The 57,671-nt window shown below is 70.4% G+C and carries 51 protein-coding genes and 1 riboswitch (1 of these 52 running past the window's edge); of the genes, 15 read left to right on the plus strand and 36 right to left on the minus strand.

Annotated features, from left to right (window positions below; all coding sequences use genetic code 11):
* The 7 genes from AB0L53_RS02335 to AB0L53_RS02365 all read right to left on the minus strand — a co-directional run.
* Positions 1–280, minus strand: the 5' portion of a protein-coding gene (locus AB0L53_RS02335) for a PH domain-containing protein (protein WP_363989105.1). 191 nt of this gene lie to the left of the window's left edge; the window shows 280 of its 471 coding nt (coding positions 1–280); the start codon lies at positions 278–280; its stop codon lies beyond the left edge, outside the window.
* A gap of 20 nt (positions 281–300) precedes the next feature.
* The gene (gene ribH, locus AB0L53_RS02340; RefSeq protein WP_358444964.1) at positions 301–771 is read right to left on the minus strand and encodes a 6,7-dimethyl-8-ribityllumazine synthase; all 471 of its coding nucleotides are present in this window, start codon (positions 769–771) and stop codon (positions 301–303) included.
* On the minus strand, positions 768–1,994 hold the full coding sequence (locus tag AB0L53_RS02345; RefSeq protein ID WP_363989108.1) for a bifunctional 3,4-dihydroxy-2-butanone-4-phosphate synthase/GTP cyclohydrolase II: 1,227 nt from the start codon (positions 1,992–1,994) through the stop codon (positions 768–770). Before AB0L53_RS02345 ends, ribH begins: the two co-directional genes overlap by 4 nt.
* The gene (locus AB0L53_RS02350) at positions 1,991–2,650 is read right to left on the minus strand and encodes a nicotinamide mononucleotide transporter family protein (protein WP_363989110.1); all 660 of its coding nucleotides are present in this window, start codon (positions 2,648–2,650) and stop codon (positions 1,991–1,993) included. Before AB0L53_RS02350 ends, AB0L53_RS02345 begins: the two co-directional genes overlap by 4 nt.
* Entirely contained in the window at positions 2,647–3,237 is a 591-nt protein-coding gene (locus tag AB0L53_RS02355) for a riboflavin synthase (RefSeq protein WP_363989113.1), read from the minus strand. Before AB0L53_RS02355 ends, AB0L53_RS02350 begins: the two co-directional genes overlap by 4 nt.
* Positions 3,237–4,481: a bifunctional diaminohydroxyphosphoribosylaminopyrimidine deaminase/5-amino-6-(5-phosphoribosylamino)uracil reductase RibD gene (gene ribD / locus AB0L53_RS02360; RefSeq protein WP_363989116.1), complete on the minus strand. Its 1,245-nt coding sequence runs from the start codon at positions 4,479–4,481 to the stop codon at positions 3,237–3,239. Before ribD ends, AB0L53_RS02355 begins: the two co-directional genes overlap by 1 nt.
* A 102-nt stretch (positions 4,482–4,583) precedes the next feature.
* Positions 4,584–4,714, minus strand: a riboswitch (FMN riboswitch).
* A gap of 200 nt (positions 4,715–4,914) precedes the next feature.
* The gene (locus AB0L53_RS02365; RefSeq protein ID WP_363989119.1) at positions 4,915–5,724 is read right to left on the minus strand and encodes an oxygenase MpaB family protein; all 810 of its coding nucleotides are present in this window, start codon (positions 5,722–5,724) and stop codon (positions 4,915–4,917) included.
* Between the two features lie 269 nt (positions 5,725–5,993).
* Here AB0L53_RS02365 and AB0L53_RS02370 point away from each other — a divergent pair, with 269 nt between their 5' ends.
* The 5 genes from AB0L53_RS02370 to AB0L53_RS02390 are packed head-to-tail and all read left to right on the plus strand — an operon-like array spanning position 5,994 to position 11,862.
* On the plus strand, positions 5,994–6,995 hold the full coding sequence (locus tag AB0L53_RS02370; protein WP_363989122.1) for an ABC transporter permease: 1,002 nt from the start codon (positions 5,994–5,996) through the stop codon (positions 6,993–6,995).
* A 7-nt stretch (positions 6,996–7,002) separates the two neighbouring features.
* Positions 7,003–8,787, plus strand: a complete 1,785-nt coding sequence (locus tag AB0L53_RS02375) for an ABC transporter substrate-binding protein (RefSeq protein ID WP_363989125.1) — start codon at positions 7,003–7,005, stop codon at positions 8,785–8,787.
* A 53-nt stretch (positions 8,788–8,840) separates the two neighbouring features.
* The gene (locus AB0L53_RS02380; protein WP_363989128.1) at positions 8,841–9,821 is read left to right on the plus strand and encodes an ABC transporter permease; all 981 of its coding nucleotides are present in this window, start codon (positions 8,841–8,843) and stop codon (positions 9,819–9,821) included.
* Positions 9,821–10,834 (plus strand): ABC transporter ATP-binding protein, encoded by a 1,014-nt coding sequence (locus AB0L53_RS02385; protein WP_363989130.1) that lies wholly within the window; start codon positions 9,821–9,823, stop codon positions 10,832–10,834. The genes AB0L53_RS02380 and AB0L53_RS02385 overlap by 1 nt, the downstream gene beginning before the upstream one ends.
* Positions 10,831–11,862, plus strand: coding sequence for a dipeptide ABC transporter ATP-binding protein (locus AB0L53_RS02390; RefSeq protein WP_357945315.1), 1,032 nt, complete (start codon positions 10,831–10,833; stop codon positions 11,860–11,862). The genes AB0L53_RS02385 and AB0L53_RS02390 overlap by 4 nt, the downstream gene beginning before the upstream one ends.
* A 173-nt stretch (positions 11,863–12,035) precedes the next feature.
* Here AB0L53_RS02390 and rpe read toward each other — a convergent pair whose 3' ends face one another.
* The 3 genes from rpe to AB0L53_RS02405 all read right to left on the minus strand — a co-directional run bounded on the left by rpe (position 12,036) and on the right by AB0L53_RS02405 (position 14,192).
* Complete coding sequence (gene rpe / locus AB0L53_RS02395) at positions 12,036–12,719, minus strand: ribulose-phosphate 3-epimerase (protein WP_363989133.1); 684 nt, start codon at positions 12,717–12,719, stop codon at positions 12,036–12,038.
* A gap of 117 nt (positions 12,720–12,836) precedes the next feature.
* The gene (locus tag AB0L53_RS02400) at positions 12,837–13,805 is read right to left on the minus strand and encodes an aminoglycoside phosphotransferase family protein (protein ID WP_363989136.1); all 969 of its coding nucleotides are present in this window, start codon (positions 13,803–13,805) and stop codon (positions 12,837–12,839) included.
* Between the two features lie 51 nt (positions 13,806–13,856).
* Positions 13,857–14,192: a helix-turn-helix domain-containing protein gene (locus AB0L53_RS02405; RefSeq protein WP_363989139.1), complete on the minus strand. Its 336-nt coding sequence runs from the start codon at positions 14,190–14,192 to the stop codon at positions 13,857–13,859.
* An 85-nt stretch (positions 14,193–14,277) separates the two neighbouring features.
* On the opposite strand from AB0L53_RS02405, the gene AB0L53_RS02410 reads away from it, so the two are divergent.
* On the plus strand, positions 14,278–15,744 hold the full coding sequence (locus AB0L53_RS02410) for an MFS transporter (protein ID WP_363989142.1): 1,467 nt from the start codon (positions 14,278–14,280) through the stop codon (positions 15,742–15,744).
* Between the two features lie 129 nt (positions 15,745–15,873).
* A complete protein-coding gene (locus AB0L53_RS02415; RefSeq protein WP_363989145.1) occupies positions 15,874–16,200 on the plus strand; it encodes a hypothetical protein in 327 nt (108 codons plus the stop codon).
* 141 nt (positions 16,201–16,341) lie between these two features.
* On the opposite strand, the gene AB0L53_RS02420 is transcribed toward AB0L53_RS02415, so the two are convergent.
* Positions 16,342–17,280 carry an aldo/keto reductase gene (locus tag AB0L53_RS02420; RefSeq protein ID WP_363989147.1) on the minus strand — a complete coding sequence of 313 codons (939 nt, stop codon included), beginning with the start codon at positions 17,278–17,280 and terminating at the stop codon, positions 16,342–16,344.
* Positions 17,281–17,370: 90 nt separating this feature from the next.
* Between AB0L53_RS02420 and AB0L53_RS02425 the strand changes: the two genes are divergently transcribed.
* Both AB0L53_RS02425 and AB0L53_RS02430 read left to right on the plus strand, forming a co-directional pair.
* The gene (locus AB0L53_RS02425) at positions 17,371–17,991 is read left to right on the plus strand and encodes a TetR/AcrR family transcriptional regulator (protein WP_363989150.1); all 621 of its coding nucleotides are present in this window, start codon (positions 17,371–17,373) and stop codon (positions 17,989–17,991) included.
* A gap of 53 nt (positions 17,992–18,044) precedes the next feature.
* Entirely contained in the window at positions 18,045–19,016 is a 972-nt protein-coding gene (locus AB0L53_RS02430) for a serine hydrolase domain-containing protein (protein ID WP_363989152.1), read from the plus strand.
* 42 nt (positions 19,017–19,058) lie between these two features.
* Here AB0L53_RS02430 and AB0L53_RS02435 read toward each other — a convergent pair whose 3' ends face one another.
* The 21 genes from AB0L53_RS02435 to pyrR form a co-directional block, all read right to left on the minus strand.
* Positions 19,059–20,426 (minus strand): transcription antitermination factor NusB, encoded by a 1,368-nt coding sequence (locus AB0L53_RS02435; protein WP_363989155.1) that lies wholly within the window; start codon positions 20,424–20,426, stop codon positions 19,059–19,061.
* Between the two features lie 187 nt (positions 20,427–20,613).
* The gene (gene fmt / locus AB0L53_RS02440) at positions 20,614–21,543 is read right to left on the minus strand and encodes a methionyl-tRNA formyltransferase (protein ID WP_363989158.1); all 930 of its coding nucleotides are present in this window, start codon (positions 21,541–21,543) and stop codon (positions 20,614–20,616) included.
* A 2-nt stretch (positions 21,544–21,545) separates the two neighbouring features.
* Positions 21,546–22,094 carry a peptide deformylase gene (def, locus tag AB0L53_RS02445; RefSeq protein WP_363989160.1) on the minus strand — a complete coding sequence of 183 codons (549 nt, stop codon included), beginning with the start codon at positions 22,092–22,094 and terminating at the stop codon, positions 21,546–21,548.
* Between the two features lie 25 nt (positions 22,095–22,119).
* Positions 22,120–23,454 carry a hypothetical protein gene (locus tag AB0L53_RS02450; protein WP_363989163.1) on the minus strand — a complete coding sequence of 445 codons (1,335 nt, stop codon included), beginning with the start codon at positions 23,452–23,454 and terminating at the stop codon, positions 22,120–22,122.
* Between the two features lie 38 nt (positions 23,455–23,492).
* The gene (locus AB0L53_RS02455) at positions 23,493–24,995 is read right to left on the minus strand and encodes a hypothetical protein (RefSeq protein ID WP_363989166.1); all 1,503 of its coding nucleotides are present in this window, start codon (positions 24,993–24,995) and stop codon (positions 23,493–23,495) included.
* A gap of 49 nt (positions 24,996–25,044) precedes the next feature.
* On the minus strand, positions 25,045–27,396 hold the full coding sequence (locus AB0L53_RS02460; protein WP_363989169.1) for a primosomal protein N': 2,352 nt from the start codon (positions 27,394–27,396) through the stop codon (positions 25,045–25,047).
* Between the two features lie 211 nt (positions 27,397–27,607).
* Positions 27,608–30,328 (minus strand): LuxR C-terminal-related transcriptional regulator, encoded by a 2,721-nt coding sequence (locus AB0L53_RS02465; RefSeq protein WP_363989172.1) that lies wholly within the window; start codon positions 30,326–30,328, stop codon positions 27,608–27,610.
* Between the two features lie 143 nt (positions 30,329–30,471).
* Positions 30,472–31,659, minus strand: coding sequence for a methionine adenosyltransferase (gene metK, locus AB0L53_RS02470; RefSeq protein WP_219532887.1), 1,188 nt, complete (start codon positions 31,657–31,659; stop codon positions 30,472–30,474).
* 119 nt (positions 31,660–31,778) lie between these two features.
* Positions 31,779–32,147, minus strand: coding sequence for a hypothetical protein (locus AB0L53_RS02475; protein WP_363989176.1), 369 nt, complete (start codon positions 32,145–32,147; stop codon positions 31,779–31,781).
* A 27-nt stretch (positions 32,148–32,174) separates the two neighbouring features.
* Positions 32,175–33,467, minus strand: a complete 1,293-nt coding sequence (gene coaBC / locus AB0L53_RS02480; RefSeq protein ID WP_363989180.1) for a bifunctional phosphopantothenoylcysteine decarboxylase/phosphopantothenate--cysteine ligase CoaBC — start codon at positions 33,465–33,467, stop codon at positions 32,175–32,177.
* A gap of 8 nt (positions 33,468–33,475) precedes the next feature.
* Positions 33,476–33,745 carry a DNA-directed RNA polymerase subunit omega gene (gene rpoZ, locus AB0L53_RS02485; RefSeq protein WP_214637710.1) on the minus strand — a complete coding sequence of 90 codons (270 nt, stop codon included), beginning with the start codon at positions 33,743–33,745 and terminating at the stop codon, positions 33,476–33,478.
* A gap of 5 nt (positions 33,746–33,750) precedes the next feature.
* Positions 33,751–34,323: a guanylate kinase gene (gene gmk / locus AB0L53_RS02490; protein WP_363990336.1), complete on the minus strand. Its 573-nt coding sequence runs from the start codon at positions 34,321–34,323 to the stop codon at positions 33,751–33,753.
* Positions 34,324–34,462: 139 nt separating this feature from the next.
* On the minus strand, positions 34,463–34,786 hold the full coding sequence (gene mihF / locus AB0L53_RS02495; protein WP_214637712.1) for an integration host factor, actinobacterial type: 324 nt from the start codon (positions 34,784–34,786) through the stop codon (positions 34,463–34,465).
* 591 nt (positions 34,787–35,377) lie between these two features.
* The gene (gene pyrF / locus AB0L53_RS02500; protein WP_357945259.1) at positions 35,378–36,076 is read right to left on the minus strand and encodes an orotidine-5'-phosphate decarboxylase; all 699 of its coding nucleotides are present in this window, start codon (positions 36,074–36,076) and stop codon (positions 35,378–35,380) included.
* A complete protein-coding gene (locus tag AB0L53_RS02505; protein ID WP_357639719.1) occupies positions 36,073–37,038 on the minus strand; it encodes a dihydroorotate dehydrogenase in 966 nt (321 codons plus the stop codon). Before AB0L53_RS02505 ends, pyrF begins: the two co-directional genes overlap by 4 nt.
* Before the next feature lie 140 nt (positions 37,039–37,178).
* Positions 37,179–38,036, minus strand: a complete 858-nt coding sequence (locus AB0L53_RS02510; protein WP_225298671.1) for a dihydroorotate dehydrogenase electron transfer subunit — start codon at positions 38,034–38,036, stop codon at positions 37,179–37,181.
* A gap of 55 nt (positions 38,037–38,091) precedes the next feature.
* Positions 38,092–41,388 carry a carbamoyl-phosphate synthase large subunit gene (carB, locus tag AB0L53_RS02515; RefSeq protein ID WP_363989185.1) on the minus strand — a complete coding sequence of 1,099 codons (3,297 nt, stop codon included), beginning with the start codon at positions 41,386–41,388 and terminating at the stop codon, positions 38,092–38,094.
* Positions 41,375–42,481 carry a glutamine-hydrolyzing carbamoyl-phosphate synthase small subunit gene (gene carA, locus AB0L53_RS02520; RefSeq protein ID WP_363989189.1) on the minus strand — a complete coding sequence of 369 codons (1,107 nt, stop codon included), beginning with the start codon at positions 42,479–42,481 and terminating at the stop codon, positions 41,375–41,377. The genes carB and carA overlap by 14 nt, the downstream gene beginning before the upstream one ends.
* Positions 42,478–43,764 (minus strand): dihydroorotase, encoded by a 1,287-nt coding sequence (locus AB0L53_RS02525; RefSeq protein ID WP_363989192.1) that lies wholly within the window; start codon positions 43,762–43,764, stop codon positions 42,478–42,480. Before AB0L53_RS02525 ends, carA begins: the two co-directional genes overlap by 4 nt.
* On the minus strand, positions 43,761–44,678 hold the full coding sequence (locus tag AB0L53_RS02530; RefSeq protein WP_363989194.1) for an aspartate carbamoyltransferase catalytic subunit: 918 nt from the start codon (positions 44,676–44,678) through the stop codon (positions 43,761–43,763). The genes AB0L53_RS02525 and AB0L53_RS02530 overlap by 4 nt, the downstream gene beginning before the upstream one ends.
* On the minus strand, positions 44,675–45,274 hold the full coding sequence (gene pyrR / locus AB0L53_RS02535) for a bifunctional pyr operon transcriptional regulator/uracil phosphoribosyltransferase PyrR (protein ID WP_363989197.1): 600 nt from the start codon (positions 45,272–45,274) through the stop codon (positions 44,675–44,677). Before pyrR ends, AB0L53_RS02530 begins: the two co-directional genes overlap by 4 nt.
* A gap of 236 nt (positions 45,275–45,510) precedes the next feature.
* On the opposite strand from pyrR, the gene AB0L53_RS02540 reads away from it, so the two are divergent.
* The 6 genes from AB0L53_RS02540 to AB0L53_RS02565 all read left to right on the plus strand — a co-directional run bounded on the left by AB0L53_RS02540 (position 45,511) and on the right by AB0L53_RS02565 (position 51,858).
* The gene (locus tag AB0L53_RS02540; protein ID WP_363989200.1) at positions 45,511–46,755 is read left to right on the plus strand and encodes an arginine deiminase; all 1,245 of its coding nucleotides are present in this window, start codon (positions 45,511–45,513) and stop codon (positions 46,753–46,755) included.
* Between the two features lie 3 nt (positions 46,756–46,758).
* Positions 46,759–47,694 carry a carbamate kinase gene (gene arcC, locus AB0L53_RS02545; RefSeq protein ID WP_363989203.1) on the plus strand — a complete coding sequence of 312 codons (936 nt, stop codon included), beginning with the start codon at positions 46,759–46,761 and terminating at the stop codon, positions 47,692–47,694.
* Between the two features lie 17 nt (positions 47,695–47,711).
* Positions 47,712–49,136: an amino acid permease gene (locus AB0L53_RS02550; RefSeq protein WP_363989206.1), complete on the plus strand. Its 1,425-nt coding sequence runs from the start codon at positions 47,712–47,714 to the stop codon at positions 49,134–49,136.
* The gene (locus AB0L53_RS02555) at positions 49,133–49,999 is read left to right on the plus strand and encodes a universal stress protein (protein ID WP_363989208.1); all 867 of its coding nucleotides are present in this window, start codon (positions 49,133–49,135) and stop codon (positions 49,997–49,999) included. Before AB0L53_RS02550 ends, AB0L53_RS02555 begins: the two co-directional genes overlap by 4 nt.
* A 437-nt stretch (positions 50,000–50,436) precedes the next feature.
* On the plus strand, positions 50,437–50,931 hold the full coding sequence (locus AB0L53_RS02560; RefSeq protein ID WP_026214021.1) for a transcriptional regulator: 495 nt from the start codon (positions 50,437–50,439) through the stop codon (positions 50,929–50,931).
* Between the two features lie 642 nt (positions 50,932–51,573).
* On the plus strand, positions 51,574–51,858 hold the full coding sequence (locus AB0L53_RS02565) for a hypothetical protein (RefSeq protein ID WP_363989210.1): 285 nt from the start codon (positions 51,574–51,576) through the stop codon (positions 51,856–51,858).
* A 145-nt stretch (positions 51,859–52,003) separates the two neighbouring features.
* On the opposite strand, the gene AB0L53_RS02570 is transcribed toward AB0L53_RS02565, so the two are convergent.
* From AB0L53_RS02570 to AB0L53_RS02585, 4 genes are all read right to left on the minus strand, one after another.
* Complete coding sequence (locus AB0L53_RS02570) at positions 52,004–53,272, minus strand: oxygenase MpaB family protein (protein WP_363989212.1); 1,269 nt, start codon at positions 53,270–53,272, stop codon at positions 52,004–52,006.
* A 196-nt stretch (positions 53,273–53,468) separates the two neighbouring features.
* Positions 53,469–54,365, minus strand: coding sequence for an RNA polymerase sigma-70 factor (locus AB0L53_RS02575; RefSeq protein WP_363989214.1), 897 nt, complete (start codon positions 54,363–54,365; stop codon positions 53,469–53,471).
* A 104-nt stretch (positions 54,366–54,469) separates the two neighbouring features.
* Positions 54,470–55,603 carry an FAD-dependent oxidoreductase gene (locus tag AB0L53_RS02580; protein WP_363989217.1) on the minus strand — a complete coding sequence of 378 codons (1,134 nt, stop codon included), beginning with the start codon at positions 55,601–55,603 and terminating at the stop codon, positions 54,470–54,472.
* A gap of 851 nt (positions 55,604–56,454) precedes the next feature.
* Complete coding sequence (locus AB0L53_RS02585; RefSeq protein WP_225298648.1) at positions 56,455–56,901, minus strand: SAV_6107 family HEPN domain-containing protein; 447 nt, start codon at positions 56,899–56,901, stop codon at positions 56,455–56,457.
* Positions 56,902–57,671 lie beyond the last annotated feature (770 nt).

Below are 57,671 nucleotides of genomic sequence, written 5' to 3' on the forward strand. Positions count from 1 at the left end.
CCGGCCAGCTGTAGCGGTGTGTACGGATGGCGTTGACGATCGTCAGCCCCGTCTCGTCGGCCTCGACCCGCACCCGGCCCAGCAGGTGCAGGACGAAGGCCACCAGGCAGCCGAACAGCACGAGGCCGATCCGGTCCACCAGCTGGAACGGCTCGGCGATGAGGACGGCCATCACCACCGAGCCGAGGACGATCAACGTCGCGGAGCCGTACGCGACGATTCTCCCCCGGCGGGGACGCCAGGTAATGGGCAGCGGCGGGGGAGTCATCGGCTCGGACACGAACGGAAACCTATCGCAGGTCAGTGGAGGGTCTTCAGGAGGAGTGCGGTCTCCAGCGCGGCGATGGCCGACTCATAGCCCTTGTCCTCCTTGCTGCCAGGCAGGCCCGAGCGGTCGAGTGCCTGGTCGAGCGTCTCGCAGGTGAGCACGCCGTTGCCGACCGGGGTCTCCTCGTCGAGCGAGATCCGGGTCAGGCCGGCGGTCACCGAGTCGCAGACGTACTCGAAATGCGCGGTCTCGCCCTTGATGACCGCGCCCAGCGCCACCACCGCGTCGCAGCGGCGGGCCAGCGCCTGGGCGATCACTGGGATCTCCAGCGAGCCGGGCACCCGTACGACGGTGGCCGTGGCGCCGCTGTCCTCGCACGCCTGCAGGGCGCGGGCGAGGAGCTGATCGGTGATCTTGGCGTGCCAACCGGCGGCGACCACGCCCACCGTCAGTCCCGCGGCGTCCGGTGCCGCGGCCGCCGCGGGCCGTCCTTCCCCGCTCATGAAGCCTCCGAGATGTCATGGCCGAGGCGGTCGCGCTTGGCCTTGAGGTAGCGCTCGTTGTAGGGGTTCATCGCCACCGGCATGGGCTCGCGGCCGAGCACCTTGATGCCGTAGCCGTCCATGCCCTTGAGCTTGGCCGGGTTGTTGGTGAGCAGCCGCACGGACTTGACGCCGAGGTCGGCCAGGATCTGCGCGGCGTTGGAGAACTCGCGGGCGTCGACCGGCAGGCCCAGCTCGATGTTGGCGTCGACGGTGTCGCTGCCGGCGTCCTGCAGGCTGTAGGCCCTGAGCTTGGCCAGCAGGCCGATGCCCCGGCCCTCGTGGCCGCGCAGGTAGACCACGACGCCGCGGCCCTCCTGCGCGATGGCGGACATGGCGTGGTCGAGCTGCACGCCGCAGTCGCAGCGCAGCGAGCCGAACACGTCACCGGTCAGGCATTCGGAGTGGGCGCGGACCAGGATGTTCTCGCCCGGCTCGGCGCCGGACAAGTCGCCGTAGACGAGGGCGATGTGCTCGCCGCCGTCGAGCGCGCTGGCGTAGCCGTAGGCCCGCCACATCCCGTACGCGTTGGGCACGTTCGTCTCGGCGACCCTGGTGACCATGCTCTCGGTCCTGCGCCGGTAGTCGACCAGCTGCTCGATGGAGATGAGCGCCAGATCGTGCTCGTCGGCGAAGATTCGCAGCTCGGGCAGCCGGGCCATGGTGCCGTCGTCGTTGACGATCTCGGCCAGGACGCCCGCGGGGCTGAGCCCGGCGAGCCTGGCCAGGTCGACGGCCGCCTCGGTGTGGCCGCGCCGGCTCAGCACGCCGCCCTCGTGGTAGCGCAGCGGGAAGATGTGGCCCGGCCGGACCAGCTCGTAGGGCTCGGTGGCGGAGTCGGCGAGCGTACGGATCGTCCTGGCGCGGTCGGCGGCGGAGATGCCGGTGGTCACGCCGTCGCGGGCGTCGACGCTGATCGTGTACGCGGTGCGCAGCCGCTCCCGGTTCTGGAACACCATGAGGGGCAGGCCCAGCCGGTCCAGCTCCTTGCCCTCCATGGGCACGCAGATGACGCCGCTGGTGTGCCGGATGGTGAACGTGAGCAGCTCGGGAGTGGCCTTCGAGGCGGCGAAGATGATGTCGCCCTCGTTCTCCCGGTTCTCGTCGTCGACGACCAGGACGGGCTTGCCGTTACGGATGTCATCGATCGCCCGTTCGACCGGGTCGAGAATGGTCTCGGTCATGATGCCACCGCCAGTTCCGCGGGAGCGTTCTGATACTCCCTGAGCCATTTCACGAAGCCGACCAGCACGAGCACGAAGAAGACTCCGTAGACGGCGCCGGAGACGACCAGGCCCGAGCTGAACGCCAGCGGCACGCCGACCAGGTCGACGGCCACCCAAATGATCCAGAAGTCGACCAGCGCCCGGCCCTGCGCCCAGGTGGCGACCGCGCTGCCGACGAAGATGTAGGCGTCGGCGGCCACCAGGAACGCGCCCTTCGGCAGCGGCACGCTGGCCCCCCACGACAGGTGGGTGACGAAGAACAGCACGCCGACCAGGACGGTGCCCAGCGCCATCACGCCGATGTAGGCGGTCCGCTCGCGCGCCGTGGCCGGGCGTACGGTCAGCTGCTTGCCGCCTTCCGTGCCGCGCCGCCACGCCCACCAGCCATAGACGGCCAGCGCCCCGAACATCGCCTGCTTGAGGGCGTTGCCGGTGATGCCCGCGTTGATCGAGGCGATGAACAGCAGCACCGAGCCGGTGAGCTGCACCGGCCACGTCCACACCGACTTGCGTATCGCCAGCAGGACGGTGCTCAGCGCGGCGATGTTGCCGACCAGGTCCGTCCAGAGGACATGCGTGCCGAATACCTCGAATCCGGCGTTGGCCCAGTTCACTGCTTGCCCACCAGCCTTTCCACGTACTTCGCGATCACGTCGACCTCGATGTTCACCATGTCGCCCACTTCGCGCTCGCCCATCGTGGTCAGCTTCAACGTGGTGGGGATGAGACTCACGCCGAAGCCGTCGTCGTCAACCGTGGTGACCGTCAGGCTGATTCCGTCGATGGCGATCGAACCCTTCTCCGCCACGTAACGGGCGAGGGATTCGGGGAGGGAGAAACGGAGGTTGTCCCAGTTCGCCCCGGGTTCCCGGGTTTGCAGAACGGCCGTGCCGTCGACGTGACCCTGCACGATGTGGCCGCCGAGACGCTGGTCGGCCCGTACGGCCCGCTCCAGGTTCACCGCGGAGCCCGCTTCCAGGGCGCCGAGCGAACTGCGGTCGAGCGACTCCTTGATCACATCCACGGTGAACACGTCGTCCTGGACGTCCACGACCGTCAGGCAGACGCCGTTGACGGCGATCGAGTCACCGTGGCGCGCGTCGGAGGTGACGATCGGGCCGCGGACGGACAGCCGCGCCGAGTCGCCCACCGCCTCGACGGCCACGACGTCACCCTTTTCCTCGATGATTCCGGTGAACATCAACTCTCCTTGCGTGGTGGTGCCAGCACCGGCCGCGCGGTCAGCCGCAGGTCCGGTCCGATGGGGGAAACGTCGTCGAAGGCCAGCCGGTGGGTGGCGGCGATGGTCGCCACGCCCGCCTCGCCGAGCGCGGCCGGCCCGGCGCCCAGGAGGGCCGGGGCGAGGTAGGCGATGACGCGGTCGATCAGGCCCTGGCGCAGGAACGCGCCCGCGAGCGTCGGGCCGCCTTCCAGGAACACGCTGACGACCTCGCGCGCGGCCAGTTCGCGGAGGAGGGCGTGCAGGTCGAGGCCGCCGTCCTGGCGCGGCAACCGGATCAGGTCGGCCTTGAGGCGGGTCTCGACGTCGTCGGCGACGGCGACGAGCGTGGGCGCCGCGCCGTCCAGCACCCTGGCGCCGGACGGGGTACGCGCCTCGGAGTCGACCACGACGCGCAGCGGCACGCGTACGGCGGGCCGGGCTTGGCCGTCCGGGCTCGTCGGACGGCTCGCGTCGGACGGGCTGGTCGGATCGCTCGCTTCGGCCGGGCGGCTCGGGCGGGCGGTCAGGTGGGGGTCGTCGGCGAGGACCGTACCGATGCCGGCGATGATCGCGCCGGACTCGGCGCGCAGCCGGTGGACGTCGGCTCGGGCCTCAGGGGAGGTGATCCACTGGCTGGTGCCGTCGGGGGCGGCCGACCGGCCGTCGAGGGTGGCGGCGAACTTCCAGGTCACGTACGGCCTGCCGAGCCGGGCGTACGTGAGCCACTCGGCGTTGACCCGCTCGCCCTCCTCGGCCAGCAACCCGGACTCCACGGCGACGCCGTGCGCGCGCAGCCGCGCGGCGCCTCCGGCGGCCTTGGGGGTGGGATCGGCGACCGCCACCACCACCCGTGCGACGCCCGCGTCGAGCAGCGCCAGGCTGCACGGCCCGGTCCGGCCGGTGTGGTCGCAGGGTTCGAGCGTCACGTACGCGGTGCCGCCGCGGGCCCGCTCCCCCGCCGCGCGCAGCGCGACGACCTCGGCGTGCGGGCCACCGGCGTAGGCGTGGAAGCCCTCGCCGGCGACGTTCCCCGAGGCGTCGAGGACGACGCAGCCGACGACGGGGTTCGGGCTGGTGGCGCCCCGCCCGCACGCGGCCAGCTCGACGGCCCGCGCCATGTGCGCGGCGTCCGTGACGGCATGTGTGTGCGCGGCGTCCGTGCGGGCATGCGCCTCGCGGGCGGCCCGCGCCGAATCCGCGGGGTCCTGAGCGGGTGTCTCCACCCCGGGCCTCCTACTCGCCAGTAGCTCCAAGCCACGGCGGGCCCCGGGGGGTATGGCGGTGCGCGTACGCACCACAGTGGCGCCCGGCTCAAGGCCGGACACCCGCGCGCTTCCTCCCATCCGGACTTTAACCGTCGGTCCCGGAATTTCACCGAGTCAACCGGCCGATGGCATCGGCCGGGTCGCGGACTGTAACCGCCGGTTCGGAATTTCACCGACCCCGGAGCACGCTAGCTCTCTTCTCACACCAGTCTGCCATGCCGACAAAAGCGGATGCGACCGCCCCCTACTATGACAAACAAGCGCTCGCTTGGTCAACGTGCACGGCGAGACGACTGACGGTGGGCGGTGGGAGGGCAGAAGGTCAGGCAGTGGGACAGCCGAAGGTCAGACGGTGGAACGGCGGGAGGCCGGGCGGCAAGACGTCCACAGGTCAGGCGGCCATGAGGCGGCGGGCGAGACGGGCGGCCGGGCTGTAGCGGACCTGCGCCGGGATCAGCCCCAGCCCGGTGTGCAGCGCCTTCAGCGTGGTCGTCGCCCACAGGTCGCCGACCGGGGTGGCGGGCAGACCGTACAGCCGCCTGGCCCAGCGCGGGAGCGTCGCGAACGCCAGCAGCGTCACCCCCGGCAGGACCGGCTTGAGCGGGGTGAGCAGCAGCGGGAGCGGCGCGGTGAGCGACAGGCGGAGCGGGTGCGCCGCCTCGGGGACGAACCGCAGACCGGGACGCTCCCCCTCGATGTAGTCCCGCAACTCGCCCACGGTGCCGGGGACGGAGGCCGGGTCGAGGCCGACGACCTCGGCGGCCCGTCGCCACTCGGCCACGAAGGTGTCCGCCTCGGCGTCCGTCAGCTTGACGCCACCCCGGCGCGCCACCGACAGGTAGGAGTCGACCTCCCCCACGTGCACCCAGCGCAGGGCGTCCGGATCGTCGAGGTGGAAGCGCTCGCCCGTGTCCGGATCACACGCGGTCAGTTTGGCGTGGATCCTGCGGACCCGGCGGCCGGCCCGCTCGACCTCCTCGTGCGTCCCGTACGTACGGACCCGGACGAATTCCGTCGTCCGCGTGAAACGCGACCACGCCTCGTTCGGGTCCAGCAGAGAGGAGTTCTGCAGTACGCCGCGCATCGCCTTGGGGTGCAGCCCCTGCATCAGCAGCGCCCGCAATCCGCCGACCAGCAGGATCGGCTCGCCCATCACCCGCCAGGTCACCGATTCGGGCCCGAAGAGCCCATGGTCCTCCATAAGCGGACAGTTACCCAGGTAACGCCTGCTTCATGTCACAGCATCATCTTGTTTATGCCTTGATTCCGTGATTAAGAAAACGTCACCACGACAGATCATGACATCGCATACATGACCAGGTCAACGGCATAGAAGGCACGACCGCATCGATATTTCACAACAAAACAATCAAACCTTGACGAAGCATTGCCTCCAGCTGATCTGGCCTGCAAATCTGCCATATGGCCTGAAACTTCCCGTTCTGGCACGTTCCTTGGGGGCCTTGTTAGATGACCACACCGACGTCCACCGCACCAGAGATCGACGCGACGTCCGTGACCGAAGCACCGGATGCGGTGGGCCGATCGCCCGGCCAGCTCATGTGGCTGCGCTTCCGGCGGGACCGCACCGGGGTCATCTCCGCCGCGATCGTGATCTTCTTCTTCCTGGTCGCCATCCTCGCGCCGGTCATCTCCCTGGTGTACGGCAAGGACCCGTACACCCTGTACGGCCAGGACCGGCCCGGACTGCTCAACGACTTCGGCTACGCGATGGCGCCCAACGGCGGGATCAGCTCGGAGTTCTGGTTCGGCATCGAGCCCAACCTGGGCCGTGACGTGTTCATGCAGCTCATCTACGGGATCAGGACCTCGCTGCTGATCGCGGTGGTGGCGACGATCCTCACCACGCTGATCGGCATCGTGGTCGGCATCATCGCCGGGTACGCCGGCGGCAAGACCGACTTCTTCATCGGCCGGGTCATCGACCTGATGCTGTCGTTCCCGCAGGTGCTGTTCATCATCGCGTTCACGCCGGTGGTGGACCAGCTGCTGGTGCCCTCCAACGAGGAGACCCCGGTGTGGCTGCGGGCGGTCACGCTGACCATCCTGCTCACCGTCTTCGGCTGGGCCGGGCTGGCCAGGCTGCTGCGCGGCCAGGTGCTGTCGATGCGCGAGCGTGAGTTCGTGGAGGCCGCCAAGGTCACCGGCGCCTCCCCCGCCCGGATCGTGTTCAAGGAGCTGCTGCCCAACCTCTGGACCCCGATCCTCATCCAGTCGACGCTGCTGCTGCCCGCCCTGGTCACGGCCGAGGCGGCGCTGTCCTTCCTGGGGGTCGGGATGGGCGAGCAGGTCCCCGACTGGGGCCGGATGTTCCTGCGGGCCACGCAGGTCTACCAGAACGACATCACCTATCTCATCTTCCCCGGCGTCGCACTGCTGATCTTCGTCATCGCCTTCAACCTGCTCGGTGACTCGGTCCGCGACGCCTTCGACCCCAAGATCAAGCGCTAGGAGAGAAATGAATCACCGCAAACGGTCGGCTCTCGCGGTTGTCGCGGCGGCCTCGCTGGCGTTGGTCGGCGCCTGCGCGCCGGGCAACGCGGGCGCTCCGTCGAGCGCCCCCGCGAGCGCGGGCGCCTCGTCTGCGCCGGCGGCGGCCTACCAGCCCCCGACGATCACCCTGGGCACCGCGGAGGACTCCAAGGGCCCCGCCATCCCGCCGGAGGGCGTCGTCAAGGGCGGCACCGTCACCATGATCGACCGGGACGACTTCGCCCACTTCGACCCGGCCCAGATCTACGTGAACACCGACGCGAACTTCGGCCTGCTCATCAGCCGCGGCCTGACCGGCTACAAGCGGATCGCCAAGGGCGACTACAAGCTGGTCGGCGACCTGGCCACCGACGCGGGCACGCCGTCCGACGGCGGCAAGACCTGGACGTTCACTCTGAAGGATGGGGTGAAGTGGCAGGACGGCAGCCCGATCACCTCAGCCGACGTGAAGTGGTCCGTCGAGCGGATGTTCGCCCCCTTCGTCACGTTCGGGCCGAACTACATTCAGACGTGGCTCACCTCCGAGGACTACAAGAAGGCCTACCCCGGCCCGTACGGCGGCAAGGAACTCGACAACATCGAGACCCCTGACGACAAGACGGTCGTCTTCAAGTTCAACTCGCCGCACGCCGACGCCAACTACGCCTTCGCCATGGCGGGCTACAACATCGTGCCCAAGGCCAAGGACACCAAGGAGAAGTACGACAAGGAGCCCGTCTCCTCCGGTCCGTACATCATCAAGTCGCACGTCGTCGACAAGTCCCTCGAGCTGGCCCGCAACCCCAACTGGGACGCCGCCACCGACCCGATCCGCGGCGCGTACCCGGACGTGTGGAAGATGGAGTTCGGCCAGGAGGCCACTCAGGTGACCGACCGGTTCGTGGCCGACTCAGGACCCGACCAGACGGCGTTCACGTTCTACTCCAACACCCCGGCGGAGCGGCTGCAGCAGGTGCTGGGCGACGCCAGCCTGGCCGACCGCCGCATGATCAGCCCGTCGCCGTACGGCAACTACTACTACTTCAACCTCGACCGGGTGAAGGACCAGAAGATCCGTCAGGCGATCAACTACGCCTGGCCGGCCAAGCAGATCCAGCAGGCCCTGGGCGGCCCGCAGGCCGTGGCGCTGCCGACGACGATCCTCAACGAGAACACCACGGTCGGCTACAAGCCGTACGACCTGTTCGGGAAGACGGCCAAGCCCGAGGGCGACATCGAGAAGGCCAAGCAGCTGCTGGCCGAGTCGAGCAACCCGCACCCGACCATCGTCTACGCCTACAACAACCTGCCCACCCAGGAACCGGTCACCCTGGTGATCAAGAACGCCCTGGAGAAGGCCGGGATCAAGGTCGTGGCCAAGTCGCTGGACCGTAAGACGTACTACGACTCGATCAGCCAGACGAAGAACGAGTTCGACCTGTACTGGGGCGGCTGGGGCGCCGACTGGCCGTCCGGCTCCACCGTGATGCCGATCATCTTCGGCCCGGTCTCCGACGGCGGGCAGAACATGAGCCACCTCAACGACCCGACGGTCAAGGCCGAGATGAAGAAGATCTCGGAGAACCCGGACATCAACGCGGCCAACGAGGCCTGGATGAACCTCGACAAGCAGATCCAGGAGACCATCACCCCGCTGGTCGTGGCCGAGAACCGGATCGGCACCTTCCTGCACGGCTCCAAGGTGGGCGGCGCCGAGATCGATCCGCAGCAGTGGATCGTCTCCCCCAACACCATCTTCGTGAAGCAGTAGCACCGCCGCTCCGGGCGCCGTCGCGGCGCCCGGAGCGCCCTTTTGGAGATCTCGTGCTTCGATTCCTGACCCGCCGCGTCATCGGCGCCGCGGTCATCCTCGTGATCATCTCGGGGGTGACCTTCTTCCTGTTCTTCGTGATCCCCGCCGACCCGGCCCGACTGGCGTGCGGCAAGGTCTGCCCGCCGGAGACGCTGGCGCAGGCCAGGCACAACCTGGGCCTCGACCAGCCGGTCGTGGTGCAGTTCGTGTCGTGGCTCGGGGGGATCTTCTTCGGCCGGAACTTCGAGGGCCTCGGCAACTGCCCCGCGCCCTGTCTCGGCTACTCCTTCGTCAACCGCGCCCCGGTCTTCGAGACCATCATCGACCGGCTGCCCGTCACCATCGCGCTGACGATCGGCGCCTCGGTGATCTTCCTGACGTTCGGCGTGGCCACCGGCATCCTCGCCGCGCTGCGCCAGGGCAAGCCGCTCGACAAGATCGCCAGCATCTCGTCGCTGGTCGGCGCCTCGATGCAGATCTACTTCGTGGGCACGCTGGCCATGTACTTCTTCGTCTACCAGGCGCACATCTTCCCGCAGCCCAAGTACATCCCGATCACCGAGGATCCGCTCGGCTGGTTCGGCGGGCTGCTCCTGCCCTGGATCGTGCTGGCGATCATCTTCACCGCCAACTACACCAGGATGACCCGCTCCACGATGGTGGAGAACCTGGCTGAGGACTACGTACGAACCGCCAGGGCCAAGGGCATGTCCGGCAGGAGCGTGGTGCTGCGCTTCGCCCTGCGCGGCACGCTGACCCCGATCGTCACCATCTTCGGCGTGGACCTGGGCATGCTCATCGGCGGCGCGATCATCACCGAGACCACGTTCGGGCTGCAGGGGATCGGCCGCCTGTCGGTCCGCGCGGTCGACAACTCCGACCTGCCCACACTGATGGCCACCGTCCTGGTGGCAGCGGGCGCGATCGTGGTGATGAACATCGTCGTCGACGCCCTGTACGCCGTCATCGATCCCCGCGTGAGGCTGAGCTGATGTTCCTTGAGGTCAACGAGCTCACCGTCGACTTCCACACCGAGGACGGCGTGGTCCACGCGGTGGACCGGCTCTCCTTCCAGGTGGAGCAGGGGACCACGCTCGGCATCGTGGGAGAGTCGGGCTCGGGCAAGTCGGTGACGAACCTGGCCGTGCTCGGCCTGCACAACCCGGAGACGGCGAAGATCTCCGGCAGCATCACCTTCGACGGCCAGGAGCTGATCAGCGCGTCCAGGTCCACGATGGAGAAGCTGCGCGGCGACCGGATCGCGATGATCTTCCAGGACCCGCTGACGTCGCTGTCGCCGTTCCACACGATCGGCGCGCAGATCGCCGAGGTGTACCGCAAGCACAAGGGCGTCTCGCGGTCGTCCGCGCGGGACCGGGCGATCGAGATGCTGGACCGGGTCGGCATCCCGCAGCCGAAGGTCCGCGTCGACGACTACCCGCACCAGTTCTCCGGGGGCATGCGCCAGCGCGCGATGATCGCCATGGCGCTGGTCTGCGACCCCGGTCTGCTGATCGCCGACGAGCCGACGACCGCGCTCGACGTCACCGTACAGGCGCAGATCCTCGACCTGCTGAGCGAGCTGCAGGAGCAATCGGGCACGGCGATCGTGCTGATCACCCACGACCTGGGCGTGGTGGCCAACACCGCGCACAACGTGCTGGTCATGTACGCCGGGCGGGCCGTGGAGCGGGGCACGATGCACGAGGTGCTGCGCGAGCCGCGCCATCCGTACACCTGGGGGCTGCTGGGCTCGATGCCCAGCCTGCGCCGCCCGGTGGACCTGCCGCTGGAGCCGGTGCGCGGCACCCCGCCCAGCCTGATCAACCTGCCGTCCGGCTGCGCGTTCCACCCGCGCTGCGACTACATGAAGCTGCTCGGCAAGGAAGTGTGCGCCGGTGACCGGCCCGAGCTGTCGCCCGAACACGGCCACGGCGACGCCTGCTTCCTGACGCTCAAACAGAAGGCGGAGCAGCGCCGGCGACCAGTTGAGGAGACGAAGTGACGGAGAAGCTGCTGGAGCTGTCCGGGGTGGTGAAGCACTTCCCCGTCAGAGGCGGCTTCCTGGTCAAGCACCAGGTCGGCGTGGTGCACGCGGTGGACGGCATCGACCTGACCGTGCACGCGGGCGAGACGCTCGGCCTGGTCGGCGAGTCGGGCTGCGGCAAGTCGACGACCGGACGCCTGGCGGCCCGGCTGCTGGAGCCGACCGGCGGCCGCATCACCTATGACGGCCGCGACATCACCCACGCGGGCCGCCGCGAGCTCAAGCCGATCAGGCCCGAGATCCAGATGGTCTTCCAGGACCCGTACTCCTCGCTGAACCCGCGGCACACGGTCGGCTCGATCATCCGCGGCCCGATGGACATCAACGACATCAACCCGCCCGGCGGCCGAGAGGCGCGCGCCAGGGAACTGCTGGAGATCGTCGGCCTGAACCCGGAGCACTACAACCGCTTCCCGCACGAGTTCTCCGGCGGCCAGCGGCAGCGCATCGGCGTCGCCAGGGCCCTGGCCCTGGAGCCCCGGCTGATCGTGGCCGACGAGCCGGTGTCCGCGCTGGACGTGTCGATCCAGGCCCAGGTGATCAACCTGCTGCAGCAGCTGCAGCGGGACATGGGGATCGCGTTCCTGTTCATCGCGCACGACCTGGCGGTGGTCCGGCACTTCTCGCAGCGGGTCGCGGTCATGTACCTGGGGAAGATCGTCGAGATCGCGGACCGGGAGTCGCTCTATGAGCGGCCGCGCCATCCCTACACGCACGCGCTTTTGTCGGCGGTGCCGGACGCGGACGTGGAGGGGCCGGCGCGGCAGCGGATCCGGCTGGCGGGGGACGTCCCGTCGCCGCTCAACCCGCCGTCGGGGTGCCGCTTCCGTACGCGGTGCTGGAAGGCGCAGGAGAAGTGCGCGGTGGAGGAGCCGCCGCTGACGCGGCTGTCGGGCAACCACGAGGGCCACCTGACCGCCTGCCACTTTCCCGAGGCCCCCACCACTCAGGGCGAGGACGTGGTGCTGGACCCGGCGCTGGCGTGATCACGCTGGTCTTCCTTGCTGTTCAGACGTCCGGCCCGCCGTACTCTCGCGGCGGGCCGGACGCCTTTCACAACCATTTTCTGGTACGGCAAGCATGGGGAACCCGCCACCCGCCGACCGGGGTTGAGGGCCTCCAGGAAGACGGCCTCTGACCGGACGGTGGCCGGGCGCCGTTACGCCCCGCCGACAGCTCGCTCGGCCTGAGCTTGTTCGGCCTGGAATCGGAGGGCGTCGACCGCCGCCGCCGGGTCCGAGGCGCCATAGACGGCGCTGCCCGCCACGAAGACATCCGCGCCGGCCACCACGCAGCGCTCGATGGTGTCCGCGTCCACGCCTCCGTCCACCTGGAGCCAGATCTGCCCGCCGTGCCGCTCGATCAGGGCGCGGGCCCGGCGGATCTTGGGCAGCACCATGTCGAGGAACTTCTGCCCCCCGAACCCCGGCTCGACCGTCATCAGCAGGAGCATGTCGACCTCACCCAGCAGATCCTCGTAAGGTTCGATCGCCGTGGCCGGGTTGAACGCGATGGCCGCCCGCGCGCCCAGCGACCGGATCTCGCGCAGCGTGCGCACCGGCGACTTCGCCGCCTCCACGTGGATCGTGACGCTGCCCGCGCCCGCCTCGGCGTAGGGCGGGGCCCAGCGGTCGGGGTCCTCGATCATGAGGTGGCAGTCGAGCGGCATCGAGGTCGCCTTGCGCAGCGCCTCGACCACGGGCAGCCCGAGGGTCAGGTTGGGCACGAAGTGGTTGTCCATGACATCCACGTGCAGCCAGTCGGCATTGGTGACGGCCGCGGCTTCGTCGGCGAGCCTGGCGAAGTCGGCGGACAGGATGCTGGGCGAGATCTGTAGGGCCATGATGGTCAGAGTCTATTGAACGGCGCCCACACCCGCAGCGGTGCGGGTCCTTCGCCAGTTTCCGCACCCAGGGCGCTCATATGCGGCGCCTTCATGAGGCGCTCGCCGTTTCACTTTTCACCGACGATCCCGTAGCCAGCGCAGCGAGGCCAGGCCCAGCGCGACCATCATGTTCACCAAGTGGAGATCGGCCCCCGGTCCCGCCGACGCGGCGATCCGGAGCAGAAAGCCCGAGTGCGTCGCCAGCACCGCATCGATCTGAGCCGGATCGAGGTCGCGGGTCAGTGGATGGCTCTCAGCGATCGGCTGCGGATCCATCCCGCTGAGCGACACGCCGGCCAGCAGCGTCACCACGTCGCAGTGACCGGCCCCGACCCATGCGTGCGGCCAGTCGACGACGAAGACGCGCTCCGCGGTCAGCATGATGTTGAACGGATACAGGTCACCATGCAGAAGCGTCTGACCAGCCAGAGCAGGTGCGGCGCGCTCCTCCAGCGCGGCGAGTTCGTCGAGGTGACCAGCCGCCCACGGAGAAAGCGCACCGACCCTCTTGAGGACGGCGCCCTCGATCCCGGGGCCGCCCTTCGCCAGTGCCGCCCAGCCACCCAGCCGCGGCCCGCCCAGTAACGCCCCGTCCACCGGTGACGGGGTCAAGGCCCGCACCAGGTCGGTGACAGCCGCCAGGGCCCGTTCGAGTTCATCCCGCTGCCACGGCTGGGCGGGCAGCCGACCCGGAATCTCCTCGAATATCAGCGCGACCCAGTCACCGTCGTCATAGGCGTCCAGCAACCGTGGCACCGGCACCGTCCGGGGAAGCCGCCGCGAGATCGCTATCTCCCTGCGGTGGAAGGCCGCCACCGAGGGCGCCGTCGACGTACTCGCCGCCTTCACGAACGCGCCCCCGCCACCCGCCAGACGCACACGCGCGGCCAAGCCCTCGGAGAACCCGCCCGGCTGACTGACCGCGCCCACCACCCGGTCACCGAGCAGCCGCTCTATCCCCGCCGCCACCTCCTCGGGCACGGCCGCCCAGGCGATCCTCCTGCCGCCCGTGGCCCGAGGGAGCACGCCCCGCTCACGCGCCATCGTGATCCTTCCCCGCTCTGGTCGCCTGGGATCAGCGGTCGAGCACCAGCCTCACAGCGGGCCGCTGTCGGGCGACTCGGCTGCGGCCAGGCGCAGGATCGGTTCGAGCAGGCCAGGGAAGCGGTCACGTAGATCGTCTGCGCGTAGCCGGATCCGCCGGTGCCGGCCGTCGACGGTCATGCTGATCAGCCCGGCCTCCCGCAGGACCCGCCAGTGGTTGGACAGCGTCGATATCGGCACATCCAGCCCGTCGGCCAGAACGGCACAGGTCGCCTCGGGATTGCCCCTGGCCCGCCGTACCAACTCCAAGCGCACCGGATCACTGAGCGCGTGCAGCACTGGCGCGAGCGTCAGCGCCTCGCGCGCGGGCTGGGGTAGCGGTCGCATGCCTCGACGATACCCGAGTGTTCGATAGTTCGGAATTATGGAACTATGGCGTGCGGGAGCATCCACATCACGGAAGGGAACGGCGTTGACCGCACATGAAGACGCGACGAAGGCTGAATCATCTGCCGGCATCCGGTCGAACCGGGCGGCGTTACTCACAGTGGCCTGCCTGGGTCAGTTCATGGTGCTGCTCGACAGCACGATCGTCGGCGCGGCGCTGCCCGATATGCAGCACCGGTTACACACCCAGTTGAGCGGTCTGCAATGGATCGTCGACGCCTACGTCCTGCTGGTCGCCATGCTGCTGCTGTCCGGCGGCGTCTTCGCCGACCGCTTCGGCCGCAAGCGGGTGTTCTTGGCGGGCGTCGCGGTGTTCACCGTCGCGTCCTTGCTCTGCTCCGCCGCGCCCTCGATCGGCTGGCTGATCACCGGACGGGTGGCGCAGGGTATCGGAGCCGCGGCGCTGAGCCCCGCCTCGCTGGCCCTGCTCGCCGCCGCGTATCCCGCTCCGCGAGAACGCGTCAAGGCGATCGGGCTGTGGGCCGGATTCAGCGGCATCGGCCTGGCCGCCGGCCCGCCGGCCGGTGGCATTCTGGTGGACGCCTTCGGCTGGCCCGCCATCTTCCTCGTCAATCTGCCCATCGGGGCGGTCCTGCTGCTGGCCGGGCTGCGCATCCTGGGCGAGTCCCGCAATCCCGGCGCGCCGGCGATCGACATCCCGGGGACGGTCCTGTCCGTCCTGGGCGTGGGGGCGCTGACCTATGGGCTGATCGAGGGCGGTTCGCGTGGCTGGACCTCGCCGGCGATCCTGGGGAGCTTCGCCGCCGCGATGGTGCTCCTCGCCGTCTTCGTCGTCGTCGAAGGACGCGGCTCGACGCCGATGCTGCCGCTGCGGCTGTTCCGTCAGCGGCTGTTCACGGTGTCCAACACGGCGATGGTCGTGGTCGGGTTCGCGCTGATGGGGTCGTCGTTCTTCTTCTCCCAGTTCTTCGTGTACGTCCAGGGCACTTCGATCCTGGTCGCCGGGCTGCGGACCCTGCCCGCCTCCCTCGCCATGGTGATCGTCAGCCCGTACGCGGGCCGGCTCGCCGCCCGATACGGCTTCCGCGTCGTGGTCACCACCGGCCTGGCGCTGGCCGGGCTGGGGCTGCTGGCGCTGGGCTTCGTCCACGCGGACACCGGCTACGGGAACGTGTGGTGGCGGCTGGCGGTCGTCGGCATCGGATTCGCTCTCACCATGTCGCCGCTGACTGGCGCCGCCATCCAGGCGGTCAGCCCGCACGAGGGCGGCCTCGCCTCGGGCATCAGCAGCACCACCCGGCAGATCGGCGCGGTGCTCGGCGTGGCGGTGCTCGGAGCCATCGTCCACACCCGGGAATCCGGCGGCGCCTCCTTCGAGGCCGGCCTCAACAGCGCCTTCCTCGCGGCTGGCGCCGTCACCTTGGCCGGCGCCGTGTTCACGGGCCTGTGGCTGGCGAGGTCCACGCCCGCGGAAGCCTCGGCGCCGCCGCCACAACCCACCGACTCACCCACGATCACGACACCGTCCTGACGCGCCATCTCGATCGTGCCCGTGTCCACGCCCGGATGGCTGCGGTGTGCCTGACGTGCGGCAACCAGTTGAGCATGCAGTTCACCGAAGCCCTGCGGCGCAGGATGAGTCGCGGGCTACGATGGCCACATGACCGCTCCCCAGCACCGCGCGCAACTTGCCGCCCGCGTCCAACGGCTCGAAGCGGCCGCTTTTACGCTCGGTTCCGACCTAGGGGACATCAAGGCCACGGTGGATCAACTCCCGCAGACGATCCGCCAGGAGATCCTCGAATACACCGAGCCCGTCTTCGGGGAAATCATGGCGGGCAACGCTTCGCTGGCCACGAAGGAGCACCTGGACCAGCTTGAGCAGCGCCTGAAGGACCTGAGAGACCTGACCGAATCGCGCTTCGGTCAGATTGACGCCAAACTGGACCAACTCCTGATGGCTGCGCCGCAAACGCCTCCGCGCTGAGCCCTGGCTGAGACGATCCGGGTCCTCGACCGGGTGAAGGGCGAGCGCCGCATCGGTCCACGCACCGCCCGCAGGCACACAGGCGCGCACACGGCCTCGTCCCACGACGGCTTGACCCACCAACCCTTGATTACCAGGAAATCAGCCGAGCGGAACCTCCGCCGAGCGGGAGGGAATGGCGTCGAGCGTGTCGAGCAGGTCGCGGTCGAAGGTGATCGTACCGGCGGCGATGTTCTCTTCGAGGTGCTCGATGGCGGCGGTGCCGGGGATGAGCAGGACGTGGGGAGCGTGGTGCAGCAGCCAGGCGAGGCCGACCTGTGCGGGTGTACGGCCGAGTGACGCCGCGGCGGCGAGGACGGCCGCTTCGTCGGTCACCTTCGGCATCTGGGGGAAGGCGCCGCCCAGGGGAAAGAACGGCACCCAGGCGATGCCCTCGGTCCGGCACAGTTCGATCATGGCTTCGTCGTCCCGGGTGACGAGGCTGTAGGCGTTCTGGACGCAGGCGATGCCGGCGGGGATCGCTCGGCGCAGTCCGTCGAGGGTGACGCTGCCCAGCCCGATCGCGCCGATCTTGCCCTCGTCGCGCATCGCCGTCATCACGGCGAGCTGGTCGTCGATGTCGACCAACTGATCGCCGGTGGCCCGCACTCCAGGACCGGAGTCCGTACGGCGCAGGTTCACGACCGGGATCTGCTCCAGGCCGAGGCTGATGAGGTTGTCCTCGACGCTGGCGCGGAGTTCTTCGGGCCGCTGGGCGAGCCGCAGCGGGATCGGACCGTCGGGGTCGGGGTCGGCGCCGACCTTGCTGACGACCATGACACCGTCCTCCGGCCGGATCGCCTCGCGGAGAAGCCCGTTGACGAAGCCGTTGCCATAGAACTGGGCGGTGTCGATGTGGTCGACGCCGAGTTCGATCGCCCGGCGCAGGACCGCCAGGGCCGCGTCACGATCGTCGTGCAGGCGTCCGAGCTGCATGGCGCCGTATCCGATACGGGACACGGTACGCTCGGCGAACTGAGCGGTGCCGCCGGGCTGAGGAGCATTGACCGGCTCGCCGGAAACGGTGTTGCTGGAGGTCATGGGAACCCCGTCCGGGTAAGATGCGGGAGATACCGGAGGATCCTCCGATATCTCCACTGACTATAGAGCAATATCGGAGGTACCTCCACTTTGGCTTCGCCCGACCCGGCGTCCGCCGGCACCTCCGCGGAACAGCCGGCCACGACACAGCGTCCGCTCCGCGCCCACGCCCAGCGCAACCGGGACAAGCTCATCGCCATCGCCCGGACCGCCTTCGCGACCGCCGACGACACCGTCCCGCTCGAAAGCATCGCCCGTGAGGCGGGCGTCGGCATCGGCACCCTCTATCGCCATTTCCCCACCCGTGAAGCGCTCGTGGAGGCGGTCTACGCAGCCGAACTCGACGACATCGCCACGAGCGCCCCGGCCCTGCTCGAACGGTTCCCGCCGCAGATCGCGCTGCGCGCCTGGATGGACCGCTACGGGGCGTTCGCCGCGATGAAACGCGGCATGGCCGACACACTGCGCGCCGGCCAGGCCTCAGGCCGTATCCCGACAGCCACCACCAGGGACCGCATCACCACCGCGATCAGGACGATCCTCGCCAAGGGCGCCGACACGGGCTCGCTCCGCGCGGACGCCGACCCCGACGACGTCGCCACAATGCTCCTCGGGATCTTCCTCGCCACGGCGGCCCGCGACACCCCCGAGCAGACCGGCCGCCTCCTCGACCTGCTCGTCGACGCCCTGCTCCCCAAGCCAGGCCGCTAGCAGGGGTCCGGGACAGCCCGGAGGATCATTTCGTGTCCCAGATGCGCCAACGCATGGCAACCCTTGTCTCCGAAGCCGGCTACCGCAGCGACGAACCGATCGTGGTCGGGATCCAGCAGGGCGGCGCGCCACCCGTACTCCTCGCCCAAGGGCTGTCATCCACCGGTGGGCCAGTGACCGCCGCGACGCTCGCCTACGCGGCGTCACTGTCGAAGCAGATGACCGCGGCCTGCGCGGCGCTGCTGGCCCAAGCTGGCGTACTCGACATGGAGTCGGCCCTGTCACGCTGGCTGCCCCGGCTACCGGCGTGGGCCGGCACCGTCCGGCTCCGGCACCTGGTCCATCACACAGCCGCCCTTCCCGCCGACTCCGAGATCGATGCCATCATCGCCGAGGACGACGACCGGACCACTCCAGGCATCATCCAAGCACTCGCCCGGTTCCCGGCCCTGGACCACCGGCCGGGCACCGAACACGTCTATTCCAACGCCGGATATGTCTGCCTGGCGGCGGTGGTGGAACGAGCGGCGGACATGCCGCTGCCCGACTTTGCCCAGCACCACCTCTTCGTCCCGCTCGCGATGGCGGACAGCCGCTACTGGCCCGGGCCCGACCCGACGCCCCCGGGCGCCGCGCCGCTTGCCCGCCTTCATCCCGCCCCACTGTCCCTGGGTGACGGAGGGGTGTGGACGACTCTCCGCGACCTACTGCGCTGGGGCCAGGCGCTGAACGCCGATGAACTCGGCATCTCGGGGCTCATGCAGACTCCTGGACGCCTCGATGACGGAACGCCGATCGACTACGCCTGGGGCGTCGGCGTCCGATCCCACGCCGGGCACCGCGTCTATCGGCACGGAGGAGGCTGGACAGGTCTGCGGGCCCTGCACGCCCGAGTACCCGACCTGGACCTGAGCGTGGCTCTCCTTGCGCTCAACGACCACACCGAACGCCGAGTCCCGCTCCTCAACGGCCTTCTCGATGCGGTGACCAATCCCAGCTTCCGGTCGAAGGACGAGCAGACCTGATTCCCGGCGCCCATCACGCCGGGAAACGCGAACATGATCCGCTCAGAGCGGGCGCTTGCGGAGGAGGGCGAGGAACATCGCGTCCGTGCCGTGGCGGTGCGGCCAGAACTGCGCGTGCGGGCCATCGCCCAGCCCCTCGATCTCCGGCAGGTAGTCGCGTGCGTCGAGCTGCTCCACATCGCCGCGCCGGCCGGCGACGTCACCGACGACGACCCGGGTCTCGGCCAGGTGCGGCGAGCAGGTGACGTAGGCGACCACCCCGCCGGGCCGTACGGCGTCGAGTGCGGCGTCGAGCAGGCGCCGCTGCAACCGGCCCAGCTCGGCGATGTCCGCGGGATCCCGCCGCCACCTCGCCTCGGGGCGACGGCGCAGCGCTCCGAGGCCGGTGCAGGGCGCGTCCAGCATGATCCGGTCGAACGCACCCGGCCGCCAGGCCGGCTCGGTCCCATCGGCGGTGACCACGGCGGCGTCCCGGGTGGTCTGCCAGACCAGCCGCGCCCGGTGATACTGCACGTCGGCGGCCAGCAGCCGGGCCCCGCCCGGATAGGCCACCGCCCGAACGCCGAGCCCCACAGGATCGGCGGGATAACGGTCGTCGGAGGCCGCGAGGTCGCCGTAGGTGGCGATGGCGTCGAGGAGGCCCGCCTTGCCGCCCGGCCCTGCGCACATGTCGAGCCACAGCTCGTCACGCCCGTCGAGCGGGACGCGGGTAAGAGCGAGCGCCACAAGCTGGCTGGCCTCGTCCTGGACGGCCGCGCGGGTTTCGGCGACCGCCGGGATCCTGCCCGGGTCGCCCTCCGGCAGGTAGGCGGCGTACGGTGAGTAGCGGCCCGGGTCGGCGCCGCTGTCGGTCAGCTCCTCGACCGAGCTGCGGCCGGGCCGGGCGACCAGTGTCACCAGCGGCCGCGCGTTGTCGGCGGCCAGCAGGTCGGCGACCTCGTCGGCCCGGCCGCCCAGGGCGTCGCGGAACGCGCTCACGATCCACCGCGGATGGCTGTAGGCGACCGACAGATGCCCGGCCGGGTCGTGGGCCTCGTCGGGGGCCACGATCGGGACCCACTCCTCGATGGTCCGTGACCCGATCTTGCGCAGCACGGCGTTGACGAACTTGGCGGCGCCCGCCCCGATGCGCAGCCGTACGAGATCGACGGTCGTGCCGACGGCGGCGTGCGGGGGAACGCGCATCTTGAGCAGTTGGTGGGCGCCGAGCCGCAGGGCGTCGCGCACGTCGGAGTCGGGCGCCCGGTCGACGCACATCTCGATGATCGCGTCGTACGTCCCGAGCCCGCGCAGCGTCCCATAGGCCAGCTCGGTCGCCAGCGCCGCGTCACGCCCCTTCACCCCGCGCTCGCGCAGCAGGCGCGGCATCAGCAGGTTGGCGTACGCGTCACGCTCGTCGACGGCCCGCATGACGTCGAAGGCGGCATTGCGCGCCTGGTCACGCGCCGGACCCCGCGACCGACCCCGGCCGCCGGCTTGACGGCCTTGACCGTCTTGACCGGCTCGGCCGCCGCTGCCATGTCCGGTCCCGGTCGGCCGTCCCGCGTTCTGGCGGCGTGGGCCCTGTCCCATGTCGTTTCTCACTCGAAACCTGGTCTCACTCGAACCTGTCGTCGCTCTCAGGACGCACACCGCGCGCCCACTCCCCCGCGCTCATCAGCCGCTTGCCCTGCGGCTGGAGCTCGCCCAGCTCGACCGGGTGGGTCGCGGTGCCGACCAGCACGGTGTTCTTGGTGGCGGCGATGGCGCCGGGCGGCAGCGGCTCGGCCGTGGGGGCGAGCCGGACCGGGCCGAGCTTCAGCCGGTGGCCGCGGAACTCGCTCCAGGCGCCCGGGTTGGGCGTACAGGCACGGATCAGGCGGTCGACGCGCATGGCGGGCGCGGACCAGTCGACCCGGGCGTCGGTCACGTTGATCTTGGGTGCGATGCTGACCCCGTCGGCCGGCTGGGGAACCGCCTGCAGCTTGCCGTCGGCCACCCCGTCGAGCGTTGCCGACAGCAACTCGGCGCCCGAGACCGACAGGCGTTCGAGCAGCGCGCCGCTGGTGTCGTCAGGACGGATCTCCTCGGTGACGACGCCGAAGACCGCCCCGGCGTCGAGCTCCTTGACGATCTGGAACGTCGAGGCGCCGGTGATCTCGTCACCGTGCAGGATCGCGTGCTGGACGGGCGCGGCGCCCCGCCATGCGGGCAGGATCGAGAAGTGCAGGTTGATCCAGCCGAGCGGCGGCACGTCGAGCGCGGACTGCGGCAGCAGCGCCCCGTAGGCGACCACGGGGCAGCAGTCGGGCTCCAGCCCGCGCAGCCGGTCGAGGAACTCCGGGTCGCCGGCCTTGGCCGGGCGCAGCACCTCGATGCCCGCCTCCTCGGCCAGCTCGGCCACCGGCGACGGGTGCACCTTGCGACCGCGCCCCGACTGGGCGTCGGGCCGGGTGACGACCGCGACGACCTCGTGCCGCGGCGAGTCGATCAGTGTGCGTAGTGACGGCAGTGCCGTCTCGGGCGTGCCCGCGAAGACCAGGCGCATCGTCAGAGTGCCTTCCCGCCCATGGTGTGCGGGGAGAACTTGACCATGGGGACGGACAGCCCGCTCCATTCAGCCTCGCGGACGGCCTTCATCGCCAGCTTGCGCTGCTTGGGGTCCATCCGGTCGATGAACAGGATGCCGTCGAGGTGGTCGGTCTCGTGCTGGAAGCAGCGGGCCATCAGGTCGGTGCCCTCCAGCGTGACCGGCTCGCCGTACATGTCGAAGCCCTTGGCGACGGCGCGGATGGCCCGCGGCGTCGGGAACGACAGGCCGGGGAAGGACAGGCAGCCCTCCTCGCCCTCCTCGTCGATGTCGGCGGACAGGTCGAGATCGGGGTTGATCAGATGGCCGAGCTGCTCGTCGACGTAGTAGGTGAACACCCGCAGCCCGACGCCGATCTGCGGGGCCGCGAGCCCGGCGCCGGGGGCGTCCATCATCGTGTCGGTGAGGTCTTTGACCAGCTTGCGGAGCTCCTTGTCGAAGTCGACGACCGGTGCCGCCGCGGTGGTCAGCACCGGGTCTCCGAACAGGCGGATCGACTGGATCGCCAAAGGGTCACTCCGTTTCGTCAGTGGGTCAGCCCAGTTTAGTGTGCGCCAGCGATCGGGCCTTCATCGCGGCTTTGCGGGCTGCCTTGACCACGGCCTTGTCGTCGTGCGCGGCGGCGAGCATGTCGAGCACCGCGATGGTGTCCGGGTGGCCCACGGCGGGCATCTGGCCGACGAGCCGGATCAGGTCCTCACCCGGCTCGGGGTCCAGCCGGCCCGCGGCGGGGCCGGACAGGTGCATGAGGGCGGCCAGCGAGTCGACCGCGATCCAGGTGTGGTCGTCGGGGCTGAGCGTGGGGGCGTCGAGGTCACGGATGTGCAGCCAGGACGCGGCGTAGCGGCGCATCAGCGGCAGCTCGAGCGCCTCGCGGACCGGGGCCTCGGCCTCGGGCCCCAGCTCCTCCAAGATGGCGCCCACGGCGCCGCGCTGCCCCGCGGTGCCCTCCGCCGCGATCTCGATGAGGTCGTGCGCGGCCTGCGCGGGCGGGCGGCGCTCCAGCCAGCCGGCGACCGCGCTCTGCGTGGCGGCGCCCTTGACCAGGGCCTCGACCAGCTCGGCGGCGGACAGGTCGGCGAACACCTCGACCTCGGCCGTCGTCGGCGCGTCATGCCCCTCGCGCAGCAGGTCCCTGCGTACGGCCCAGACGCCGAGCGGGGTGAGCGCGGTGCGACCGGCCGCGGTCTGCTCGACCAGGCCGCAGTAGGCCAGCAGCGCCAGCGCGTCGAGCAGCTCGGCGGGCAGCGAGGCGGCCAGTCTGCGCATCTCGATGGCGCCGGGCTCGCAGGCGACCTCGTGCGACTGCAGGATGCCCCGGGCGAGGTTGGCGATCGCGACGCCGGAACGTACGGAGTAGACCGTGGCCAGCATCTCCGCCAGGTGCTCGTCGACGACGGCCGAGCCGGTCAGGCCCTCGTCGGCGCGGTCGAGCACGTCCATGACCACGCCGTCCCAGAACTCCAGCGTCGCCTCGACCGAAAGCCGCTCCGGCAGCGGCCCTCGCGAAGCGCGCCCGCCGGCGATCTGGAGCAGCCCGGTGTTGACGGCGACGATCCAGACGAGGCGGAGCCGGGCGGCGTCGAGGCCCAGCTCGGCCGCGGCGGCTTGGGCGTCGGCCACGACCGGCAGCCCTTCCGGGGTGACCTCGCGGGTGCCGGTCCAGTTCATGAGCCGGATGGCGTCGGCGACGAGCGGCACCGTGGGCACGATCCCGGCCAGCTCGGCGTCGGGCGCCAGCAGGACAGGTGGGAACGTCAACGCCTCTTGCTCCGCCACGGGAGTCTCCTCGGGTGGCCGTGGGGGCACGGCGGACTGCTCATCGATCAGCTTACGCAGCTCGGCGAGGTCGAAGACGTTGTTTGCCACCCCACGAAACTTACTGCACACGAGTCACATGAGCGTACTCAACGGATGGCTCGGGAGCGCGCTTTGAAGGCGGCCTTACGGGCCGCCTTGGCCACCGTACCGTCGGGCAGCGAGCGTCCGAGCAGCTCCAGCACGTCTACGACGTCGGGGTGGTCCACGCGCCACATTTCTTCGATGAGGTGGGCGGGCGGGCCGGAGGCGGCCATGTTCTCGGCGAAGATCTCGGGGGCCTCTTCGGCGGCGGGCAGCGCCAGGGCGAGCATGTCGATGCTGACCCACAGCAGCTCCTCCTGGCTGAGCTGCGGGGCGGCCAGCCCTCGGGCGGTCAGCCAGTGGATGGCGTGCGGGCGCAGCTCCTGGTCCTCCAGGCAGGCGCGTACCTCGGGCTCCGCCTCGGCGCCCAGCCGGTCGACGATGGTCACCGCGATGCCGCGCGCCACGGCGGGGGCGCCGGAGGCGGCGGCGAGCAGCTCGGCCGCCGCCGTGACCGGGCTGCGGCCGGCCAGCCACCGGCTGATGTCCTCTTCGGCCAGGTCGGTGGGCATGCCGTCGAGCAGGCCCTCGATCAGCCCGGTCGCGTCGGCCTCGGCCAGGTCACCGGCCTGCGGCGCGTCGAGGCCGAGCGCCAGATAGTGCTCGCGCAGCCCCCACACGGCCAGCGGGGTCAGCCCGGCGGCCTCGCCCTCGACCGCGACCATGCCGCACCAGGCCAGCCGGTCGAGCACCGCGCCCAGATCAGCGCCGCCCGCGTCCGCGACCTCCTCCAGGTAGTCGCCGATCACGGTGACGGGCACGGGCGCCCGCAGCCGGTAGAGCATGTCGAACAGGTCGTAGAGCTCCTCGTCGAGCTCGGCCGAGCCGGTGACCGTGCCGCGGGTGTCGCGTTCGACGATGTGGGCGACGATCTCGGCCCACGCCTGGAGCGGGTCGTCACCGACGTCGCGCCGCAGCTCCTCTTCCAGATCTCGGTACGGTCCGGCGTTTCCCGCCAGGAGCGGCACGTTCGCCAGCTCGGCCACGAGCGCGTCGGGCTCCGCCAGTCGTACGGCCGGCAACGGCGCGCACCCCGGGCAGTCGCAGGGCGCCTCCCCCAGGTCGGGCAGCTCGCCCGAGGGGATCGCGACCGACTGCTCCAGCGACTCGGGACCGATGGAGCTGAACAGGCTCTTGGCCATGCCGAAGTTGGCCGTGTCGGCGAGCGCCACGGGCATCTTCGGCTCGATGCCGGCCAGCTCCTCGCGCATCGCCGCCGCGGTCTCCTCGCCGACCGCGCCGGCCTGTTGCAGGAAATCGACGAGGGTACGGGCGGCGGCCACGGTCTCCGGCGCGCTCTCCGGCGGTGCGATGACCTTGCGAGGGTAGATGGACAGCAGCAGCTCGTCGAAGGTCGCGGGAGTGAAGTCGCCCAGCTCGTTGACGTTGAGATAGTCGCTGGCGTAGTCGCAGAGCAAGCGGATTTCGTCCGCGTCCACCACGACGCCCCGCGCGCGCCCCCAGGCACGGAGGTCGTCGATGGCCTGGTTCACCCATTCGATCGACACAGGGGCACGCTAACGGCTGGCTTACAGATGAGCGAATCGGGGAAACCGCTTAAATCAGGTCGAGCGGGTCGACACTCACCCGTACGACATCAGGTGCCTTACGGGCCGCACGTACCCCACTGGCCCCTTTGAGCGCGGCGGCCAGCGCGGCGCCGCCGCCGCGCGGGACGCGGATCATGGCGCGTTCCCTGCCCGCCTCGTCCACCGGCACGGGGCCGAGCACCTGGGCGCCGTCGGGCAGGCGCGTCTCGTCGAGCATCTGCCGGACCGCGGCGGCACTGCCCGTGAGCGTCGCCATCCGTACGGCGGGCGGGAAGCCCAGCTCGGCGCGTTCGGCCAGCTCACGCTCGGCGTGGGTGATCGGGTCCCAGCGCAGCAGCGCCTGTACGACCGGCAGCGCGGCGTCGCCCAGCACCACCACCTCGGCGCCGGGCAGGAGCAGGGCGGCGGCGTTCGTCCAGCGGCGCAGCGCCTCCTCGGTGGCCCGCAGGTCCGGCCGGCCGAGCAGCGCCCACGCGTCCAGCAGCACGGCCGCCGCGTAGCCGCCCTCGGCCACCGGCTCGGCGCCGGGCGTGGCGACGACCAGGGCTCGGGTGGCGGGCACGGTGGCCAGCACGCCGTCGCGTCCGGAGGTGCGTACCGGGATCGAAGGGAAGGCCCGGCCCAGCTCCTCGGCGGTACGGCGGGCGCCCACGACGACGGCTCGCAGCCGGTGGCCACCGCAGTTCGGGCAGCGCCAGCCGGCGTCCACCCGGCCGCACCAGCGGCAGTAGGGGGCGGCGTGACCGCCTCGCAGGGCGAGCGGGCCATGACACGACAGGGGCTCCACGGAAGTGGGGTCGCCGCCGAGCCTCAGCCCACCGTGCGTTGTCCCGCCGTGCTTCGTCCCGACGTGCTTCGTCCCGCTTTGCTTCGTCCCGCGGCTGGCCGTCGCCGCCATGGCCATGCCTGGTATGTCGGCGTTGGGCTCATCCACCGCGCCTCCGGGAGCCGCGAGGGCACTGAGACGAGTAGGGGGGAGCTCGCAGCGGGCAGGGGCGCGGCAGTTCTGGCAGGCCAGTGCGGGCAGGTAGCCGCGCCGGGGTACCTGGACCAGCACCGGGCCGGACTCCAGCCCTTGGCGCAGCGCGCGCCAGGCCAGGCTGGGCAGCCTGGCCTGACGCGCGGCCTGGTCCTTGGCGAGTTCGGCGTCCTCTCCGGCGGGATGTACGCGGGGGGCGAGGCTTCTGATCGTGGTGCGGGCGGCGACGATCGGCCTGGCCCAGCGACTGGCGATGAGCTGCGTGGCCTCGGCGGTACGCGTGTAGCCACCGATCAGCATGGCCGCGCCCGTGCGATGGGCCCGCAGCGCGAGGACCTCGCGGGCGTGCGGGTAGGGGGCCAGCCGTTCGGCGTGAAGGTCGTCACCGTCGTCCCAGATGGCCACCAGACCGAGCGCGGCCACGGGGGCGAACACGGCGGCCCGGGTGCCCACGACCGCCCGCACCTGCCCTCTCAGGACGCGCAGCCAGCGCCGGTAGCGTTCGGCCGGGCCCAGGTCCGCGGTGAGCGCCACGTGCCGCCCATCACCGAGCACCCGGGTGAGCTCGGCGTCGGCCAGCGCCACGTCCTTGCCGTCGGGCACCACGACGACCGCGCCCCGCCCGCCCTCGAGCGTCGCGCGGACCGCCTCGGCCACCGCCCCGGCCCAGCCCCTGGCCCCCGGCAGGGCCGACCATACGGCCCGGGGCGCCCGGCCGTTGCGCAGCGCGTCGAGGAACGACGGCCCCATCGGGTAGTCGTCCCAGGGGCCGGCGGACGCGCCGTCGGCCGGGACGGGAGTGCCTCCGGTCGTGTCGGTGACCGGGCTGGTGGGCGTATCAGTCGCCGCGTCGCCGGGCTGGCCAGAAACCGGACCAGTCGCCGCGTCACCAGGCGTACCGGGAACCGGTTCGGTTGGCGCGGCGGTCGTTTCGGCGGGTCTTGGGGGGTTCGCCTCGGCCCTGGCGTGGCGGGGCGGGATGGCCAGGCGCAGGACGTCGGCGAGCGTGCCCGCGTAGCGGTCGGCGACCGCCCTGGCCAGGCCCGCGATCTCCCCGGTCAGCACCCGCTCGCCCGACACGACCCGTTCGAGGGCGGTGAGCTTGCCCGCGTGCTCGCTCTCCTCGACCCGTTCGAGCACGAACCCGTCCACCAGCTGCCCGGCGAACCGCACCCGCACCCGCACCCCCGGCTCGGCCGTCTCGTGCATCGTCGCCGGCACCAGGTAGTCGAACGGCCGGTCGAGGTGCGGCAGCGGGTTGTCCACCGCCACCCGGGCCACCGGCCGCGAAGGAGCGGGAACCGGCGCCCCCTTACCGGGCTTGGACGGCTCCACCCTCCGCACGGCGTCGAGCGGCAGGAGGGCATTGGAGTCGGTCACGCATTACGTCTACCAGACCCGGACCACCCGTAACGCCCGCACGCTTGTCGGACCCACGCCCTACACCCGTCCGGTCCCAGGCCCCCGCCTGCCCGGTCCCCAAGCCCTACACCCGTCCGATCCGAGGCCCCCGCTTGCCCGGTCCCCAAGCCCTACGCCTGTCCGATCCCAGGCCTCACGGCCTGCTCGGTCCCCGAGCCGCAGACGGGGCTCAGCCTTGCTCGCGCTGCCGCCGCCCGATCACCCAGGCGGCGACCTGACTCCGCCCGGAGAATCCGAGTTTGGCGAGGATGTTCTCCATGTGAGAGTCCACCGTGCGCCGGGCGACGACCAGCCGCTGCGCGATCAGCCTGTTGGTCAGCCCGGCGGCGACCAGCTCGGCGACGTCCGCCTCGCGCGGGGTGAGCGGCGCCCAGAACGGTACGGCCGGGGCAGAAGGCGTGACGCCCGGGGCGAGCGCGTCGGCGATCACCTCCTCCTCCGACATGGCCCGGCCCTCGGAGACGGCCCTGCCATGCTGCCGGCCGAGGGTCTCACGTAGTTCCTTGAGGTGGCTGTCGCGCTCGGCGGCGAGGATCGGCGCGCCGAGCAGGGGGCTCACCTCGTACCCCCACAGCCGTTGCGCCGCGCTCAGTAACCGGGCGGCGCGGGCGGGCCGGCCCTGGTCGGCGGCGAGCCGGCCGAGGAGCTCGACGCAGAGCGCCCGCCCGAACGTCATGTGCAGCGACACCTGCGTCCGCAGTGCCGTCCTGGCCAGGGTGTCCGCCTCCGCGTACTGTCCGGCCGTCCGCCGCGCCAGGGCGAGCGCGAGCTCCGTCCAGGCAGCGGTGGCGGCGTCGCCCGCTTCCCGGCCGAGCGCGCCGGCCTTGGCGAGAACCTCCTCCGCCTCGCTGGTACGGCCGGCGAGCAGCAGCGTGAGGCCCAGTTCGACGGTGGCATCGAGCGGATGGACGTCACCGTCGGGCGACAGGCCCTCGACGCAGCGGGTCAGGTGGCGTTCGGCCGCGGGCAGGTCGCCCGCGCAGAGGCTCACCGTGCCGCGCGCCTTGGCGAGGTGGAGGGCGCCGCGCGGGCCCAGCCGGGCCGCGGGTGCCTCGGCCTCTTCCAGCGCCTTGCGGGCCGCGCCCAGGTCGCCGCTTGTGGTCGCCAGGTGCGCGAGCAACAACAGGGCGTCGAGCCGTACCGGATCGGAGCAAGAGGTGATGGGCAGCAGACGTTCCAGGTAGCGGCGCCCGTACCTGGCCATGCCCCCGAACGTCCACAGCCGGCCCAGCCGCAGCCCCATCCGCAGCCCGCGCTCGCGGGCGGCCGGGTCGGCGGCGAAGGACTCGAGCGCGGCCCGCAGATCGACCCACTCATCCCTGACCCGGACAATCGCCTCACCCCGGTCACGACCTGCCACCTCGGCCAGCTCGGCCCTGACCCGAGCCACTTCCTCGCCCCGGTCACGACCCGCCACCTCGGCCCTGACCTGGGCCATCTCCTCGCGACCTGACACCTCACCCCTGTCACGGCCCGCCGAGTAACCGCGGTCGCGGCCTACTGCCTCGCCCCGGTAGCGACCTGCCGCTTCGGCGAGCGCGTAGTAGTGCTCGCGGTGGCGTGCCCGCAGCCGTTCCCGCTCGCCGGTGCCCGCCAAGCGGGCGGCGGCGAACTCGCGCACGCTGTCGGGCATGCGGTACGTCGCCTGCGGCTCGTCCTGCTCCCTGGTCACGATCGCCTTCTCGACCAGCGCCGCCAGCGTGGCGCGCACCCGCGCGGCGGGCAGGGGGCCGCCCGCGCAGACCTTCTCGGCCGCCGCCCGCTCGAACGTCCCCGCGAACACGCTCAGCCGCTCCCACAGCAGGCGCTCCTCGGGCGAGCAGAGCCCGTGGCTCCACCCGATCACGGCCCGCGTGGTCGCGTCTCCGCCCCGCTGCGCACCGACGTCCGGCGAACGCCTCCCCCAAGGGCCGCCCGCCTCCGCTGGATGGCTCCCCTGCGGCCCGCGCACGTCCGCAGAGTCGCTCCCCCGAAACCCCCGGGCGTCCGCTGAGGGCCTGAGCCGCCTGCCCGCATCTGCCACGTTCCTGGCCCGCCGCCCACCCACGTCCACGGGATATGTGGCCGGCCGCCCGTTGTCGTCCGACGCCACCGGCTGCCCGTCCGAGTCCGGGCGGCCGAGCGAGTCCGAGCGGCCGCTCGGCTCAGTGTGCCGGTCCAGGTCCGGGCGACCGAGCGGGTCCGGGCGGCCGAGCGGGCCGCCGTACGCGTCCATCCGCGCGAGCAGCTCGTCCACGGGCGACCGGCGGACGTGGGCGGCGGCCAGCTCGATCGCCAGCGGGATGCCCTCCAGGCGGCGGCAGAGCTCGGCGACGGACGCCGCGTTCCGCTCGGTGACCTCGAAGCCGGGATCAACGCCGGGGTCGGCGGCCGCGACTCGGTCGAGGAGGAGCGACACCGACTCGACGCGCGCCACGTCGGCGGGCACCGACTCGCCACCTGGTACGGCCAGCGGCCGGACGATGACCGCGTGCCCGCCGGGGACGCGCAGCGCCTGCCGGCTCGTGGCCAGCACGTGCAGGCCGGGGGCGGCGCGCAGCAGCGACTGTACGAGAGCGGAGCAGGCGTCGGTCAGGTGTTCGCAGGTGTCGAGCACCAGGAGCAGGCGGCGGCGCGACAATTGCGCGGTCAGGTCACCGGTGACGTCGAGGCTCTGGGCGATGACCTCTTCGAGGGACTCGGGGTCGGTGTGCCCGGCCAGCTCGACGAACCGGCTGCCGTCGGTGAAGGCCCGCCGCATGAGCTGCGCAGCCCGTACGGCCACGCGAGTCTTACCCACCCCGGCGATGCCGGTGACGGTGACGAGGCGGCTGCGCTGGAGCATCCGCCGGACGTCAGCGACCTCCTGACGGCGACCCACGAAGCTGGTCGCCGTGGCACGCCATGGCATGATCCATTCCCCAGTTTCCGGAAGATCCAAGGAGACCACGGTACGTCTCCACGGCCTCCCTCAGAGAACGGCCCCCGCCCGACCGGCCGTGAACACGCAGATGCCGCACCCCGAAGCCGGGGTGCGGCATCTGACGGGAACGGTCACAGACCGGCGGCGGACCTCAGGGTCTCGGCGCGGTCGGTCGACTCCCAGGAGAAGCCCTCACGGCCGAAGTGGCCGTAAGCGGCGGTCTCCGAGTAGATCGGGCGCAGCAGGTCGAGGTCGCGGATGATCGCGGCCGGGCGCAGGTCGAACACCTGGAGCACGGCGGCCTGGATCTTCTCGACCGGCAGCTTCTCGGTGCCGAAGCACTCGACGAACAGGCCGACCGGCTGGGCCTTGCCGATGGCGTAGGCGACCTGGACCTCGCAGCGGTCGGCGAGCCCGGCGGCCACGACGTTCTTGGCGACCCAGCGCATCGCGTAGGCGGCCGAGCGGTCGACCTTGGACGGGTCCTTGCCGGAGAAGGCGCCGCCACCGTGGCGGGCCATGCCACCGTAGGTGTCGATGATGATCTTGCGACCGGTGAGGCCGGCGTCGCCCATCGGGCCGCCGATCTCGAAGCGGCCGGTCGGGTTGACCAGCAGGCGGTAGCCCTCGATGTCGATGTCGAGGCCCGCGAGCACGGGGTCGACCACGTGCTCCTTGATGTCGGGCGTCAGCATCTCCTTGAGGTCGATCTCGGCAGCGTGCTGCGTGGAGACGACCACGGTGTCGAGACGGACCGGCTGGTCGCCGTCGTACTCGATGGTGACCTGGGTCTTGCCGTCGGGCCGCAGGTAGGGGACGGTGCCGGACTTGCGCACCTCGGACAGGCGCTGGGCCAGCCGGTGCGCGAGCGTGATCGGCAGCGGCATCAGCTCAGGCGTCTCGCGGCACGCGTAGCCGAACATCAGGCCCTGGTCGCCCGCGCCCTGGCGGTCGAGCTCGTCGATGTCGCCGTCGACCCGGTGCTCGTAGGCGTCGTCGACGCCCTGGGCGATGTCGGGCGACTGCGCCCCGATGGACACCGACACGCCACAGGAGGCGCCGTCGAAGCCCTTGTGGGAGGCGTCGTAGCCGATTTCCAGGATCTTCTCCCGGATGACGCCGGGAATGTCGACGTAGGTCTCGGTCGTGACCTCGCCTGCGACATGGACCTGGCCGGTAGTGATCATCGTCTCGACGGCGACCCGGCTCTTGGGGTCGTCCTTGAGCATGGTGTCGAGAATCGCGTCACTGATCTGGTCGGCGATCTTGTCCGGGTGGCCTTCGGTGACCGACTCGGAGGTGAACAGGCGACGTGACAACTCAGTGGCTCCTCATGCAGCGGCTGCTGACGGACGTGCGGGCTCCGGCGACTGTACACCCCGGCCAGTGCCTCGCCGAAGTCTAGCCCTACCCACGGGCATGTCGCGAAACGGGTCGTTCACAGGTCGGGCAGGGGGTCGGGGGGCAGTGTCTCCGGCGCGAAGATCTCCGCGTCGGCGGCGGCGACCACGGCGGCGTACTCCTCCTCGAACTCGAACGCCATCACGCCAAGCTCGATCACCGGCCCCGAACCCTGCATGATCGGCCCGAGCCTGGTGTGGCGGGGGAACGTCGCATGGACGGAGACCGGGCGGTCGCTCCGGAGCATCCGGGTGGCGAGGACGGAGATGGCCGTGTCGGTGACCACGATCAGGAAGTTGCCCGTGCCCGGCGGGCCCAGGGACAGCGCGGGGAATACGTAGCGGATCTCCCCCTGATCGCCGAGCAACGTTCTGCATCGATCTCTGACAGTGGAACTCACCGGCATTCCCCGCCCCCTTTTGCCCCCTTTGTCTTAAGTATCGGCAGGCGTTCGGGGATGCCGCAACAGCTTGGCGACCTGATCCCAGACGGCGTCGGCGACGTCGTCCTTGGGACCGCGGGGGATCTCCACCGGCTCGCCGCCCGCGACCAGCACGGTCGCCGCGTTGTCGGGCGTGCCGAAGGCCAGGTCGGGGCCGACCTGGTTGACGACGAGCAGGTCGCAGCCCTTACGGGCGAGCTTGGCCTGCCCGTTGGCGAGCACGTCGTCGGTCTCGGCCGCGAACCCGACGATCACCTCGGGATGACGAGCGACGACCACCTCGGACTCCGGCCCGGCGGCCGCAACCGAATCCGACCCGGTCGCCGCCTCGGGGGACGATCCTGCGGCGCGTCGGCGTTCGCCCAGTTCGGCCAGGATGTCGGGATTTTTCACTAGATAGAGGGGCTCGGGGTCGCCCTCGGTCTTCTTGATCTTGGAGTCCTGCCGCGCGGCGGGCCGGAAGTCGGCCACGGCCGCCGCCATCACCACCACGTCGGCGGCGGCCGAGGCGGTCAGCACCACCTCGCGCAGTTCGGCCGCCGACTCCACCCGCACCACGGCGGCCCCGGCCGGATCGGGCAGGGACACGTTGGCGGCCACCAGCGTCACCTGGGCCCCACGGGCGACGGCCGTGCGGGCCAGGGCGTACCCCTGCAGCCCGGAGGACCGGTTACCCAGGTAGCGGACCGGATCGATGGCTTCGCGCGTGCCGCCGGCCGAGACGACGACTCGCCGCCCGGCCAGGTCGCGCGGCCGACCGGCCAGTACGCGCAGGCAGATCTGGAAGATCTCGGCGGGATCGGGCAGACGCCCGGGCCCGGTGTCGGCGCCGGTGAGGCGCCCGACCGCGGGATCGATCACCACGGAGCCCCGCTCGCGCAGCGTCGAGACGTTGGCCCGGGTGGCGGGGTGCTGCCACATCTCGGTGTGCATCGCGGGCGCGAACACCACCGGGCAGCGCGCGGTCAGCAGCGTGTTGGTGAGCAGGTCGCCGGCCAGGCCGTGAGCGGCCTTGGCGAGCACGTCGGCGGTCGCGGGCGCCACCACGACGAGGTCGGCCCGCTGGCCGATCCGTACGTGGGGCACCTCGTGAACGTCTTCCCACACATCGGTCGTCACCGGGTTGCCGGACAGCGCCGCCCAGGTGGGCTCGCCCACGAACCGCAGGGCGTCGCGGGTCGGAACGACCCGCACCTCGTGCCCGGACTCGGTGAACAGGCGCAACAGCTCACACGCCTTGTACGCGGCGATGCCCCCGCTGACGCCCAGGACGACCCTCTTCATTTAGCGGGTCAGACCGCGCCTTCGATGGGCTCGGCGTTGAGCAGGCCCTCGGCCACCTCGCGCAGCGCGATGGACAGCGGCTTCTCCTGCGCGTGCGTCTCGACCAGCGGCCCGACGTATTCGAGCAGGCCCTCGCCGAGCTGGGAGTAGTAGGCGTTGATCTGGCGAGCGCGCTTGGCACCCATGATCACCAGGGAATACTTGCTGTCGACGATGTCGAGCAGCGCGTCGATCGGCGGGTTGGTGATGCCCTCTGCGACCGGGGCAATTCCTGCCACGATTGTCAGACCTCTCGGTTGGTGGTTTTGATGACCCCCTGAGGGTCAGTCATCAAGGCTATCAGCCGGCGGCACACCTCTTTGACACTTGTGTTCACCAGCGTGAGGTCGAATTCCTTCTCGGCCGCCATCTCGACGTGGCCGGCCTCAAGGCGGCGGGCGATGACGTCCTCCGGCTCGGTGCCGCGGCCGCGTAGCCGCTTCTCCAGTTCCTCCCAGGAGGGCGGGGCCAGGAACACCAGCAGGGCCTCCGGCATGCTCTGCCGCACCTGCCTGGCGCCTTCGAGGTCGATCTCGAGCAGTGTGGGCATGCCCGCGGCGAGCCGGTCGAGCACCGGGGCGCGCGGCGTGCCGTACCTGTTGCCCGCGAACTCCGCCCACTCGAGCAGCTCCCCCGACTCCACGAGCCGGTCGAACTCCTCGTTGTCGGCGAAGAAGTAGTGGAGCCCGTGCACCTCGCCGGGCCGGGGCTTCCTGGTTGTCACCGAGACCGACAGCCACACCTCGGGGTGTGCCCGCCGAATCTCGGCGACGACCGTTGACTTACCGACGCCCGACGGTCCGGACAGGACCGTCAGGCGCCGCTCACTCGAGGGGAGGAAGTCGCCGACCCTCGCTCCAGATCCGACTGCCTCATGGGCCCAAACACTGCCGGACCTGGACCTGTCGGTCACTTCCTACCCCCCGTTGAACCTGCGCTTTCGTGTGGAACCGAGATTAGCTCTCGTTGCCACCGAACTCGCGCTCGAGGGATGCCCTCTGGTTCGCACCGAGACCCCGCACGCGGCGGGACTCGGCGATGGCAAGCCGCTCCATGAGCTGCTTGGCGCGGACTTTGCCCACGCCTGGGAGCGATTCCAACAAGGCCGACACCTTCATCTTGCCGATGACGTCGTCGGTCTGCCCATCCTTGAGCACCTCAGCCAGAGAAACCGCGCCATGCTTGAGCCGGTTCTTGACCTCGGCACGCTCTTTACGGGCCTTGGCAGCCTTTTGCAGGGCTGCGGCGCGCTGCTCAGGGGTCAGGGGAGGAAGAGCCACGCCGGGTCACCTCGAATTTCTGTCGATGTACTCGGACGGGAAGGGAAACTAGCTGGTCATCGCCCCCTAAGCAACGTCAATGGCGGTTTCTCTCCTCACAAAATCCACTTCATCACTCTCCGTGTATGTAAAACTACAGAGTGCTGATCAAATCGCCTCCACTTCCCGCTTCTTCCTTACACACAGGAAGCGCCGTGGGGGTACGATGATGATCACCCACCCGTCAGGGAGCGGTGTCCGAAACGTGCGCGGGTTTACGTCCGAAACCCCGCCCGAGGTGGGCATCCGTATGCCCTGCGGGGGTGTCCTCACGATCGTGTACGGTCGGCGTGGGACGCCGTTCTGGGGTCGGCGTCCCTCCGGGGAGGCGCTCACCGTGCGTACACGGCCACCCGCCGTACGTGTGCTCGTGGGAGCGATCCCACCACGGCCGGGTGACGACGGCTGTGCTCCCGGCACATCCGCCCGCCGCGCAGGGGCCCGACCGACCGGCCCGCCGTACGGTGGGCCGAGCCGCGCCTGGCTGGTCGGGGCCGCCATACGGTGGGCCTGAGCCACCGGCCTGCCGCATGGTGGGCCGGGCCAGGCTCCTCAGAAGGGGGTCGTGCGCCGCAAGGAGGATGCGATGGCGGCGGCTGTGGCGCCCGGGTCCGGGGAGGCGGTGATCGGGCGGCCGATGACCAGGAGGTCGGCGCCGTCCGCCAACGCCTGCTCAGGCGTCGCCACCCGCGCCTGGTCCTGGCTGTCCGCCCCGGCCGGGCGTACCCCGGGTGTGATGAGGGTGATCTCCGGCCCGACCTCCGAGCGCAGGTCGACGACCTCGTGCGGTGAGCACACCAGGGCCGTGGCGCCCGACTCGACCGACAGGACGGCCAGGCGGCGGACCGCGTCCGAGGCGGGGCCGGCGAGCCCGATGCGGCTCAGGTCGGCCTCCGACAGCGACGTCAGCACCGTGACCGCCGCGATCTGGGTATCAGGAGCCGCCTCGACGGCCGCGCGGATCATCGCGGGGCCCCCGGCCGCGTGGACCGTGAGGATGGCCGGGCGCAGCCGGGCGACCGCCCTGGCCGCCGCCGCGACCGTGTTGGGGATGTCGTGCAGCTTGAGGTCCAGGAAGACCTGTACGCCGCTCGCGCCCCGGATCGAGGCGATCACGTCGGGGCCGTAGCGCAGATAGAGCTCCAGCCCGATCTTCACCGTGGTGACGTGCGGGGTCACCAGGGCGGCCCACCTGGCGGCGGTCTCCAGGTCGGGGGCGTCGAGAGCGACGGCGATGGGTGCGGGCGTCAAAGGGAGCTCTCCTCGGAGTCGACGAGCAGGTGCCGGGGGGCGCTCCCCGGCGGACGGTGGGCCAGGCCGACCGCGTCGGCCAGCCGCTGGAAGCCGCGTGCCCGCAGCAGGTCCTCAAGCTCTCGCTCGATGCGCAGGCACGCGTAGGGGTCGTGGAACAGCGCCGTCCCCACCCCGACCGCGCAGGCGCCCGCCAGGATGAGCTGGAAGGCGTCCCTGCCGGTCGTCACGCCGCCGACGCCGATCAGCGGCACCCCGGGCAGGGCGGCGTGCACCTGCCACACGCACCGTACGGCAAGGGGCAGGATGGCCGGTCCCGACAGCCCGCCGGTCACGGCCGCGAGCGAGGGCCGCAGAGCCTCGGTGTCGATGGCCATGCCGAGCGGGTTGTTGATCATGGACAGCGCGTCGGCTCCGGCGTCCACGCAGGCGCGGGCGACCGCCACGATGTCGGCCACGTCGGGCGCCAGCTTGGCGACCACCGGGACGTCGTACCGCATGATGGAGCGCACCGACGCGATCACCTCGGCGGCGGCGCTGCCCTCGCGAGCGAAGACCCGGCCGCGGTCCTCGATGTTCGGGCAGGACAGGTTCACCTCCAGGGCGGTGACGCCGGGCGCGTCGGCCAGCCTGCGGGCCAGCGCCGAGTACTCGGCCACGGTGCCGCCGCCGATCGAGACGATGGTCCTGATGCCGCGCTGGGCCAGCCAGGGCAGCTCGCGTTCGAGGAAGGCGTCGATGCCGGGGCCCTGGAGGCCGACGGCGTTGAGCATGCCCGAGGGGGTCTCGGCCATCCGGGGGGTGGGGCGGCCGGCGCGCGGGGCCATGGTGATCGAGCTGGTGGTCAGGGCGCCCAGGCGGTGGAGGTCGAAGAACTGGGCCAGTTCGCGGCCCGAGGCGGCGCAGCCGGCAGCGGTGGTGATGGGGTTGGCGAGTTCCACGTGCGCCAGAAATGTCCTCATATCTACCGACACGTCAGCTCACCCGCCGCAGAGAAGCCGCAGACAACGCAGAGAAACAGCCACCGGATCGCGCGGGACGCAGGCGCCGCGCGGAAGCGAGACGTAGGCGCGGCAAGGAAGCGGGACGCGGGCAGTCAGTGTCAGCCCGCATGGCGAGCACCGCCCTGACCCCCGGGCGCCCCCAGCGCGTCGAACGGGATCGTCCCCACATCCTCGAACCGCACCCGCTCCCCCCGGAACACCGGCCCCTCGGCGCAGGCCCGCACCATCCGGGTCACGCCGTCGTCGCCGATGACCGGCAACACGCACGTCATGCAGACCCCGATCCCGCAGGCCATCGCCTCTTCCACCGCCACCTGCACCGGGATGTCGAACTCCATCGCCACCGCCGTGACCGCCCGCAGCGTCTCCATGGGCGCGCACGCGTAGACCACGTCCGCCCGCGTGTCGGCGATCACCGCGGGCAGCGCGTCGGTCACCCGGCCGCGCAGCCCGAGCGAGCCGTCCTCGGTGGTGAGCGTGGTGGTCTGGGCCATCCGCCTGGCCCGCATGGCGCCGAACACCCGGTCCGCGCTGGCGCCGCCCAGTACGAAGTCGACCCGGCAGCCGCGTTCGATGAGCTGGTCGGCCACCGGGAACAGCACCGCGGAGCCGTACTCGGAACCGACCAGCACGCAGTGGACCGGGTCGCGCGGCAGCGGGAAGGGCCGGCCGAGCGGCCCGACGAGGTCGATCGTGTCACGCGCCCGGCGCTCGGCCAGCCACGCGGTACCGGGCCCGCGCACGGTGAAGACGAGCTCCACCGTGCCGCCGTAGTCGGGCTTGACGTCGTGGATGGAGAAGGCCCGCCGCGTCACCATGGACGTGTGGGCCCCGCCGACGGCGACGGACACGAAGTGGCCAGGCCGGTAGCGCTCGGCGATGCCGGGCGCCACCACGGTGAGGGCATGGTAGGCGTCGACCCGGCGCGTCGTCAGCACCGTGCCCGTCACCTGCACCGGAGTGCCGGCCAGTCCTCTTCACCTCCCGCGGGAGCCTGCCGTCGATCGAGCCCTACGCCCCTGCCGCCCGCAGCGCCCGCCCGTGCTCCTGGAGGGACCGTACGCCGACGTCGCCCCGCACGATGGCCTGGATGCCCGCGGCCGCGGCGGCCAGGCCGGCGACCGTGGTGATGCACGGGATGCCGCGAAGTACGGCGGCGGTGCGGATGTCGTAGCCGTCGAGCCGCGGGCCCGACTGGCCCGGACTGCCGAACGGCGTGTTGACGATCAGGTCGATCTCGCCGTCGAGGATGTACTGGACACTCGTGGGCTCACCTCCGGCTCCGGGCCCCTCGCTCTGCTTTCGCACGATCTTGGCATGGACACCGTTGCGGCGCAGCACCTCAGCGGTCCCCTCGGTGGCCAGGATCTCGAACCCGAGGTCGGCGAGCGCCCGTACCGGGAAGATCATCGCACGCTTGTCCCGGTTGGCCACGGACACGAAGGCCCGGCCCTTGATGGGCAGCTCCCCGTACGCGGCCGCCTGCGACTTGGCGAAGGCGACGCCGAAGGACTCGTCGATGCCCATGACCTCGCCCGTGGAACGCATCTCGGGCCCGAGCACGATGTCGACGCCGCGGAAGCGGTTGAACGGCAGCACCGCCTCCTTCACCGCGATCGGCGCCTCCAGCGGCAGGGTGCCGCCGTCGCCCGTGGCGGGCAGCATGCCCTCCTCGCGCAGCGAGGCGATCGAGGCGCCCAGCATCACGCGGGCCGCCGCCTTGGCCAGCGGCACCGCCGTGGCCTTGGAGACGAACGGCACGGTACGGCTGGCGCGCGGGTTGGCCTCCAGGACGTACAGGACGCCGGCCGACATGGCGTACTGGACGTTCAGCAGCCCGCGGACCCCGACGCCGCGGGCGATGCCCTCGGTGGCGGCGCGGATGCGCTTGATGTCGTTGCTGCCGAGCGTGATCGGCGGCAGCGCGCACGCCGAGTCGCCGGAGTGGATCCCGGCCTCCTCGATGTGCTCCATGACGCCGCCCAGGTAGAGCTCCTCGCCGTCGAACAGGGCGTCCACGTCGATCTCGATGGCCTCGTCGAGGAACTTGTCGACCAGCACCGGATGGCCGCCCTCCTGGGCCGCCATGTAGGTGGTCAGGGTCGCGTCGTCGTAGACAATGGCCATGCCGGCCCCGCCGAGCACGTACGAGGGCCGGACGAGCACGGGGTAGCCGATCTCCTCGGCCACGGTCAGCGCCTCGGCGACGGTCGTCGCGGTGCCGTGCTTGGGCGCGGGCAGTTGCGCCTCGGCGAGCACCCGGCCGAACGCGCCGCGCTCCTCCGCCAGGTGGATCGACTCGGGCGAGGTGCCGACCACGGGCACGCCCGCGTCCTTGAGCGCCTGCGCCAGGCCGAGCGGCGTCTGCCCGCCGAGCTGCACGATCACGCCCGCGACCGGGCCCGTCTGCTGCTCGGCGTGTACGACCTCCAGCACGTCCTCCAGCGTGAGCGGCTCGAAGTAGAGCCGGTCGGAGGTGTCGTAGTCGGTCGAAACCGTCTCCGGGTTGCAGTTGACCATGACGGTCTCGAACCCGGCCCGCGACAGCTCGAAGGAGGCGTGCACGCAGGCGTAGTCGAACTCGATGCCCTGGCCGATGCGGTTGGGCCCGGAGCCGAGGATGATGACCTTCTCCCGCTCGCCGTACGGGACCTCGCTCTCCTCGTCGTAGGCCGAGTAGAGGTAGGGGGTCTTGGCGGCGAACTCGGCGGCGCAGGTGTCGACCGTGTTGTAGACCGGCCGCAGGCCGAGCGCGTGGCGCAGGTCGCGTACGCGGGCCTCGTCGATGCCGCGGATCTCGCCGATCTGCGCGTCGCTGAAGCCGTGGCGCTTGGCCCGCTCCAGCACCTCGGCGGTCAGCTCGGTGGCCTCGCCGAGGGTCCGCGCCTCCTCGTCGAGCAGGAACAGCTGGTCGAGGAACCAGGGGTCGATGTGGGTGGCCTCGAAGAGCTCCTCGGCGGTGGCGCCGGCCCGGATGGCCTGCTGCACGGTGCGCAGCCGGCCGTCGTGCGGGACGCGGGACTCGTCGATGAGCTCGGCCTTCGGCCGCTGGGGGCCGGCCCAGGTGAAGGAGGAGTCCTTCTTCTCCAGCGACCGCAGCGCCTTCTGCAGCGCCTCGGGGAAGGAGCGGCCGATGGCCATGGCCTCGCCCACCGACTTCATGTGCGTGGTGAGGGTCTGGTCGGCACCCCTGAACTTCTCGAAGGCGAACCGCGGCACCTTGACCACGATGTAGTCGAGCGTGGGCTCGAAGGAGGCCGGGGTCTCCTTGGTGATGTCGTTGGGGATCTCGTCGAGGGTGTAGCCGATGGCCAGCTTGGCGGCGATCTTGGCGATCGGGAAGCCGGTGGCCTTCGAGGCCAGGGCGCTCGATCGGGACACGCGCGGGTTCATCTCGATGACGATCATGCGGCCGGTCGCCGGGTTGACCGCGAACTGGATGTTGCAGCCACCGGTGTCCACGCCGACCTCGCGGATGACCGCGATCGCGACGTCACGCATGTTCTGGTATTCGCGGTCGGTCAGCGTCAGCGCGGGGGCGACGGTGACGCTGTCGCCGGTGTGGACGCCCATCGGGTCGATGTTCTCGATGGAGCAGACGATGACCACGTTGTCATGCTTGTCGCGCATGACCTCGAGCTCGTACTCCTTCCAGCCGAGGATCGACTCCTCCAGGAGCACCTCGGTGGTCGGCGAGGCGTCCAGCCCGGCACCGGCGATGCGCCGCAGGTCGGACTCGTCGTAGGCGAACCCGGACCCGACGCCGCCCATCGTGAAGGAGGGCCGCACGACCAGCGGGTAGCCCAGCTCGGCGACCGCGGCCAGGCACTCGTCCATCGTGTGGCAGACGACCGAGTTGGCCGACTCCGCGTTCAGGCCGTGCTCGCGGGCGACCTTGGCGACGATCTCCTTGAACCGCTCGCGGTTCTCGCCCGCCTGGATCGCGTCGAAGTCGGCGCCGATCAGCTCGACGTCGTAGCGCTCCAGCGCGCCCGACTCGTGCAGCGCGACGGCGGTGTTGAGAGCGGTCTGGCCGCCCAGGGTCGGCAGGAGCGCGTCGGGACGCTCCTTGGCGATGATCTTCTCGACGTACTCGGGGGTGATCGGCTCGACGTAGGTGGCGTCGGCGAACTCGGGGTCGGTCATGATCGTCGCCGGGTTGCTGTTGACGAGGATCACACGGAACCCCTCGTCGCGCAGCACGCGGCAGGCCTGGGTGCCGGAGTAGTCGAACTCGCACGCCTGACCGATCACGATCGGCCCCGAGCCGATCACCAGGACAGACCCGATGTCATCACGCTTGGGCACGGTTCATGACCTCACAGAACTCATCGAAAAGGTAGGCGGCGTCGTGCGGCCCGGCGGCGGCCTCAGGGTGGTACTGGACGCTGAAGGCGCGCCCGTCGAGCAGGCGCAACCCTTCCACGCAGCGGTCGTTGAGGTTGACGTGGCTGACCTCGGCCCGGCCGTAGGGGGTCTCGAACGACTCGCCGATCGGCGCCTCGACGGCGAAGCCGTGGTTGTGCGCGGAGATCTCCACCTTTCCGGTCCGTACGTCCTGGACCGGCTGATTGACCCCCCGGTGCCCGTAACGCAGCTTGTACGTGGACAGCCCCAGGGCGCGGCCGAAGATCTGGTTGCCGAAGCAGATGCCGAAGAACGGCAGCCCGGCCTCCAGCACCCGCCGCAGCGGCGTGACGTCCACGGTCGCCGGGTCGCCCGGCCCGTTGGACAGGAACACACCGTCCGGCTCGACCGCCATGATCTGCTCGAATGTGGCGCCGGCCGGCAGCACGTGCACCTCGCAGCCGCGCTCGGCCATCCGCTGCGGCGTCATGCCCTTGATGCCCAGGTCCACGGCGGCGACCGTGAACCGCTTCGCGCCGATGGCGGGCACGATGTACGGCTCGGTCGTGGCCACCTCGGCGGACAGGTTGGCGCCCTCCATGCGCGGCGCCCGCCGTACGCGCTTGACGAGCTCCTCGACCGGCGCGGACGGATCGGTGAAGATCCCGGCGCGCATGGCGCCGCGCTCGCGCAGGTGGCGGGTGAGCGCGCGGGTGCCCGGCATGGCGATGCCGACGACGCCCTGCTCCTTGAGGTAGTCCTCCAGCGAGCGGTTGGCCCGCCAGTTGGAGACCACGCGGGACGGCTCGCGTACGACGTAGCCGGCGACCCAGACGCGGCCCGACTCGGGGTCCTCGTCGTTGACGCCGGTGTTGCCGATGTGCGGGGCCGTCATCGCGACGATCTGCCGGTGGTAGGACGGGTCGGTGAGGGTCTCCTGGTAGCCGGTCATGCCGGTGTTGAAGACCATCTCGCCGAACGTCTCGCCCGCGGCGCCATACGGGGTTCCGTGGAAGACGCGACCGTCTTCCAGAACGAGCAGCGCAGAAGTCACACCAGCTTCCCTTCAAGTACTGTCGGCTTGCCGCGCAGGAAGGTCGCCACGACCCGGCCGGGGAGCGTCATGCCCTCGTACGGCGTGTTGCGGCTCTTCGACGCGAAGGCGGACGGATCCACCTCTGTACGGACGGACGGGTCGTACAACGTGAGGTTGGCCGGCACGCCGACCTCGATCGGTTGCCCGTGCCCCGAAAGGCGGCCGATACGCGCGGGCACGATCGACATGCGCTCGGCGACGCCGGCCCAGTCGAGCAGCCCGGTGTCGACCATGGCCTCCTGCACCACGCTGAGCGCGGTCTCCAGGCCGACCATGCCCATGGCCGCGGCCGACCACTCGGTCTCCTTGTCCTCGACCGGGTGGGGCGCGTGGTCGGTGGCGACGATGTCGATCGTGCCGTCGGCCAGCGCGGCGCGCAGCGCCTCGACGTCGGCGCGGGTGCGCAGCGGCGGGTTGACCTTGTAGATGGGGTTGTAGGCGCCGACCGGCGAGTCCTCGACGAGGTCGTCGGTGAGCAGCAGGTGGTGCGGGGTGACCTCGGCGGTGATGTTCCAGCCCTTGGACTTGGCCCAGCGCAGGATCTCCACCGAGCCGGCCGTGGAGACGTGGCAGACGTGCAGCCGGGAGCCGACGTGCGCGGCCAGCAGGCAGTCGCGGGCGATGATCGCCTCTTCGGCGACCGCCGGCCAGCCGGTCAGGCCGAGCCGGCCGGAGACGACGCCCTCGTTCATCTGGGCGCCGCCGGTCAGCCTGGGCTCCTGGGCGTGCTGGGCGATCACGCCGTCGAACGCCTTGACGTACTCCAGGGCGCGGCGCATCAGCACGGCGTCGTCGACGCACCTGCCGTCGTCGGAGAAGACGCGGACGCGGGCGGCGGAGTCGGCCATCGCGCCGAGCTCGGCCAGCTGCCTGCCCTCCAGGCCGACGGTGACCGCGCCGACCGGCTGGACGTCGCAGTGGGCGAACTCCCGGCCCAGCCGCCAGACCTGCTCGACCACGCCGGCGGTGTCGGCGACGGGTGAGGTGTTGGCCATGGCGTGCACGGCGGTGTAGCCGCCGCGGGCGGCCGACTGGGTGCCGGTCTGCACGGTCTCGGCGTCCTCGCGGCCGGGCTCGCGCAGGTGGGTGTGCAGGTCGACGAGGCCGGGCAGCACGATCGCGCCGCCGCCGTCGATCGCCGCCTCCCCTTCGATCCGCGGGGCGATCTCGGCGATCACCCCGTCCTCGACGCGGATGTCGACGGGCTCGCCGCCGACGATCCGTACGTTGCGAATGATCACGAAGTCTCTCCCCCGAGCAGCAGGTACAGGACGGCCATGCGGATGGTCACACCGTTGGCGACCTGCTCGACGATGGTCGAGCGCGGCGAGTCGGCCACCTCGGCGGCGATCTCCATGCCCCGGTTCATCGGCCCGGGGTGCATCACGATGGCCTCGTCGGGCATCTTGGCGAAGCGGTCACGGTCGAGGCCGTAGCGGCGGGAGTATTCGCGCTCGCTCGGGAAGTAGGCGGCGTTCATCCGCTCCTTCTGCACCCGCAGCATCATCACCACGTCGGATTTGGGCAGGACCGCGTCGAGGTCGTAGGAGACCGCGCACGGCCAGGTGTCGATCGAGATCGGCAGCAGCGTGGGCGGCGCCACCAGCGTGACGTCGGCGCCGAGCGTGGCCAGGAGCAGCACGTTGGAGCGGGCGACCCGGCTGTGCAGGACGTCGCCGACGATCGTGACCTTGCGGCCGTCGAGGCCGCCCAGGCGGCGGCGCATGGAGAAGGCGTCGAGCAGCGCCTGCGTGGGGTGCTCGTGGGTGCCGTCGCCGGCGTTGACGACGCTGCCGTGCACCCAGTTGGCCAGGCGGTGCGGCGCGCCGGAGGCGCCGTGGCGGATGACGACCGCGTCGGCGCCCATCGCCTCCAGCGTCAGTGCCGTGTCCTTCAGCGACTCGCCCTTGGAGACGCTGGAGCCCTTGGCGGAGAAGTTGATGACGTCGGCCGACAGCCGCTTGGCCGCCGCCTCGAAGGAGATGCGGGTCCGGGTGGAGTCCTCGAAGAACAGGTTGACCACCGTACGGCCGCGCAATGTCGGCAGCTTCTTGATGGAACGTTCCGAGACCCTCGCCAGCTCCTCGGCCGTGTCGAGGATGAGCAGGGCGTCGTCCTTGCCGAGGTCGCCCGCGGAGATGAGATGGCGGTTCACTTGGCCTCCTCCTTCATCAGCAGCACGGCGTCGCGCCCGTCGGTCTCCTGCAGGTAGACCTTCACCTTCTCGCTCTTGGCGGTCGGCAGGTTCTTGCCGACGTAGTCGGCGCGGATGGGCAGCTCGCGATGGCCGCGGTCGACCAGCGTGGCCAGCTGTACGGCGGTCGGGCGGCCGAGGTCGTTGAGCGCGTCGAGCGCCGCGCGGACGGTGCGGCCGGAGTACAGGACGTCGTCCACCAGCACCACGATCCTGCCGTCGATGCCGTCGGGCGGGAGCTCGGTGTGGCCGAGCGGCCGGGCGGGCCGGAGCCGGAGGTCGTCGCGGTACATCGTGATGTCGATCGAGCCGACGGGGATCTTGACGCCTTCGAAGCGCTCGATGCGGTCACCCAGGCGGCGGGCCAGCGTGGCGCCGCGGGTCGGGATGCCGAGCAGGACGACGCCGTCGGCGCCCTTGGTTCGTTCGAGGATCTCGTGCGCGATGCGGGTCAGCGCCCGGTGGATGTCCGGGCCTTCCAGAACGGCCCTTGAGAGGGGGGTCTGGTCGGTAGGGGTGTCGGACGTTGAGGAATCGGACGTTGAGGAATCAGACATGGCAAACTCACCACCTTTCCCGCCTCACGGGACGGGTCTTAAAAGGGTGTTGGTCGTGACACACAGTACCAGGGGCTACCAGCCAGAACTCTTGCCACCTACTCCCCATGGCCGCCCACGGTTGGGTAATTTCCCCGCCCTTTCCGTGTCGGAACGGTCCGCGCGGGGCACGTGACGGGCACCGCGGGCGGTGCCAGCGCGTTGACGTCCGCCTGCTTCGAGGGGATACAGGGACAATGACCTTCCATGTCGACTCCGAGGTGGGCAAGCTCTACCAGGTGCTGCTGCACAAGCCCGACCTGGCGCTCAAGCGGCTCACCCCGACCAACAAGGACGCGTTCCTCTTCGACGACGTGCTGTGGGTGCAGCGCGCGATGGAGGAGCACGAGGAGTTCCAGCAGGTGCTGCGGGAGCGCGGCGTCAAGGTCCACATGCTGGCGGACCTGCTTCAGGAGACGGTCGAGATCCCCGAAGCGCGCAAGCACATCCTCGACGGGATCCTCGACGAGCGCTTCATGGGCCCCCTGGCCGTCGACGACATCCGCAACACCCTTGACTCCATGGACTCCAAGACCCTGCAGATGTACCTGACGGGGGGCATCACCAAACGCGAGATGGTCGCGGCGGGCTGCGACCCGAAGTCGATGTCCTACCACGCGGCCGGCGACGACGACTTCATCCTGCCTCCGCTGCCGAACCACCTGTTCACCCGTGACACCTCCTGCTGGGTGTACGACGGCGTCTCGATCAACGCGATGAAGAAGAAGGCGCGCATGCGCGAGACGGTGAACATGGAGGCCGTCTACGAGTTCCACCCGACCTTCGCCGACGGGTTCGACCGGCCGCAGAAGGGCGGCTACAACGTGTGGCTGCCCGGCCAGTCGGTCGCCCCGGCCACGCTGGAGGGCGGCGACGTGCTGGTCCTCGGGCGCGGCGTGGTGCTGATCGGGATGAGCGAGCGCACCCAGCCGCAGGCCATCGAGATGCTCGCGCAGCGGCTGTTCCACACCGGCTCCGCGCGGAAGATCGTCGCTCTGAACATGCCGAAGGCCCGCGCGTTCATGCACCTCGACACCGTGATGACGATGGTGGACGTGGGCGTGTTCACCAAGTACGCGGGGCTGGGCATGCTGCCCTCGTACACGATCGAGCCGGGCGACACCGAGAAGGAGCTCAAGGTCACCGACCACCCGCCGGAGGACATGCACCGGGCCATGGCGCGGGCCCTGGACCTGGACGACATCAAGGTGCTCATCCCGACGCAGGACGTCTACGCCGCCGAACGGGAGCAGTGGGACGACGGCTGCAACGCGCTGGCCATCGAGCCGGGCGTGGTCGTCGCCTACGAGCGCAACACCACGACCAACAACTTCCTGCGCGACAACGGCATCGAGGTCATCACGATCCGGGGCAACGAGCTCGGCAGAGGGCGCGGCGGGCCGCGCTGCATGAGCTGCCCGCTCGAGCGGGACGGCATCTGACCGATGAGGGTCATCGTCGCCCTGGGGGGCAACGCGGTGCTCCGGCGCAGCCAGCAGGCGGACGTGGAGCCGCAGATCGCCAACGTCGCCAACGCGGCCAAGACGCTGGCCAAGCTCGCGGAGAAGCACGAGCTGATCATCACCCACGGAAACGGGCCGCAGGTGGGCCTGCTGGCGCTGGAGAGCGCCAACGACCCCCGCCTGACCAAGCCCTACCCGTTCGACACGCTCGGCGCCGAGACGCAGGGCATGATCGGCTACTGGATGCTGCAGGCCCTGCAGAACGCGCTGCCCGGCCGGCAGGTCCTGGCCATGGTCACCCAGACGCTCGTGTCGGCGGTCGATCCGGCCTTCGAGAATCCGACCAAGTTCGTCGGCCCGGTCTACGACCAGGAGGAGGCCACGAAGCTGGCCAAGGAGTACGGCTGGACGGTCGCCGCCGACGGCCACGACTGGCGGCGCGTCGTGCCCTCCCCCACCCCGCAGCGCGTGGTGGAGACGCGGCTGATCAGCAAGATGGTCCGCGAGGGGGTCGTGGTGATCTGCGCGGGCGGAGGCGGCATCCCGGTCATCCGCGACGAGCACGGCCGCCTGTCCGGCGTCGAGGCGGTCATCGACAAGGACTCCACGGCGTCGATGCTGGCCGAGGCGCTCGAATGCGACGCCTTCCTCATCCTGACCGACGTGCCGCGCGTACTGAAGGACTTCGGCACGCCGCACCAGAGCGAACTCGCGAACACCACCCCGCACGAACTACGCGCCCTCGACTTCCCAGCGGGCTCCATGGGGCCGAAAGTGGAAGCGGTCTGCCGTTTCGTGGAGACCACCGGCGACATGGCGGCCATCGGCGAGCTCGGGCAGGCGGAGCAGATCCTGGAAGGCACCGCCGGCACGATCGTCACGCCGAACGCCCGCTGGCCGCTGACCAGCACGCTTTAGGGCTCTAGGAGGTTTCGATGGCACTCGCCCAACGGCTCTTCCGCATCAAGCCCACCGACCAGATCGTGGCCGAAGGCGGCCACGGCGAGGGCGGTGAGCTGCGCCGCACGATGTCGCTGTGGCAGCTCACGCTGTTCAGCGTCGGCGCCACGCTCGGCACCGGCATCTTCGTCATCCTCGGGCAGGCCGTGCCGAAGGCGGGTCCCGCCGTCGTGCTGGCCTTCGTGCTGGCCGCGATCACGGCGCTGTTCTCCGCGCTGTCGTACGCGGAGCTGGCCGGCACGATCCCGGTGTCCGGCTCGTCCTACTCCTACGCGTACGCGACGCTGGGCGAGATCGTCGCCTGGATCTGCGGCTGGTGCCTCATGCTGGAGTACGCGGTGTCGGTCGCGGCGGTGTCCGTCGGCTGGGGCGAATACCTCAACTCCTTCCTGAAGGGCCTGTTCGGCTGGGAGCTGCCCGCGTCGATCACCCACTCCCCCGGCCAGGACGGCGGCGTGATCAACGTCACCGCGATCCTCATCGTGCTGCTGGCCACCTGGCTGCTGCTGCGCGGGGCGTCGGAGAGCGCCACGGCCAACGCCGTGTTCGTGCTCATCAAGATCGCCGTGCTGGTCTTCTTCTGCGTGGTGGCCTTCAGCGCGTTCAGGGCCGGGCACTTCTCACCGTTCGCGCCCATGGGCGTGGCGGGCGTCACGGCCGCCGCCTCGCAGGTGTTCTTCTCCTACATCGGCTTCGACGCCGCCTCCACCGCCGGCGAGGAGGCCAAGAACCCCAAGCGCGACCTGCCCCTGGCGATCATCCTGTCGCTGGCCATCGTCACGGTCGTCTACGTCCTGGTGGCCGTGGCCGCGATCGGCGCCATGCCGTGGACCGACTTCGACCCGGAGCGCACCGAAGCCAGCCTCTCCTACATCGTGAACCTCGCCACCGGCGCCACCTGGCCGGGCCTGATCGTCTCCTTCGGCGCCGTCGTGGCCATCGCGAGCGTCGTCCTGACCGTCATCTACGGCCAGACCCGCATCCTGTTCGCCATGTCCCGCGACGGGCTCATCCCGCACATCTTCCAGAAGGTGAACCCGCGCCACCAGGTGCCCGTCGCCAACACACTCATCGTGGCGGCGTTCATCTCCGTACTGGCCGGACTGGTGCCGCTGGGCCAGCTCGCCGAGGCCACGAGCATCGGGACGCTGTTCGCCTTCGCCATCGTCAACATCGGCGTGCTCGTACTCCGCTACCGCAGCCCCGAGCTGCCGCGCAGCTTCCGCACGCCGCTCTTCCCCGCCACGCCGATCCTCGGCACGATCTTCTGCGTCATCGTGATGGCCGGTCTGGCCGGCGTCACCTGGCAGGCGTTCGGCCTCTGGATGCTGGCGGGCCTGATCTGTTACTTCTTGTACGGCTATCGCCACTCGCGGTTGAACACCGAGGTGCCCCGATGAAGCTCGAAAGCGTACTGGCCGGATTCATCCCCGAGCCGAGAGGACGTGACGCGCTGGCGCTGGCCGTGCTCCTGGCCGGGCAGGTCAAGGGGCAGCTGACGGTGGCGTACGTGCAGCCGCCCGCGTGGACCACGCCGGGGCCCGCGCGCGCCGACCTGACCGAATGGCGCAACTACCTGCGAGAACAGGCGGAGGCCACTCTCGGGCAGGCCCGGGCGCTCACCGGCGGCAAGGCCGACTACGTCGTCCACACCAACAAAGGCAGCGGGCGCGGGCTGGTGGACCTGGCCCGCAAACGCGCGGCCGACGTCGTCGTGATCGGCTCCGCGCCGGGCGGCGGCAAGGGCCGCATCTCCGTCGGCAGCACCGCCGACCAGCTGCTGCACTCCTCGACGGTGCCGGTCATGCTGGCCCCGCGCGGCTACGCGGACGCGCTGCCCGCCACCATCGAGCGGATCACGGTCGCCTACCGTCGTGGCCCTTGCGCCGACGCCGCGGTGCGCGACGCCGCCCAGGCCGCGGTCATCCTCGACGTGCCGCTGCGGCTGGTCACCCTGCTGATCCGCGGCGCCCGCCGCGCCAAGGTCGAGGAGGACATGCTCACGCGGCTGCGCGACCAGGTGGCGGACGACCTGCAGGAGGCGGCCACCGGGCAGCGGCGGCACATCCGGGCGGAGTTCGAGATCCTGGAGGGCCGCGACGTGGCACAGGCCATGGGCCAGACGTCGTGGTCGCCGGGCGAACTGCTCATCTGCGCCTCCAGCAACGCGGGGCCGTTGCGGCGGGTGTTCCTCGGGGACACGTCGCTCAAAATCGTCCGTGCGGCCACGTGTCCGGTCATGATCCTAACCCGTCAACACTGATCCCGACGCCACACCACCCGCCCCATCGCCGGGTCCACCGCCCTTCGCGGCGCTCTTAGATGGCCCCGGCCAGCCCTTCCCAGTGCCTCTCACCTCGGTCTCCACGCGATCACTGACATGGTTTAGAGGTGATTTCCACCATGCATGTCACCGGACAAACAGTGACGAAGTATTGTTACTCATGGGACAAGAGGGGCTATTAAGTCGTTCCATCCCGGATCGGATTCGGCATCTTTTTTCCAATCAGCTTGACCTTCGGCGTCCGCCCCTTTACCGTCACTGTGCGTAACCACACTGCGCGGCGTTATGGGGTAAACCCAGAGCCATGGCTACCGATGGTGCCTAACAAGGCACACACCCCCCGGTGGCCGGGGCATTCGCCGCAAGGGAGCACAATCTACTGAGAGCGCTACATACGAGAGCCGGGGGGCCACACGATGCCGTCTGAGTACGCAAAGTCGCTGGGTGCACGACTCCGCGCCATCCGCACCCAGCAGGGCCTGTCCCTGCACGGAGTCGAAGAGAAGTCGCGTGGCAGGTGGAAAGCCGTGGTCGTGGGCTCGTACGAGCGTGGCGACCGTGCTGTAACGGTTCAGAAACTTGCCGAGCTTGCCGACTTCTACGGGGTGCCCGTCTCCGAGCTACTGCCCGGCGGTGCCGCGCCGAGCCCGCTCGGCCCGACACCGAAGCTTGTCATCGACCTGGAACGTCTTGCGACGCTGCCGAAGGAGAAGGCCGGGGCACTCGCCCGTTACGCGGCCACCATCCAGAGCCAGCGTGGCGACTACAACGGGAAGGTCCTGTCGATCCGCCAGGAGGACCTGCGTTCCCTGGCCGTGATCTACGACAAGTCGCCGAGCGAGTTGACGGAGGAGCTCATCAGCTGGGGCGTCCTCGACGCGGAGGCCCGCCGCGCCGTCGAGTCCTTCTGACCGCTCCTGTTTTTCGGGGCGCGCCATGTGACGGGCGCGTCCCGCTTTTTCGTCTTGGTGTCTCGCGTACGGCGGCACGGTGAACCTCCGTACGGGAGCACTACGACGGGCTTTGTCCGGGCACGCACGGGAACCCGCCACCCGCTGACCAGGCCCCCAGTAGGGCGGTCCTTTCCGCACGCCCCCAGGCCCTTGGTCCTGCCGTACAGGGACCTCACGCGGATCCCGCCGCACACCTCCGGCAGCCGCATGCCTTACGCGACCCCATAGGCCCTTCGCGACGCACGCGGCCAAGCGCCGTGCCTGCCGTCTCTTCGCAGCCCCCGAAGGCCCTTCGCGATCCCGTAGCCCTTCGCGCGCACCGCCGCGGGCCCAGCGGCACGTCCCCGCACAAGCCCGCCGAACACCCCCTCCGCATGCCCACGCCCATCCGGGCGCGTTCACAGCGCAGGCCCAGCCGCACCCCCGCCGCCCACAGGCCGCACTCCACCGTGCCCGCACGCCCACACACGCACACGCAGGCCCAGCCACGCAGGTCCAGCGGAGTCCGGCCGTCCAGGTGCCCACCGCGTTCGCCCAGATAGGGCCGGGAAACGGCGCTTCCTCCTAGCGATATCGAACGCCAGTTCGTATAATGGACCAATGCATCTCGACATGAAAGGCCTACCAGGGTTGTGGCGGCCGCCGATCGTCGAACATGCCGCGACGATGTTCTCGACCACCGACTACGGCGGCGAGGCGCGTTATCTGCTGGCCTGGGGCGATACGGAGGGAGAGCGGTGGGGATTCCTGCTATGGCCCCCGCAGACGCTGAACACCGACGACGGTACCGAGCACATGGGCCAGGCCCGGTGGGTGCGCTGGCAGGACATCCGGCCGGTGACGGGCGAGGATTACAGCACCGTACCGGTGTGCGATCCGATGTGAACCACCTCCTGACGCGCCACTGAGGACATGCGGGCAGCCCGGCCGGGACTCGTACGCCGAGCGGGTCGGGCCTCGCAGAGCGAGCATGTCGAGGCGCGTGGAGCGGATCTGGGCACTCGGGGCGAGCAGATCGCGCGAAAATCGTTCATGCCTGTCGACGACGGGTGAAAACTGACCCCGTGGCGACGCCAGGGGGTCCAGATTCAGCCGTCGTTGACAATGCCGTGGTGGGCACGGCGATGTTCTGCTCGTAAGCGGTGCCGCCGGGAAGGCGGAAGGCTTCATCGGGGCCGGGGCTCTGCGCGTTTTCGCGGCGGGCCGTCTCGGCGGAGTCAGCCGTGAAGGTCTGCCAGCGCCTGGCCTGGCTGTTGAGGAGAGCGACCAGAGGCAGCAGCGGAGTGGCGTCCGATTCAGGGATGCCCAGGTGGTCGGAGAGCTCGCTGCCGAAGGCACGCCACAGCAGGCCGTGGAGGAGGTCGCGGAGTCGGTCCTCGGCCATCAGGGGGTTGGGCGCACCGGCCATGGCGCCGGCCGTGGCGCTGACCATGGCCGCGGTCAGCGCACGTGAGTTGTCGTCCGGCTCAGCGTTCGTCATGTCCAGCAGGTTCTGCAGACAGCGAGCGCTGGCGTGGTCCGTGACGCCCTGGTAGAAGCGTTCGTCGATCCCGAGCAGATAGGCGGTGTAGGACCAGTACTGGTACAGGCTCTTCTGTTCTTCGGCACTCAAATCGATGCCGACTGCCGCGAGGGCTGTGAAGGGAGTGAGCGTGAAGTCCAGCCACGTGCGGGCCATGTCGGTCTGCCCGATGGGAAGGCCCCAGACGGCCGTGTCCCAGCCGTGCTGGAGAGCGGTGGCTCGTATCCGCGCATGCAGCAGTCGGACCTGCGCGGTGCTGATGTAGCCGGGAGCTCCTCGGTGAAGACCTCCGGGCAGCGTGCTCTGACGCCCCCACATCCCGGTCTCGACGAGCCGGCGGGAAGCCATCTTCGTCAGCTGTCCCGTCTGCGCCAGCAGCCGGGCGATGGCGGGCGAGGCATAGGTGTGCACCAGGGCGCTGCTGATCGCGCAGATTTCGAACCACGGCTGAGGCACCGACAGCAGGGCGACCTCACCACGGTCGATCTGCGCGGGATCGATCCAGGAAGGCACCGTCTCCAGCTGCCGCAGCAGTGCCTCGATGGCGCTAGGCGGCTGTTCGCCCAGGCTGGCAAGACCGTCGGCGAGTCCCCGGTTGAGGATGTGGCGGCCTTCCTTGCCCAGCTGGTCGAGTTCGGCGATCACGGCGTCGGCCAGCGGGTCTCCGGCCATGACCATCTGGGCCGCGTGGTCGGCCATCGCACCGTGCCGGTGTCGGGCCTCGTCCAGGTTCACGACTCGCTCGGGGATGACAGCGTTGCGGTGGGTGTGGGACATGCGTCTGCTCTTACTTCCTCTAGGGGGAGCGGCCGGTGGGAGGGGGAAGACTCTCCTCGCCCCTTCGGCAGGTGGCACTTGCCTGGGCTCCAATAAAAGGCGCTGATCAGTGGGGCTGTTGTAAGCCGGGGGCGGGGTGCTCGTGCTGGTCGTCCGGCTGGTCGTGCTGGGGATCTTCTGCCGCGTCGGCGGAGGGTCAGCGGGAGGTGAGGGGGGTTTCGGACTCGACGCGGGTGAGTTTTTCGGGGTTGCGGACGTAGTAGAGGCCCGTGACGCGGGCGTTGTCCACGCGGAAGGCCAGCACGCCGTCGATCACGTCGTCCAGCCGCAGGATGAGTCCGGGGTTGCCGTTGACCGTCGTGGGCTCACTGGTGAAGGTGCCGCCGGCCTTGCCGAGACTGCCGGCCATGTAACTGAGCACCTTGTCGGCGCCGACGACCGGCCGCAGGGCCGCCAGCTTGAGGCCGCCGCCGTCGCTGACGAAGACAACATCCGGGGCGAGTACGTCGAGCAGCCCCTGCAGGTCCCCGGTCACGAGCGCGGACTGGAACGAACTCAACGCGGCCCGGGTTTCTTCCGGGGAGACCGGTGTGGACGGTCGGCGGGCGTCGACGTGCCGGCGTGCGCGGTAGGCGATCTGGCGTGCGGCGGCAGGGCTCTTGCCGATCGCGGCCGCGATGTCGTCGTAGCCGATGTCGAAGACCTCGCGCAGCACGAAGACGGCGCGTTCGGTCGGTGAGAGGGTTTCGAGGATGAACATGAGTGCCAGCGACAGGTTCTCGGACAGTTCGACGTCCTCGGCCACGTCCGGCGCGGTGAGCAGGGGCTCGGGCAGCCAGGGGCCGACGTAGGCCTCCTTGCGCCGTTGGAGGGTCCGTAGCCGGTTGAGTGCTTGCCGGGTCGTGATCCGTACCAGGTATGCGCGCTGGTCCCGCACCTGCGCCAGGTCGACCTTCGCCCACCGCAGCCAGGCCTCCTGGAGGACGTCCTCGGCGTCCGCCGCCGATCCGAGCATCTCGTAGGCGACGGTGAACAGCAGGTCTCGGTGGGCGACGAAGGCTTTGGTCGCGGGGTCGGTGACGTGGTCGTTCATGTCGTGCGCTTCACTCTCTCGTGGTCAGCCCCACATGCCGGAAGCAGACCGTGGAAATGTACCCAGTCCAAAGACGGGGTCGTCGGCGGCGGCCTCCCCACTGATCAGGTCAGGTGGGATGCGCGGGAGGTGGCCTTGCGTGCCCCGGACACCAACTGATTGAGGGTGAACCGGCAGGCGATCTCCTTGACGGGGGCACCAAGCCGCCCGCTGATGTGGAGCGCGTTCGCCCTGTCGTTCAGGTAGGAGAACTGGGTGACGCCCTCGTTTCGGCCGAGGCTGAGGCATTGCCCGGCGAACAGCAACCGGACGGGAGCGGGTGTTTTCCCCGCGATCCGCCGCAGAATCGTGGTGGCGGCCCCCGGGCCCAGCTGTACGGCGGCCTGGCAGCTCATCCGAAATGGCCGGTCCGTCATCGCCGCCGCGTCCCCAGCGGCGACGATGCGCACGTCGTCCACACTGGTCAGCGTCGTGTCGGTGAGCAGGCGGCCTTCGGCGTCGGTGCGCAGCCCGCTGCGGGCGGCCAGGTCCGGGACACGGAATCCCGCGGTCCAGATCGTCACCGCGCTGGGCAACTGGCGGCCGTCGTCGAGCCGTATCGCCTCGCGTGTCACTTCCACCACCCGCGCGCGGGGACCTTCAAGGACGGTCACACCCAGCTCGGCGAGCCGGCGAGCGACCAGGCGGCGGACCCGGGCATGCAGGTAGGGGCCCAGCACATTGCCGCAGACCAGGGTGACCTTGCGACCCAGTTCCGCCAGCTCGGCGGCGGTCTCCAGGCCGGTCGGGCCGGCCCCGACCACGGTCACCGGAGCCGTCGCGGGCGTCGCGGCCAGCGCCGACCGCAGTCGTCGCGCCCCCTCGAGGGTCGACACCGAATGAGCGAACTCCGCCGCTCCGAGCACACCGGGATCGGCGGCGCCGCTGCCCACCGCGTAGACGAGGTAGTCGTAGAAGAGCGTGCCACCGCCCGCCAGCGACACCCGGCGCTCGGCAGCGTCGATCCGGGTCGCGGTGTCGACCACCAGCCGAACGTTCCCGCCCAGAACCTCACCGAAGTCCTCGACCGCGTCATCGGAGCCGGTCAAGAGCTGGTGCAGACGGATCCGCGAGACGAAGTCGGGACGCGGATTGACCAGGGTCACCGACACGCCATCGCGCCGAGCCAGGCGATTGGCCGCCGTCACGCCCCCGTACCCGCCACCGACCACGACCACCGCGACGTTCTCGTTCATCATGTCTCCCTCGTGTTGTGGATTCGACATGAAGACACCAGCCGCGCATCCGGTGTAACAACCCGCGGATGAGACTTGGCGCACAACGGAGGAGACGCGGCGGAAACGCCGCCCCCTTCCGCCGGGAGTGGCGGAACACAGCCCCGACGAGGTCGGGCAAGGGCCGAGGAGTCTCGCGGTAGCGGGCGCGCGGGGCCCAGCCCGCTGTATTCGGCCCGACACGGCCCGGCGGTGGCCGCGCGGGGTCCTTGGCCGCCAGACCAGCCTCGGCTACCTGGCCGATCCCCAGGCCGCCAAGACGCTGCCGCCCCGGCTGCGTAACAGAGAGCTGGTCCAGATCGACGCGCAGGGGGCACCGCAGCGTCACCGGCCGCCTCAAGGAACTCATCAGGAGCCCTGCTCAGGTCAGCGTCGGTCCGGCAGCAGGGGTGATGCCAGAGACATCCTGGAGCCTGGCCGAACGGCCATAGAGGAACGGATGGGCCACGGGTTCCGCAAGATCCTGTCCATGACGCAGATCATCGAGCTGGCCCAGGCCAGCAGCAGCGCGATCACCGTTGAGAACTGGACGGCCTGACATTCCCCTGCCGAGGGACCACAAGGCACCTTGGCTCACCGTTCAATTCTGCGGAGATCCTCCTCGACTCCCTGGCCGCCCAAGTTCGGGGCGTTCGATCGCCTGCATGCGGCGGCTTTGCGCATGCTTCAGGCATCGCGTTCTTCTTCCACCGGTTTGGCGGGGTCGTCCTTGGTCAGGATGGTCTGCTGGCCCTCGCCTGGGTCGGTGTGTTCGCTCGTGTTCGAGTTGTCCGGCTGCCCACTCGCCGCCGTCGTCGGCGGCGCGAGCGGTGTGGTCAGCCGGCCAGGGGGACCTCGACCGGGAGTTGGGGTTGAGCGGGGACGCCCAGGATGTCCTGGACTACGGCGACGAAGGTGTCGGCTTCGGCCAAAAGCTCGTCCGCGTCGGCCGCGCTGACGCCACGGACCATGCCGGCCTCGGCGGCGGCGCGCTTGGCGGCGCTCACCGAGAAGTAGGCGGCCCATTCCGCGAGCTTGGGCTCCGCCTCCGGGAGCAGTTCCCAGGCGCTGCGCAGGCGGCGCCTGCGGCCTTCCATGGGGCGTGGGCGGGCGGCCAGGATCGCCGCCGCAGCTCGTAGGGCTGCCAGGTGCGCTGCCACGTATCGGGATGCCGGGGTGCGAGCGGCTGTCGCCTCCGCCAGGCAGGAATGTGAATCCGTCAGGTGCGCCCTAACTGCGGGCGACAGCCGGGGCCCCTGCGTATCGCTGAGCCTTGGTGCCATCTTGCGCGCCTCCTTGGAGTCATGGCGGCTCCCGGCGTCTCCGCCGGTGAAGTCAAGGTTCGCAGACCCCACCGACAATTCCGCCGGGCTGGCCGGACGAGGAGCTTCCCCGCACCCCGTCCGGCCAGGACGCGCCCACTCGTCTCCGCCGACGACGAGGACACGCCCTTCGCCCTGGAGCCTGATCGCGGGTCTCGCTGGGGGAAGCGAACGGCCCGCGACCAGGTCCTACGACGTGAGCCGCGAGCCTCACGTCACTAGGTCGAACATAATTTCGATCACGCTCGGTGTCAACCTGTTCTACGAACACAGATTCGATCAGCGCGAGGGAGCGCGGACGACATGCCCATTGACGTGCAGCGGGACGAGGTTGGGGGCCAAGGTTGAGGGACCGAGGTTGCGGGACGGGCAGCGCGCTCAAGGACCATCCGGAGGTCTGGGATCAGCGGTCCGCGCCCAACTGGTCGGCGCCTCAGCAGGTCCGCGAAACTGGCGCATCCGCGCTGGGTGTCTGCAACCGAGGGCCGGTGGGGGCGGTGGCCCGGCGCCCGGTGGGCCGGTGGGCGATCCGGCCGGTAAGCGACCGGGCCCGTGGGGCGGGCATCCGGCAGACGGTCAGCCCGATGGATGGTCGGTCGATAGGCGGTCGGCCCAGTAGAGGGTCAGCCCGAAAGACGAGCGCCCCAGAAGACGGTCGCGGCGACGGCGGGGAAGGTTCGGGCTGGGCGAGCCGTAAGACGGCCGGCCAGACCAGTACGACAGAAGGCACC

It is taken from the genome of Nonomuraea sp. NPDC052129 (assembly GCF_040680095.1).
In the GTDB taxonomy this organism is placed as follows: domain Bacteria; phylum Actinomycetota; class Actinomycetes; order Streptosporangiales; family Streptosporangiaceae; genus Nonomuraea.

Bases quoted from the DNA above. Each gene is read 5' to 3' on its own strand.
- ribH (WP_358444964.1), bottom strand. From the start codon at position 771: ATGAGCGGGGAAGGACGGCCCGCGGCGGCCGCGGCACCGGACGCCGCG.
- AB0L53_RS02345 (WP_363989108.1), bottom strand. From the start codon at position 1,994: ATGACCGAGACCATTCTCGACCCGGTCGAACGGGCGATCGATGACATC.
- AB0L53_RS02355 (WP_363989113.1), bottom strand. From the start codon at position 3,237: ATGTTCACCGGAATCATCGAGGAAAAGGGTGACGTCGTGGCCGTCGAG.
- AB0L53_RS02365 (WP_363989119.1), bottom strand. From the start codon at position 5,724: ATGGAGGACCATGGGCTCTTCGGGCCCGAATCGGTGACCTGGCGGGTG.
- AB0L53_RS02370 (WP_363989122.1), top strand. From the start codon at position 5,994: ATGACCACACCGACGTCCACCGCACCAGAGATCGACGCGACGTCCGTG.
- AB0L53_RS02375 (WP_363989125.1), top strand. From the start codon at position 7,003: ATGAATCACCGCAAACGGTCGGCTCTCGCGGTTGTCGCGGCGGCCTCG.
- AB0L53_RS02385 (WP_363989130.1), top strand. From the start codon at position 9,821: ATGTTCCTTGAGGTCAACGAGCTCACCGTCGACTTCCACACCGAGGAC.
- rpe (WP_363989133.1), bottom strand. From the start codon at position 12,719: ATGGCCCTACAGATCTCGCCCAGCATCCTGTCCGCCGACTTCGCCAGG.
- AB0L53_RS02400 (WP_363989136.1), bottom strand. From the start codon at position 13,805: ATGGCGCGTGAGCGGGGCGTGCTCCCTCGGGCCACGGGCGGCAGGAGG.
- AB0L53_RS02405 (WP_363989139.1), bottom strand. From the start codon at position 14,192: ATGCGACCGCTACCCCAGCCCGCGCGCGAGGCGCTGACGCTCGCGCCA.
- AB0L53_RS02415 (WP_363989145.1), top strand. From the start codon at position 15,874: ATGACCGCTCCCCAGCACCGCGCGCAACTTGCCGCCCGCGTCCAACGG.
- AB0L53_RS02420 (WP_363989147.1), bottom strand. From the start codon at position 17,280: ATGACCTCCAGCAACACCGTTTCCGGCGAGCCGGTCAATGCTCCTCAG.
- AB0L53_RS02430 (WP_363989152.1), top strand. From the start codon at position 18,045: ATGGCAACCCTTGTCTCCGAAGCCGGCTACCGCAGCGACGAACCGATC.
- AB0L53_RS02435 (WP_363989155.1), bottom strand. From the start codon at position 20,426: ATGCGGGCCGTCGACGAGCGTGACGCGTACGCCAACCTGCTGATGCCG.
- fmt (WP_363989158.1), bottom strand. From the start codon at position 21,543: ATGCGCCTGGTCTTCGCGGGCACGCCCGAGACGGCACTGCCGTCACTA.
- AB0L53_RS02465 (WP_363989172.1), bottom strand. From the start codon at position 30,328: ATGCCATGGCGTGCCACGGCGACCAGCTTCGTGGGTCGCCGTCAGGAG.
- AB0L53_RS02475 (WP_363989176.1), bottom strand. From the start codon at position 32,147: ATGCCGGTGAGTTCCACTGTCAGAGATCGATGCAGAACGTTGCTCGGC.
- coaBC (WP_363989180.1), bottom strand. From the start codon at position 33,467: ATGAAGAGGGTCGTCCTGGGCGTCAGCGGGGGCATCGCCGCGTACAAG.
- AB0L53_RS02505 (WP_357639719.1), bottom strand. From the start codon at position 37,038: ATGAGGACATTTCTGGCGCACGTGGAACTCGCCAACCCCATCACCACC.
- pyrR (WP_363989197.1), bottom strand. From the start codon at position 45,274: ATGTCTGATTCCTCAACGTCCGATTCCTCAACGTCCGACACCCCTACC.
- AB0L53_RS02540 (WP_363989200.1), top strand. From the start codon at position 45,511: ATGACCTTCCATGTCGACTCCGAGGTGGGCAAGCTCTACCAGGTGCTG.
- arcC (WP_363989203.1), top strand. From the start codon at position 46,759: ATGAGGGTCATCGTCGCCCTGGGGGGCAACGCGGTGCTCCGGCGCAGC.
- AB0L53_RS02550 (WP_363989206.1), top strand. From the start codon at position 47,712: ATGGCACTCGCCCAACGGCTCTTCCGCATCAAGCCCACCGACCAGATC.
- AB0L53_RS02555 (WP_363989208.1), top strand. From the start codon at position 49,133: ATGAAGCTCGAAAGCGTACTGGCCGGATTCATCCCCGAGCCGAGAGGA.
- AB0L53_RS02560 (WP_026214021.1), top strand. From the start codon at position 50,437: ATGCCGTCTGAGTACGCAAAGTCGCTGGGTGCACGACTCCGCGCCATC.
- AB0L53_RS02565 (WP_363989210.1), top strand. From the start codon at position 51,574: ATGCATCTCGACATGAAAGGCCTACCAGGGTTGTGGCGGCCGCCGATC.
- AB0L53_RS02570 (WP_363989212.1), bottom strand. From the start codon at position 53,272: ATGTCCCACACCCACCGCAACGCTGTCATCCCCGAGCGAGTCGTGAAC.
- AB0L53_RS02575 (WP_363989214.1), bottom strand. From the start codon at position 54,365: ATGAACGACCACGTCACCGACCCCGCGACCAAAGCCTTCGTCGCCCAC.
- AB0L53_RS02580 (WP_363989217.1), bottom strand. From the start codon at position 55,603: ATGATGAACGAGAACGTCGCGGTGGTCGTGGTCGGTGGCGGGTACGGG.
- AB0L53_RS02585 (WP_225298648.1), bottom strand. From the start codon at position 56,901: ATGGCACCAAGGCTCAGCGATACGCAGGGGCCCCGGCTGTCGCCCGCA.